Here is a 55,781-nt window from a genome sequence, read left to right on the forward strand (position 1 = left end):
GCTTATTTTAGGAAATATATTACAACAGTTTTATAATACAATTGATAGTTTTATTGCTGGTCAATGGATTAGTCAAAATGCTTTTAGTGCCATTGGTACAGCAGGAAGCATAATGAATCTGTTTATCTTTATGATTAATGGTTGTTGTAATGGCGTGATAATTATTTTTTGTCAGTATTATGGTGAAAGAAATGAATTAGGGATGAAAAAAGAAATCTTTATTTCTTTATTAGTAGGTTTCATCTTTGTTGGTAGTTTATCTTTAATTGGTATTTTTAACTTAGACTTGTTTTTAAGATTACTGGCTACTCCTTTAGATATTTTCTATCTAGTAAAGAAATATTTAATGATTATTATTTGTTTTTTATTTGTTACTTTTATTTATAATTGGAGTTCTTCGGTATTAAGGGCTTTTGGTGATTCTAAGATGGCTCTTTATATTTTAGGATTATCGATTGGTATGAATATTGTTTTAGATAGTATCTTTGTCATTGGCTTACATTTAGGTATTCAATCACTAGCCTTTACAACTATTATTTCTCAATTTATTTCATCTTTATTTTGTACTTATTATTTAGTGCATCGTTATCCTTTTATTTGTTTTCATTTTAATGAAATCACGAATATTAAACCTTTATTAAAAACAACCATTCATTATGGATTTATTTCTGCTTTACATCAATCTAGTTTGTATTTAGGTAAGTTACTTATTCAAGGTGCAATCAATAGTGCCGGTATGCATATTATTACTGCTTATGCGATTACTTCAAGAATTGAAGGTTTTATTAATTCATTTGGTGATAGTGGTTGTGTCGCTATTTCAATTATGGTAGGACAAAACTATGGAGGTCATCACCTTGAAAGAACGAAAGAATGTTTTTATAAAGGATTAAAACTGATGATGGGGTTTGTTGTAATCTTTTCCATTATTATGATATGTCTTACTCAACCGATGACCTTATTGTTTGTAGATGCAAGTCAACATCTGATTATTCAAGAAACTTATCATTATATGGTCACTATTTGTTTATTATATATCTTTTGTTTTATCGGTAATGCTTATGTTGGTTTTTATCGAGGGATTGGTCGTGTTGATGTCCCTTTTAAAAGAACATCAATGCATGTCACTATCCGCATCATTTTATCTTATCTTCTTATTGGTCGTTATGGATTAGCAGGTGTTGCCCTTGCATGTGGTGCCTGTTGGATCTTTGTGAATATATATCAAACAATAAAATATAAAAAACTTGATTTATCTTGTTGATTTTCTTTATCATATATTTAAGGAGAAAATTATGAAAGAAATTATCAATACATATCAGGACAATCTTATTTATATTTTTAGACAAGATCAACTTATTAACCCTACTTATCGTTATTTGGTTATCGTTAAAGATGGTACAGATATTATTCCAGTAGAAGGATGTCATATTATGCACTATCAAGAAGACTTTGAATCATTACTTAAGTTTTCTTTACCAACAAAAAATCGTAAAACTAAACAACTTATTTCATTAAAACAATGTGAACAATTAATTAATGAAATCACTTATGGGGTCCTTGCTTTTTCTGTTAACGACTTACCTTATAGCGTTGCTTTAAATCATATTGTTTTAGATGGTCATCTTTATTTCCATTGTGCAAAAAGTGGTTTTAAATTAAAGGGCATCAATTCAAGAGTCAGTTATCTTGTTATTCGTGATTTAGGTATTAACAAAGAAGTCGGAACTCATAATCATGAATCTGTCGCTATTTATGGTACTTTAAAAGAAATTACTGATTTTGAAACAAAAAAGAATGCTTTATTGAAGCTTGTTTCATCTTTAGCCCCAAAGCATCCTTATCAAGATCAAATGGTAAAAGGGACAACCATTTTAGAATTAGAAATAGATTATATGATTGGTAAATCACATATTCGCTAAACAACGAGTCATCGTTGTTTTTTTATACAAAATTATTCATTTTCAATCGCAAAACTTTTATTTTCCCTGAATATCTACAATCACCATTTCACTATATCCTGATGTTTTCATCGCAAACCCCCATGAACCCATTCCTGAAGTCACAATAGCCTGAAATGATTGCATATCTTTATAACCATAATTTAAATCATTAATACCCAATAAATCATAAACTTGTTTTAAAGGAAATAATTGTCCTGCATGTGTATGCCCAGATAATTCAAGATCAATGCCTAACTTCTTATTGAGTTTATAATCTCTTGGTTGATGATCTAATAAGATAAAAGCATGTTGATTATCAAGTGATGATATGATGTTTTTTAAAGGCTTTCTATTTTTAATTGAATAATCTTGTCTGCCAATAAGATATAATGAATTGAGTTGAGTTACTTCATCTGTTAATACATGAACCCCGACCTTTTTTAAATGAGAAATAACATGTAATTGTTTTAAAGGCTGGACACCTTGAAAACCAATTTCATGATTTCCTTCGACATAATAGACAGGACATAACTGAGATAGTTTTTTCCAAGTCTTTAATGATTGTTTAAAATCATCTTTTGTCGTTTTTTCATCATAGATATCCCCTAATAAAACAACACCATCAGGTTTAGACTTTTTTGTTTGTTCAATCAGTTTATTTAAATCTTGTGGTTTTAAAGCCGTTGATAAATGAATATCCGAAGCCACTAATAGCCTCGTCTTATCTACTTTTTTATCAATCGTGATATCATAATGTGTTGTGACAATATGATGAGCATTATAAATACCATACCCACTTATTAAAAGACCACAACAAATAATAATTACCATCTTTTTAAGATTCATCTTGAAATAATGATGATACTTCGTCTTTTTCATGATTAGTGTCACTAAATCATATAATGCAAGTATAAAGATAATATTCATCATGATAGCAAAAGTGATTCTTTGAACAATAAACAACCATGCAAGAATAACAAGTATAATTAATAAGTATTTTTTATTTTTTATCAAACGTATAAATAAATCATAACCCATCAATAAGAGTATAATGAGTTGAATGAAATCAAACCATCCCATAAAATTCACCTCATCGTTTATTATAGCATCAAAAAATAATATATTTGATATGATTTCTACCCTAGATATAACTTATCTAAAAAAACCTAAAATAAACGTAGTTATAATGATAATAACCGGAACATACCACATATTATCCTGAGTTTTGATATGACTTTTTGTTATCTTATGTATAATCCTATAACAAAAATAACCTATAACTGTTCCCATCACATTTGCAAGCAAATCATTTATGTCTGTTACTCTATATAAAGTAAATAACTGAACCATTTCTATTGAAAAAGAAAGTCCACAACCAATGAGTAGTATATTTTTTATATGTTGATATTTTTCAGCGATAAGTGGACATAAAAAACCTAAAGGAATAAATAAAATGATATTCATTAAAAATCCTAAGCTCAATCCATCAATAAATGGCATCAAATTTATATGAGGATTAAAAATACCCACTTTTAATCTTGCCATTCTTATATATTCACTAATACAAGGAATACCTACTATATTTGTTAGCATAACACATAAGTAGTAATAAAATAACAATAACAAAATCACTGTTTTCACTTTGGGCATTATTCCATTTTTCTTATAAATGATCATAACCATCATACATATAACAATGATTCCAAATAAAAAAACAGGATTAACAAAAAACATATCTTTAATGGCATCAAACATACCAAGTTGAACAGTAACACCTAATTGACTACTTAAAACAAGATTCAATATAATATCCCCCTTTTTTACCTTATCTATTTTCTAAAATCATTTTACATAAAAAATATTAAGAATATCTTAGTATAATTCTTAATATTTTTTTAATATACTTCATTGAATTCCTGCTCGTATTGAATGCAGTTTAACTTATTTAGGTGAATCAATAAAACAAAGTATTTAAAAAGTGCCATTCACTAAGAATGACACTTATTTTTGTTCTATTGATTTTATGACTTTAGCCGGTACTCCAGCAATTAAACTATTATCTGGCATATCTTTAGTGACGACACTTCCAGCCGCAATCACACAGCCTTCACCAATGGTTACACCTGGCATAACTGAGACATTGGCACCAAACCAACAATTATCTCCTACTTGAATAGGTAATGCTTTTTCCAATCCTTGATTACGACGATGATAATCTAAAGGATGATTGGCTGTATAAAAGCCACATGATGGACCAATGAAAACATGATCGCCAATATCAATTGTCGCTCCGTCCATAAAATAATTATTAATATTAATAAAAACATCATTACCTAGTTTTATATTTTTACCATAATCAGCTGTAAAAGGACTAAGTAATACTAAACCATTAGGTTCATACCCTAATATTTCTTTAATCACTTCATCTCTTTTTACGTCACTTGGTTTTAATTGATTTAATTTAAAACATAGATCCTGACATACTAATCTTTGTTGAACCAATTCTTGATCATTATTAGCGTCATACCATAATCCAGCCTTCATCTTTTCTTTTTCATCCATGTTATTCACCTCTTTATTTTTATTATAAATACTGTTTCTAAAATTGTCTAACATATCATTTTCTTCATATTTCCTTAATCAAATTGAAGTATAATACTTCTAACAAATATAAATTGTCCTAAGCAACAAAAAGTTGCGCCATAGTTGGTAGAGCAACCTACTCTAAAATAATATGATAAACATGTAAAAATGAAAGGAGAATTTCAAAAATGAATGTATATCCTGTATTTTATCTGGTATTTATGATCTGGCTTATTCTTATCGCTATTGGAGTTTATCTTCTTTATCTTATTATTAAGGCACTAAGAAAATACACTAAAGCTGCCCCAGTAAGAAAAGAAAAAGAGAAGAATGCCAAGAGTCTTGGTGAAGTTTTAAAACAACATCGTGTGACTTGTAAAATGACCCAAGAGTTTGTTGCTGAATCTTTAGGAGTAAGTCGACAAGCGGTTTCTAAGTGGGAAAGTGGTGCTTGTGCACCAAGTACAACCAACTTAATTGCATTAGGAAAACTATTTGGTGTGGCACCTGAAGAACTTCTTAAAGCAATACAGTAATGTCAAATAAAAAAAGACAAGTTATCTTTTCATGAGATTTCTTGTCTTTTTAACATTTCCACTGATATTTCTTTAAATCAACATGATATTCATCTTTTAATACGACACCCTCATTTTCTAATAACTGTGCTTGTTCATCCCATCCAGGAACAAGTCTTCCTGCATGATTAACCACTCGATGACAAGGATACTTACCATAATACGATGACATCGAAAGAATTTTACCAACTAAACGACTATTTTTTTCTCTACCTATTAATCTAGCAATCTGACCATAAGTCGCTACTTTACCTTTTGGTATTTCACTTACTGTTTCTAATACTTGATATATGATTTGTTCATCCATGAGGATTCCTCCTTGGATATTATTCTATCATATTTTTAATTAAATAGTTTTTGATTGTTACCATCAGGTATTTTAAAGAATAAGACCAATACTAAACCAACGATTAAAATAATCACCGATATCATAAATAAGATTTGATATGTAGAAACATCTAAAATCATACCGGCTATATTTTGAAAAACGATTGAACTTAAGTTTCTTAATGTTTGAACTATCGCTAATGCTGTAATTTGATGTTTTTCATCAACTAATGTACTGACTACTTTTAAGTTAATCATAATAAACAACATACCTGAAGGATGTTTTGTAAGAAGCGTGATAATAACTTGAAAGGGCATGGCTACGTTAAAGGCATAACATAAAAATTGAACAATAATCATCATATAAGCAATAATCAGTAATTTTTTATTAGCTAATTTATCCATGAATTTATGAGAAAATAAAACAATAGGTGCTTCACATAAAACAGCAAATGATAAGATTGTTGAAACTACACCTACAGCTAATCCTTCATGATGAAACATAGAAGGAATATAAGTATTAGCCATATTTGTTAGACCTTGAAATAAACAAGCGATAACAAGATAATATAAATATTGATGATTATGAATTAAATGATGATCTTTTTCATTTGTAACTTCTTTTTTAACTAAGTCATGAGGCGTTTGTGTTCCTAATAAACCTATAATACATAATATCATCGTGATGATAAAACATACAAAAATAGCTTGAGGGGCAATGAAATCATAAATTGTTCCTGCTAACCATGAACCAATAGCGTAACCTATCGTTCCCCATATTCTAATTTTTCCATATTGATAAGGTGAAGATGATGCAATCTTTTCCATAACTGGATTAGTTCCATTAATGAGTGTAAGCACAAAACTATAACCAATAATAATGGAAATAAGATGACTTGCATACATAAAATAAAGTCCACCTACCCCTGCAAGGATAAACAAGACCAGATTAACAATTTTAACATCATAACGATCACTTAACACCCCGATTACAGGTTGGGCTAACATCGAGGTTAAAAATGATGTTGAAACAACCAGCGAGACTTCACTTGCTTTAAAACCTTTATCTAATAAATAAACTGAAATTAACGCAGAAAAGACAGCCCATGATAAATAATAAAAGTTATACATTAAAAAATAACTTAAATAACTATTTTTATATTTCTTTAACATATGTTCCTCCTAGTGAAATAATTTGAGTTTTTGATTGGTTGGTACTTTAAAGAAACAAATAAGAATCATACCAATCATTGAAAAAACAAATAAAACAAGATAAAACTTCTGATAAGATAAATAATCTATCATATATCCCGCTAATAATTGAAAAACAATAGAAGCAAAACTCTTACAGGCAGATACTAAAGATAGTGCTGTATTTTGTAGTGTGGGTATTACAATGGTGGTTATGATTTTTAGATTGATCATCACAAAAGCCATTGTAGCAACGGTTTTAGTTAAAAAGACAACGATAATTTGAATCCATAAAGAAGTGATAAAACTAAAAGTAAAGAATTGAATAATTAATAAAACAAAGACACTCATGAGTAATTGTTTATTTGTAAAACGATTCATATAAAACTTCGATAATAAAATAACCGGTACTTCTGATAAAGTGGAAAAGAAAATGACAATCGAAACATCATCCATCTTTAAACCACTATATTTAAGCATCGCTGGTAAATATAAATGATGAACATTAGTCACACCATAAAATAAACATACAATGATGAGATAATAAGGAATATGTTTAATCTTAAAAACTTCTTTCATTGAAACCTTTTTAGTTTCCGTAACTTCAGGAAGCATACTTCTCGTTCCTAAAATTCCAATTACACATAATATTTCACCAATAGTAAATAAGACATATAAACTTCCTGCTCCTATATTTTGGTAAAGAAAACCAGAAATCATTGTCGCTACAGCATAACCTATCGTTGCCCATACTCTAATAGCGCCATAAGGGAATCTTGAAAGAATAGCCATTCTTTCAATAATGGGATTAGTTCCATTCGTCATCGATAAAACCAAACTATAAACTAAAGCAATAAGATAAAGATTATCTAAAAAGATAAAAATGATACTCAACATACCGGCTATTAATAAAAGTAAACTATTAACATATCTTGATTCATATAAATCATTCATCTTCCCTATTATCGGTTGTAAAACAACCGATAATATAAAAGAACAAGATACGACAAAACTTACTTGAGTTGCTTTAAAACCTTTATCCATTAAATAAACTGAAATAAAACCAGAAAAGAAAGCAACACAAAAGAAAAAGAAGAAATACATAAGGAAATAACTAAGATAACTATTTTGGTAACGTTTTAAAAAATTCATTTTATCTACTCCTTCATTTTTTATATAATAGAAAAAGAGGTGATGATATGCTTTTACAAGAAAAGATGAAAGAATATAAGTTTTCTCATAATGAACAACTCGTCATTGATTTCATTTTAAAACAACAAGAAAATATTAAAGATTATTCGGCTAAAATGATTGGTGATGAAACTTATACTGCCCCTTCTACTTTAATAAGAATTGCCCATAAATTAGGTTTTGATGGTTGGTTAGAGATGAAAGAAGCTTATTTAGATGAAGTGATTTATCTTAAAAATCACTTTCAAAATATTGATCCTAACTACCCTTTTACAAATCAAGATACAATGATGGATATAGCTCATAAGATTGTTCAATTACATATTGAAAGTACTAAAGATACTGCATCCCTGTTACATCATGATTCTTTGCAAAAAGCCATTCAAATTTTAAGAAAAGCTAAAGTTATTAAAGTCTTTGCTATCGCAAATCTTAACTATGCAGGTGAAGAATTTGTCTTCAAATTAAATCGTATTCATAAAACAGCATATATTCACTCCGTTCAGGATAACCAGTTTCAAGATGCTATTATGACGACCAAAGATGAATGTGCTATTTGTTTATCTTATTCTGGGGAAACCCCTACTTTATTAAAAACAGCCCACTTTTTAAAAGAAAATCAGGTTCCTATAATTGCGATTACCAGTTTAGGACAAAATAGTTTATCTGATTTGGCTGATGTTTCGCTTCATATCTCTACTCGTGAAAAATCATTTTCTAAGATTGCTGGATTTTCTTCATTACAATCTATTCATCTGATTTTAGATATTCTTTATTCATGTTTATTTTCATTAAACTATCAAGCTAACATTGACTATAAAATCAATGTCGCTAAACGAGTAGAATTGAACCGTGAGATTGATAATAAAATTATTGAAGAAAAATTGAAAGAAGACTAGTTCTTCTTTTTATTTTAGACATTCGTCTAAAATAGCGACCCCTTGTCTTAATACTTCACTACAATCTCTTTTTCTTTCTTGATTGATTTCTAATATACGATGGCAATGTATCGCCCCTATTTGTTCTTTAAAATCCATGGCTAAACATTTACCACAAGCATAACTTTTAAGTTTAGATTGAGGATGATCAAGACTTCCGTCACTGGTTTCTAAATAAGAGGTCAACATAGCCATTAATACTGGGATACAACATATTTCTTCTAATCCGGCAATTCCTCTGCCTAGTCCTTCTACCATTTTAAATAATTTCTTTTCATCAATATCTAAGGTATCTTGATAACAACTTAAAAAGGCTTGAGCACAGTTATAACCTTTTTTATGTAAAATCATCACTTGTTTTTCTCTATTCATTTTCTCACCTCACCTGTAGTTTAATGATTTTAAAAATTTCATAAATATAAAAAAATGAGAATGAATGACCATTCTCATTTCTTAAATGATTTTATTATCAATTTGTAAATAACATTTACATCAAACACAAATAAATAAAATAAAACATATAACAAAGAAGCATGATAATACCACAAGGCTTTCTTAATTCTTGATGTTTCATTGTACCAAACCATAAAACTAAGCCAGCTCCAACAGCAATCATTCCGTCAATAATAAATTTACTTTCAAAAGGAACACTACAAATAAGAGCCGTTGTTCCAATAACAAAAAGAATATTAAAAATATTACTTCCTACAATATTTCCAATTGCAATTCCAGCATTTCCTCTTTTTGCGGCAGTTACCGAAGTCACAAGTTCAGGGAGCGATGTCCCAAAAGCAACAATAGTAAGACCTATAAATCTTTCACTCATTCCAAAATATCTTGCAATTGCACTTGCTCCACTTACCGCAAAGTCACTACCCTTAATAACAAAAATTCCTCCAATAAGAATAAAACCAAGACATTTCCAGATAGGAACATTCTTTTCTTCATCTTGATTTTCACCATTTTTTGCCATGATAAATAAGTAAACAAGATAAGCTAAGAAAAGTATCCACAAGAATATACCTTCAATAAAGGTAATTTTCATATCAGTAATACCAAAGATAATAAGCATGATTGTAATAAAAATCATAAAAGGAATTTCATAATGAATGGTTGATTTATGTATTTTCACATTCGTTATAAGCGAGGTAATACCTAATATAATAAAAATATTTAAGATATTACTTCCTACAACATTTCCAATAGTAATACCGGCATTTTGTTGTAAGGCCGCTGTAATACTAACTGCTGCTTCAGGCATACTTGTTCCCATAGCAACAATAGTAAGTCCTATAATTAATTGGGGAATACCCAATTTTCTTGCTATGTTGGCTGCTCCCTCTACAAACCAATCAGCTCCTTTTACCAGAAAAATAAAACCTACTAATAAAATAATAATTTGTTTAATCATAACAATGACCCCCTTCTTTTTATTTTGCAGTAGGTATGAAAAAAGCGGACTCCTACTGCGTTGCAGTAAAAGTCTCGCTATTCAATCACTTTCCGAGCTATAAATTTTATAACTGTACTGACGAAGAAGTGAACCGGTTAATCGGCAAGCTACTCCCTTTTATAAATTTATTCTATCAAAATCTATTATTTCAAACAATCCTTTGATTAGATTAATTTTAAATATTTAAAAGCATGATATAAACCATCTTCATTGACATCATCAGTAATGTAATCAGCTGCTGCTTTAATTTCAGGTCCACCATTACCCATTGCTACATTATAGTTACAACATTCAAACATTGATAAGTCAATTTTAGCGTCACCAAAAGAAATCGTATCTTTTTTATCTGCGTGTAAGTAATCTAATAAGACTTCAATAGCGTGTCTTTTAGTAATACCTGTAGGTCCTAAGTCACCAAATAATGCCACTTCTCCTTTACCTCCCCAAGTATTCGCTACTAAATGAGGAAAGTCTTTTTTAGAATCTAAATGATCTTGATATGTTCTTAAAATAAAACTTATTTTATTGACATCATCACGGTATAAATCTTGACCTTGTAAGTGAATAAAACCATCAATAAAGTGTTGAGCCGAAGTTTTGGCATCTTCTAGATTAGCCCCTTTACCTCGAGCATATTTCACCATTGTTTCTGGTCCTTGTTCTAACATATAGTCATTACAATACATCCCACTATTGGCTTCTAAATAAAAACCAATATGTCTTTCATTACACCAATCAACAATATTCTTTACATCCTCTTTTGATAAACCTTGGTGCATGACCACATGTCCTTGATCTTCTACATACGCTCCATTACCACCAATCATCCCATCTAAATCACATAAATCTCTTTGTAGAATTTCAGCTTTAGAACAACCTGTACAAATATAGACTTTATGTCCATTCGCCCTAGCCATATCTACTGCTTTTCCAGCTGATGCTGGCATTTTTGCTTCATAATCAATTAATGTTCCATCTACATCTAAAAATACAATTTTACCCATATTTCTTTCTCCTATATTAATTTTAAATATTTAAAAGCATGATATAAACCATCATCATTAACATCACTGGTTACATAATCAGCTGCCGCTTTAATCTCTGGTCCACCATTACCCATAGCTACATTATAAGCGCAACATTCAAACATTGATAAATCCACTTTTGCATCACCAAAAGAAATCGTATCTTTTTTATCTGCATGTAAATAATCTAATAGGACTTCGATAGCATATTTTTTATTGATACCTGTTGGTCCTAAATCGCTAAATAAAGCCAATTCCCCTTTACCGCCCCAAGTATTATGTGCTAAATGAGGGAAATCTTTTATCGCATCTAAATGATCTTGATAATCTCTAATAATAAAATCTATTTTATTTACATCTTCTCGATAAAATTCATCACCATGAATTAAAGTAAATGAACCAATAAATTCATTTGCTTTTTCTTTAGCTTGCGATAAATCAGCCCCTTTACCTTGACCATATTTAACCATAACATCAGGTCCATCTTGTATCATTTGATCATTACAGTAAACTCCACTGTTTGTTTCTAGATAAAAGGCGAGGTTTCTATCTCGACACCACTGCACTACTTTTTTTACTTCTTCTAAAGGCATAGCACGATGCATAATGACTTGATCATGATCTTCTACATATGTTCCATTACCTAAAATCATGCCATCTAAATCACATAGATTTCTTTGTAGAATTTCATCTTTAGAACATCCTGTACAAATATAGACCTGATGACCATTGGCTCTAGCAATATCTACTGCTTGCCTAGCCGATGCTGGTAATTTTGTTTCATAATCAATTAATGTTCCATCTACATCTAAAAACACTATCTTACTCATTTTTGTTTTCTCCTTGTTGTCTATTATCTTTATTATATCGTAATTAACTTTAATTGAATATGTCATTTCAAGAAGTAAAAAAAGAAATTCCTTACAGAATTTCTTTTTTTATGCTTTCTATGTCTTTAGAATCTAATAACATATCAAATACTAAATCATATTCATCTAATGTAAGATCTTGTAAAAAATCATCATTATATCCAGGATAAGATTTATGAAAATATTTCAAAACCATTTCCTTTTTGGCATTTTTTCTTTCAAGACCTCTTTCTAAGGCTTTAGACCATTCTTCAAATTCAATCATTTCTTCATCTGATAATAAGATATCTTCTCGATTATAACGCTTAAATTTTCTTTCCATAATCTTAATCACCTCTTTTTATTATAGTCATTATAAAACCAAATTACATATTAAAACAAGCCTTGATAAGGATCATATCTAAAATGATGTATAGTTTTATCAAAAAAGTTGATACAAACTTTTATTCTTAATTATCAAGTATCATGCCTAATTACAATATTTGAACATAAAAACAGGAATGTCACCCCCGCCAATATGGGCGAAGGAACATTCCTGTCTACAATTATTATAAAGAAAATTAAATAAGTAATCAATTCTTAGTAGACAGTCGAAAATATCAACTTTATTTTCTACATTTAATCAATATCTTACTTACCTTCATATTATTTCACTTTCATAAATAAGTATGAATGTTATACTTATAGTAAGGAGGAAATATAAAATGAGAAAAGACTTAGGAGATAAAATGCAGTTTATGCCTTTACCAGTATTAATGATTGGTACTTATGATGAAAATGGAAAAGCAAATGTAATGAATGCTGCCTGGGGTGGTGTTTATGATTACAATCAAATTATGATTTCACTTTCTAAACATAAAACAACAGATAATCTAGAATTAAAGAAAGCTTTTACTGTTGCTTTCGCAACAAAGAAAACAGAAAAAATTTCTGACTACTTTGGTGTTGTTTCAGGTAATAAAGAAGATAAAATAGCTAAATCAGGTGTTCATGTTATTCATGGTAGTAAAGTAGATGCACCTATTATTGAAGAATATCCTTTAACATTAGAATGTACTGTTGAATCATTTGATGATGGTATTTTAATTGGTAATGTAGTTAATGTATCAGTAGATGAAGATTATTTAGATGATCAAGGAAAAATAGATGTAGATAAGATGGAAATTATTGCTTTTGATATGATTTCTAATACTTATCGTGTATTAGGAGATGTTGTTGGTAAAGCCTTTAAAGATGGTTTTGAATTATAATATAAAAAAGTAAGGGATGCAAATGGAAAAGACACCAGTTGTTACAAAAGAATTTATTAAAAAATATATACATAATGGTAATTATTATAGGGGTGGATGTATTAAAGATTTCGCTAAAAAGAATCATCTTACAATAATTGAAGCCACTGTTATCATTGATGATTTTACAAAACAAAATCAACAAATAATTGATGAAATGACTAAGAATTCTTTAACACCTCATCATCATTATTTATTAGTACTTGTCATTGAAATCATCATTGGTATCTATTTTGTAACACAAAACTATCATTATAAATCGCTATTTAGAATAATAGGATTAGGTATCACAATGGGTTTTTTATTCTTTATCATTACTATCTTTTTATGGGGCTTTTGGGATATGCTTACAGGAAAGATAACCTATCAACCTACAGTTAGTAAACAATCAAATATAAATCAAAAGAAAAAGTATGGTGCTAATCATTGTCCAAAGTGTGGCAGTACCAACATTTATTTATATGATGATGCTCCAGGAGGATATGATTATATTGAACCTGGATGTATGAATCCTAATCATTATAAAGATGTCAAATATTTTACAAGTGTACAGCATTTTAAAGATGATTTCATGGATCCAATGTATAATGCTCAATCTTTTAAAATAAAAAGAAAAAAGAAAGTGACTTCTAAAAGTAAAGTCACAGCTGCTCTTTTAACTGGTGGTATGTCTATTCCTTTTACTAAAGGGATTAAAAAGAAAGTATCTAGTGAATGGGCATGTAGAGATTGTCATTATCACTGGTATAAAAAATAAAAATTATAAAAGAAGTATGGGTTATCCCCACACTTCTTCTGCTATTTCTTTAACTAATTTTAATTTAGCCCATTGTTGTTCTTCTGTTAATTTATTACCAATTTCACAAGAAGCAAAACCACATTGTGGACTTAAATATAATCTATCTAAAGGAACATATTTAGAAGCTTCATGAATTCTTCTGATTACTAATTCTTTATCTTCTAAATCTGGTCTTTTTGTTGTAATTAAACCTAAGACCACTTTTTTATCTCCTGTTACTTGTCTAAGTGGAGCAAAGCCACCAGAACGTTCATCATCATATTCTAAGAAATAAGCATCTACATTTTCTTTACCAAATAATAGATCAGCAACACCATCATAAGCACCTGAACTAAAGTAAGTAGAATGATAATTACCTCTACATACATGTGTATTAATCATTAAATCTTTTGGTGCCTGAGCTACAACTTGATTATTTAAATCTAATAATAATTCTTTATATTTTTCTAATGCTTCTCCAGTTCTACCAGTTAAGCCAACTGCTAGTTTAGGGTTAACCATACCACCCCATACACAATCATCAAATTGTAATTGATGACATCCTGCTGCGTAGATTTCATTAACAAATTCTACATATCCTTTGACTACATCACTAGCAAAAGCTTCTTCACTACCATAGATTTCTAATGTTTTATCTAATAAATCAGCACCTGTAAAGAAAGCATAGAATTGTCCTGGTGAAGGAATAGTTTGTTTAGCAACAGTATTTTCATCTTCTAATGCTTTAACAAATTTAAAGTGTTCTACAAATGGATGGTTTTTAACAGAAATTTTACCTGTCATATATGTATCATCAATCATGGCTGCTTCACCATCAAATGTTTGATTACCATCAATTGTCTTTTTATGTTCTACCCCATTAAATCCCCACATAAAGTCTAAATGCCAAGTTGAACGTCTAAATTCACCATCAGTAATTGTATGATATCCTAATTCTTTTAATTTATTAACTAATTCAACAATACATTCATCTTCTACTTGAGTGAGTGCTTCTTTAGTTATATTTCCTGCTTCAAAATCTTTTCTTGCTTGTTTTAATCTATCTGGTCTTAAAAAACTACCTACAAATTCATATCTATTTAATTGACTCATTATATTCATTCCTTTCGTATTCATCATTATTTTATCAATGGAATAAATAGATGAGTAATATATTTTTTATATATGTTGGTATAGGTTGAGACTATGGCTAATTTTGTTATATTTTTCATAATAAATGCAATGAATGTACTAATTTCTAGTATAATAAAAAGATAAATAAAATATCTATCTTTTCATTGTATATACCTTAATTTTATCACTAAAAAGGGAACCCTTATTTGCCCTAGCTCATTAATTCTTTAAAAGAAATTGAACATATTTCATCTGTTATAATTCTTGATTTCATCTTACGTTTTAACTTAAAACATGCTTTAATATATTTTTTTGACCAAGTTGTTTTATTCTTAATTTTAGCAGATTTAGGATGTTCTTCGCAAAATTTTTTGAACTCTTTTAACCAATATTTATTCATATTTAATATTGAGGAATAAATATCAAACAGTTCTTCATTATTAAATACTTGTGTATCTTTATTTTTTAAATATTCATTAAGGGCTTTTAAAAATTCTCTCCATTCATCCTCTTTAATTTTCTCATTTTGAATACCAATCCAATCAAGAATTCTAGGATCATTATCTATAATGGTTCTGTCTAGCAAACTTTGCCACTGTCTCCACGATAGTTTTTCAACTACATCTACATCAATTGTTGAAAGCACAAAACATTGCTCATAAAAGCTTCTTCTTGAGGAATTTTTTCCTTCATCACGTTTTCTATCTATATTTGAAGCTAAAATTTTTATTTCATCCCAAAACCTTCTTCTTTCATAAACTGGTATATCATATTTTTCTAAAAATTCTCCTAAAATTAATCCTAAGTTATATTTAGACATAACTCCTTTTCCAAATCGTTCCTCGATATCTGTCTCAATTTCGGGAATTTCTTTTTTTAATGCGTTAAGTATATCATCAACAGATGCCTTTTCTTTTGAAGAAAGCATACCATCATAAAATATTCTTCCTTTACTATCAATTGTTACTAATTTACTCATAGCACTCCTAACTTATACTTTTATAGTATATATCTTCAATTTTGTTAATTATATTATTCGCTGCATCTTGTGGATCCATATCTGTAAATTTTTTATTATCCACATCAAACATATCAAATTTACCTTCATCTAAGTATAGCAAAACATATTGTTTTAACATTTGTTCTCGTAGATATTCATGCTGTAGCTCTGGATAATCTGATAATCTTGTATATGCTATATGTCCAACATTTAAAATTATTACTCTATTATCACCTGCTTCACACCACGATCTTTTTGGATTATCTGGTAAATCTTGACTTTTTATATCAAATGCATCATTTTTTCCATTCTTTTCATCAGAATTTAAGTAAAATTTCAAATAGTAAAAAGTAATTTTATCCCCTTTTTCATACATATCATCATCGTCATTAGCAATTAAAGTTGCACGTAATTCCAAAACACCCTTTTGTATATATTTTTCATATACCTCTTTAGAGAATTTAATTTCCTTTATAGGTTCTGTTATTACTTCTTCAAACGGCATCATTAAACCTTCAAATGATGCTACATGTTCAATCATTTGATTCATCGGATCAGTTGCATTATGGACTCTAATACTTAATTTATAGCTAAGGGGTTGATTTCTTTTATTTTCCAGCCTATATGTAATATTTTTTAAGGATTCACCATAATTAACTCTCCTGCTCTGTTCATTTGGAAACTCACATGAATGAACTGTCATTTTTACTATTTCTCTTGAATTATCTGGTTTATCAACATCATAAAAGAATGGTAATTCCTTATTTTTTTCCTTATTACTTCCAATTACTTTTACTTTAATTACTATTCTATTTTCTGAATATTGTCTCGAGTTTATTGATGTTACTTTGTGTCTTATTACCTCGTCATGAATATTGGAAGGATTTATAGATATTTCGTTATTGTAAATATTTGAAATACTTTCGTGTGTTTTTGCGTCAATTATATTAATACTAATATCAAATTTCTTTTTAGTTAAATAAGAATTTGATATTCTTATACAAAATGAAATCATGTCATTAGATGTTACTTTCTCTGTCCCAGCTTGAGGATAAGATATATTCTTTAATCTCACATCAAAATTTGATTTTTGAGGACCTTTTCCTAAATCCTCAAATCCTAAGCTATCAAATAATCCTTGTATATCCTCTGCAATTTCTTGTAATTCTTGTTTTAATTTTCTATCCTCAGACTCACGATCTTTAATATATCCCCATCCTATAAGCAAGTCTTTGAATTTTTTATTTGTGTAGTTTCTTAAATTCTGAAATTGTCTCCTTGTTTTTTTATATTTATTAACGCCAAAATGAACAGTATCTTCTATTTCTGCAAGCTCTTCTTCCCATGATTCATCAACCTCAATATAACCCCAAAATTTCTTATTAATTTTGGATGGAATATCTTTTAAATCAATCTCTCCAATTTTCATACCTTTCCTATAATAAGATATACCTTGCCAAATGTTTTTACCATCTTCAAAAACATATAGTCCAAAATGTTTTACACGATAACTAGTATCAGAATACTTCTCAGGTGATTCTAATTCAAACACTTTGTTACCATTCTTATAATTATCAGGCAAACCCACAGGTACACCATTAACTGAAATACATGAATCTTGAGGCAATCTTTCTATTATTAACCACCAAGACTCTTGAATGTATTTTATTATCTCACCCGAATTAATTGAATCCATTAATTCTTTTTTTGGATTAACAATAATCACTCTTGTCCCAACAGTGGTTTTATTTTCTAGTCCTAATTCTGACTTAATAAACCTTTTGGCTTCTTCATTTTCAAATGCCTTTTTATGAACTTGACCCGCTTTATTATGATTTGCTATATAAATACCATCTTCTCTTAAGGAATCAAAATAATACGTATAATCATTAGAGGCTACTGAATATACACTTTTCCCAGCACCAAAAAGACCTCCTCCAGTTGTATTACCACCTGAATTAAACATAGATGTAAACCTAGCAAGTCTCTCATTACTTCCTAATGAAATATCTTTTTCCATATATTTATTTATATCATCAGTAGACATATTTTTCCCAGTTAACCCCTGTGTTCCAAAATCTTCTACTATAACATATACACCTTTTTCATTTTTAACTACCGAAATATCACACTTCCAATTTTTCCATTTTTTGGTTTTACGCGCTCCAACCGCATTTTGTATAGCATCTTTTTGAAAACCATTTGGAAAAGAAACTCCTGCACCTTCATAGGCTCCTATTATCCAATTTACACTATTTTTGTAGTTTTGTGGAATTTGTGAAAGTTCGTTCATATTATTAGTCCTCCAAAGTGAATTTTGTATTCTTTCTACAATCAACCTTACTAAACTTCTTTTTTGCTTCCTTTAATTCTAATTCAATTGCATTAAATATTTTATCTACGTCTTTTGATGTATATTCATACGTACTAGTATTTGAACAATTTGATAGCAATTGAATCATATCTATTATTTTATTTGTTCTTGCTTCAGCCAATCTAACAAATCTATCTCTTTTTGTTTCAGTATTATGCATATTTCCACCTCATTTAGAATATATCTTACAATTTAAAGATATCATATTATAAAATTATTGTATATATATTTTTCATATATTTGTAATATTTTTCATATATTTTAATATTATCGGATTATAATGGTTTATTTTATTTATAATTAATGTATAATTAATCATGAGAGGTATTTAATATGTGGAAAAATTTAAATAAAGAAAAAAAAGATGAGTATAAAAGAATGATTTTGGCTTTTTCTAGCTTAACTGAAATGTTTTCTCAGAAAAACAATAACAATAACACTCTTTTAACTCCAATAATTAATTCAAAATTTCAAGAAACAATATTTCAAAAAGTATTTGGGGCATCGGCAGAAGATATATCCAATACTTCCTTCGATGTTGCCCTAAAAGAAAAAAACAAAAAAAATCAAGAGACTAAATACTTAATTGGTATCAAAACATTTGGATTTAGCTCAAACTATCAAAAAGTGGCCCAATTTAAAGCTCAAAATGACTTATGGTCACCATTAATTAATACTATTAATAAAAATTCTTTAAATAAAACAAAAGAACAAATAAATAAAATAAACAACAATATATATTTAACTCTTGCTAAAAATATAGCTAAATTACGTAATCAAAGAATTCAATCATCAATAGCAAATATTAAAGGATTTAATATCCATGAAAACGATAATGTAGAAGCTATTTATCATGTACTAATGCCGTCAAATAAAAATCTAAATTCCAATACAAATGGTACTGCACAAATTCATGTTGGTGAAACTCCCTATACTCTCATTGATATTAATAATTTAAAAATAATAGGCTGCACAGGGAAAAGTCATCCATCAAACTTTGAATTCACTGATGGGATACATAAGTATAAATATACATCTGCAGATTGCCAATTATATATGGATTTTGATAATACTAATATCGTCAAAGAATCATGGAACGTACAATATGCGCAAAATGCTTATGACATTTTTGCAAAAATCGCTGAATATGCTGATAACTTCAATTTGGAAATAGGTACAAATGAGATTATAGAATCCTATTCATGGAAAATTACTAACAAAAATAACGAAGTTGAATTATTCAGTGGATTTAATTCATTTTATGGTGTTGGTTCTAAATCGCCAATCTCACAAAGAAAACGTAACTTAGATAAATTTAAAAAACAATTTATAAGAGAACTCGATACGATAACATATAATAAAATTATTTCATATATTGAGCACTATCTCTTTTCTGAAGCCAAAACTAAAGATGCTAAGATTTGTAAAGCAACTGAAAGAAAAAAATTTATTGATTTCATTTTACAACAAAAAAATAAAACATTAACAAACGAAACTTTAAAATTATTATTTAGACCAAAAAATGAATTATACATTCCAATCCCTAATTCTTTTAAATTTCATAGTAATTATCCTAATTTTTTTGGAGACAATACACTTGAATTTGATAATAAGAAAAATATAATCACAAACCCAGCAAATAGAGAATTTAATTTAATATTTGAACCATCTGGAGACTCAATAAAAGCATATATTACGCAACAAGCAGGAAAAGCAATTGAATCAGTTAAAAAACAAACATATTTAGGAGAATGGATCCTAAGAAATGTATTCCAATTAGAAGAATATGAGCCACTGACAGTTACCAAATTAAATGAACTTGGTATTAATGGTATAAGACTATATAAAACTTCTCAATCAAGTGATATTCATATTTCATTTATATGGATCGATTCAGATAATCCACCTGAAGATTATTTTGTATAAACAAATCAATCTATAATAGTCAAATATATTAAAAAGTCTGACCACAAAAAGTGATCAGACTTTTATAATAATTCTATGTATTTTTGTTTCCTTAGCTCTTCATTATTTACTATTAAATCAATATCAGAAATTGTAGCACCATCTTTTATTAAAACCCTAACTAATTCTATAAATTTTGAATCATCTAATTTTGAATTAACTAATTTATCATTTAATGATAAAGAATCAAATATATTGATTGCTATACGTTCAATTACGGGAACAACAACTGAGTTTCCTGCTTGTTTGTAAAGGCGTGCGTTACTTTGATCTGGTAAATGAAAATTTTTCGGAAATCCCTGCACTCTAAAGCACTCCAATGGTGTCAATTTTCTAATACGGTTATCATCAGTTAATATTAATGGTACATTATGACCACCAGTTCCCATATTAGCTGTTAATGTTGGAACAACATTACTTTTATTTTCCCTTACGTACTTCCTTCTCCATTGGTAAATACTATTATGATTTGTAATATCTCTTTCCAAGATATCATAAAATTTACATTTATCAGCTGAATAGTAATATTTTTCGTCTACCTTTTCTGAAAAATCAATAACATTTCTAATCGAATTAGTTAATTCAATAGGCATTGGCATAGAAAAATGTTCTTTATCTTTTTCATCTCTAAACGCTACAATATATATTCTCTCCCTATTTTGTGGAACATTACCATATTCACATGCATTTAATACTCTATAGTCACATTGATAGCCTAGTAAATTTAGTTGTTCACAAATTACTCTAAAAGTTTTCCCCTTATCGTGTCCTACTAAATTTTTTACGTTTTCAAACAGTGCAACTCTTGGACGTCTAGCCTTCATTATTCTAATTAGTTCAAAGAATAAATCTCCGCGTCCCTGATCATCTTTAAAACCTTGTTGATATCCAGCTATACTAAATGCTTGACAGGGAAAACCTCCTATCAATATATCAAAATCTGGTATTTCATCAGGTTTCACATCATGAATATCTCGACAATCTACTTTTAAATCAAAATTCATTTCAAACGTATCTGCCACGTAACGATCAATTTCATTAGCATATACTGTTTCAAAACCTGCTCTTTCAAAGCCTAAATCAATTCCACCAACACCAGCAAAAAAACTAGCCACTTTATATCCCATCAAAATCACCATAAACATGTTAACACATATCGCGGCACGCCGCAATTGTTTTCGTATTCATTTTAAAATTTCACTTACTTCTGTTTTTTATAAATAAATTCTGATATCATTTTCTTAAGAGGTAATCTTATGAACAAATATACATATTCAAAACAACGGAACAAAGCATATTACTATAACGATATATCAGAATTTATTAAAGATGATGCAAGAGAAATTTTACATTCATTAATTCAACATTCATTTAAACAGTTTGATGATACAAACAAAGAGCAAAATGATGCTTGGAAATCTCAAATACAAGAATTACAATCAAGATTAAAAAAACATGGTATAGAAGGCGATATTATATTTGAATATGATATTATTCGATTGGGCAAAAGAATAGATGTCATTCTTTTAATTAGACATATGGTTTTCTCACTTGAATTTAAAAATGGAAAATCTGCTTTTACAGCTCTTGATGCCCAACAAGCAGAAGATTATGCTATTGATATAAAAAATTTTCATAAAGAATCTGAAAATTTATATGTTTGTCCAATATTAATTGCCACTGATGCTAAGCCATATACGAAGCAACAAACAATAGGACATTATCCAGACAAACAAATATATCTTCAAAGAGAAAATATAGAAACATTAGTTCCAAAGGTTAACAAGATTATAAACACATATGGAACAAATGAAAAAATTGATTTTGATAAATGGTTTAATTCGCCTTATTACCCCACTCCTACCATTATTTCGGCTGCAGTAGAAGCTTATAAAACTCATTCATTAACAGAAATTGCAAACTCGGAAGCAGGTCAAGAAAACATTGATGCTTGTGAAAAACAGATATCTAGACTAATAAGAGAAGCAAAAGAGAAAAGTCAGAAATATATCTGCTTTGTCACAGGTGTACCAGGTGCGGGAAAAACACTTGTTGGTCTAGACGTAGTTGCAAAAAGTTTAGATAAAGACAAATCCGAACTAAGTGTTTATCTTTCAGGAAATGGACCATTAGTGGATGTGCTAAGAGAAGCATTAAAAATAAGTTCAAAATCTGAGGGACTCAAATCAAAACAAACTGACGCTTCAATTAATGCGCTAATACAAAGTAGTTTTGGCTTTAAACGTGATAATGCTACTTCAGATAAGCCTACAGCTGAAAAAATCTTAATATTCGACGAAGCTCAAAGAGTTTGGAATAAAGAAAAAATGTCTAAAAAGCACAATGATGATATGTTACGTGTAAGTGAACCACACTTATTAGTTGACATCATGAATAGACATAAAAAATGGGCAGTAATCGTTTGTCTTGTTGGATTAGGACAAGATATATACGATGGTGAAGTAGGCATAAATGAATGGTTTAGAACATGTATAGAGGATTTCAAAGAATGGCATATGTTTTATTCACCAAAAATATTCACTCAAATAGAAGATAAAAATATAGACAAAAAATCAATATTAAATTGTACTCGATGTCATCCACTAGAGCATTTGCACTTATCTACATCAATAAGATCTTTTAGATCAAATAACCAAAGTAAATTTGTCGATAGTTTGCTAAATAACGATATAGAAAATGCATCAAATTATTATAACGAAATAATCAATAAATACCCTATTTATATTACACGAAATATCAACCAAGCAAAAAAATGGGCGCACTCGCAGGTTAGAGGTTCACAAAGGTGTGGAATTCTTGCTTCAAGTGGTGCACAAAGGCTCAAATCGGAAGGAGTCTATGTTCCTAAAGATATTAATCACGTAAAGTGGTTTTTAGCTGAACCAAATGATGTAAGATCTTCAAATATGATGGAAGTTGTTGCTAGCGAATTTAAAGTACAAGGATTAGAAATTGATTGGGCAGTTGTTTGTTGGGATGCTGATCTTAGAAGAAAATCTGATAAATTTGATTGGGATTATTACTCATTTAGGGGAACAAAATGGAATAAACGCAATAAACCAGAATTACAGCGTTATCTAATCAACTCATATAGAGTACTATTAACAAGAGCTAGGCAAGGTATGGTACTGTTTGTTCCTAAAGGCGTTGACCCCGAAGAAGATCCCACAAGAAATAGTTTGTTTTATGAAGGAATATATAAATATCTTAAATCATGCGGTATTAAAGATTTACCAAAACAATAAAATTGAAAATAGCATATATAATAATAAAGGGATATACTATTGATATATTAATATACGTAAAGATAAGGGGTGAATATATATGCTAATGGAAATCTATTTAAGTGAAGAAAAAGCAAATAAAAATAATATTGATTTAGATGAATGTTATCAAAAGATAGATAAGTATTTTAAATCACGTGGCGTAAAGATTGTATCAAGAGGTATTTATAAAGGTGTTAGAAAAGATTTTGAAACTTTTGCTATTGCACAAGGATCATTACCTGATACACCATGGTTTTTAAAAGTAGTAGATCAATGGTATATAAGTTATTTTGGAGATGGACCTGAAAGCCCAGAATATAGGTCAGATGCATTAGACTCTTATTATCGAATTACTAAACAAACAAATGAATACATTAGAAAGCAAAAAGTCTATTATTGACAACTGGTACTCAGTTGATTAAAATGTAGATGCATAAAAAAATATACTGAGTATATTTTGTAAGGACTGTGTAGCAATACATCGTCCTATTTTTTTATATAAAATGTAATTATGTAGTCTAACTTTATATTATCCATTTTCTCATAATCTATATTATAATAAGAAAAAGGAGAATGATTTTATGGAAGAATTTATTTTATCAATAGATCAGGGAACAACGAGTACTAGAGCTATCTTGTTTGATAAACAAGGAAAACTAAGATACTCATCACAAAGAGAAATAACACAATATTTCCCTCATCCTGGTTGGGTAGAACATGATGCTTTAGAAATCTATCAATCAGTCATAGAAGTTGTACAAAGTTTATTCATTGAAAATAATATTAAAGCAAACCAAATAAAAGGAATTGGTGTTACAAACCAAAGAGAAACAACTGTAGTATGGAATAAAAAAACAGGTCAACCTATTTATCATGCTATTGTCTGGCAATCACGTCAATCTCAAGATATATGTGATCAACTTATTCAAGAAGGATATAGTGAATTTATACAAAATAAAACGGGTTTACTTATTAATCCTTATTTTAGTGCCAGTAAGATTAAATGGATCTTAGAACATACTCATGAAAACAAAGATGATTTATTATGTGGTACGATTGATAGTTGGTTAGTATGGAAATTAACAGGTGGAAAGGTTCATGTAACTGATTATAGTAATGCTTCTAGAACATTACTTTATAATATTTATGATTTTAAATGGGATGAAGAATTATTAGATTTATTTTCTATTCCTCAATCTATGTTACCAGAAGTAAAGGATTCTTCTTGTATATATGGTTATAGTGATGAATCTTTACTTACTGGTTTACATTTTAAAGCCCCTATATGTGGTATTGCTGGTGATCAACAAGCATCCTTATTTGGTCAAACATGTTTTCATCATGGCGATGTTAAAAATACATATGGCACAGGATGTTTTATGTTAATGAATACCGGACATCAACCTGTTCATTCTAAAAAAGGCTTACTTACAACAATCGCATGGGGCCTTCATCATCAAATTACTTATGCTTTAGAAGGATCCGTCTTTGTCGGTGGTAGTGTTATGCAATGGCTAAGAGATGGTCTTCATCTCTTTGATAATGTAGCTTGTAGTGAAGAAATGATTAAAGATTTAAAAGATAATGAAGGGGTTTATTTAGTTCCTGCTTTTGTGGGTTTAGGTACCCCTTATTGGGATAATGATGTAAGAGGGACATTACTAGGTCTTACAAGAGGAACAACTCAAGGCCATATTATCCGTGCCGCTTTAGAATCCATTGCATATCAAAGTAAAGATGTCATTGAAACTATGAAAGAAGAATCTAAACTAACATTAGATCACTTATTTGTTGATGGTGGTGCTACTGCCAACCACTTTTTGATGCAATTTCAAAGTGATATGCTCAATACTCAAATACTGATTCCTCAAGTAAAGGAAACAACGGCGTTAGGTGCTGCTTATCTAGCAGGACTCGCTATTGGTTTTTGGAAAGACCAAGAAGAAATAAAACAACTTCATACTATTTCTACAACCTATAAACCTAGCATGTCTTTAAAACAACAAACTCAAAACTATGAAGGTTGGAAAAAGGCTATTGCTGCAACAAAAGTATTTAAATAACCAAAAAGCTTGTATCCAAATACGATACAAGCTTTTCTTATTTAACCATGTCTCTTACAAATTCAACAACTTCGCTATTTTTCTCTTGAATATCTGAATCATTCATCATCTCATCTAAAGTCATCCAATAATAATGTTTATTATTAATAACAAAATTATCCTTTTCCATCATGGGCAATAATGGCTGAATAGTCATAATATATAATTTATGATTATAGACTCTATTTTCATTGTGACTTACAGAATACTTTTCCTGTATTCTAGAAGCAATATATTGACAAGATAAAGATGATACGTCTATATCTAAATCTTTACTAACAGCATTAAGAATAAACTGTTCATTATTTACTTTTTGTGTTTTATAATTTAAAAACAGTTTACATTGCCATCTTTCATCATCATATAGTAAATAATGTTCACTATGTTTAATGATAACAAGAGAATGATTATGCTGTATGAGATTTAAATTGTTTATATCAACTATTAAATTTTCATGGTCATATTTTTTCATCATACTTCTTTTTCCTATCTTCATTAAATATATTATTCCAATAAGAATAAATATAGTCTTGATTTGATTTCCAGATAGTAACCCAATTTGATCATATTGCGCTGTTAAAACAGACAATATAAATGATACTGCTGCTATCCATGTATCAAAAGTTACTTGATTTCCTATATAATCCCTTTTTTTCTCTACTAGTAATTCTAAATCCTTTGTATCTATTAATAATCTCATTGCTTTATTAATCTTTCCAAAATTATAACTTAATCCCCAACAATATACAAGAAATATAGTTTTTAGGGTATCGGATTAATTAATAATTTCACCTCCCATATTTATATATAAAATATAAGTTATTTTTTCTTCTATTTATTAAAAAAAAGGTTTTTGGTTTGATTTTCTTCAACTTTTTTTAGTTCTTTCGTAACAGCCTCTTGAGAATATTTTCTCTAAGCATCGTCAATTTAATATTTTGCTCTTTGACCATCTTCTTTAGTTTGATCAAAACTTCTCATTATAATATGCTCCTTATCTTATATGTATATTATTTTAAGCATATTAACTATTATAATAAATATATTCTTTTATGACTCATTATTCATCTTTTCTAAAAATGCACGTATTGTTGTTACATATTCATCTACATTAAGAACAGTAGAAAGATGCCCTCCAGATATATATTTGATTTCTGGTTGATGCATAAGCTGAATAAGATCTTCTTGCATCTTGCCTGAAAAGAAATCTTGGTTTGGAAGAATAAGCAATATTTTACCTTCTAATGCTTTAAAATCATCTTTAGTAACTGGAATTTGATTCATAACATCAGCTAACAATCCTGTAATATGAACATCTTTTTCTTTAGTGTAATCTTTAAAAATGGTTTCAAACATATCTCTAGCATAGTTGATTTGTTCTTGACTTTCTCCTCGAATATGCCCCATTCCTAATTTAATAAGTCTTGGTTTTAATTTCTCATAGTTACAATGTTTCATATAAAATAACATGATCGGTGCAAAAAAATATTTCTTTTTAAGACTCTTAATTGTATTAGCGTCTAATCCGCCGGTAGAGATTAAAACAAGTCCTCCCACTTCTTGAGGATATTTTTGCACGTAGATTTGAGCAACCATCCCACCATCACTAGCACCAATAAATATAGGATCAATAATGTTAAGCTTGTTAAAAAAGGCATGTATTCCTGTTACTAACTCTTGATTTGTTTTCAATGTTTGGGGATAGTCAAAGAGTAAAACTTGATAATCTTGAGCTAAATTATCTACATACTCCATCCACATTTCTAAAGTATTCATTCCCCCATTTAACATCACTAATGTTTGACTATTCTTATTTTCGCTTAATACATACTTAAATGTATTACCATCAATATTTATATTTTTATATGTATGGCTTGCTTGAAATGACTTTAAATCTTGAGAATATGACATATCGTTTTCCCCTTTCATAATTAAATAGCATTAGTTAGTCATATCTAACCAATGCTATTTTAACATATCTTGAACATAATTTCTTTAGTCTTATAGACAAAAAAGCTATTCTTGAATTTATATTTATCGGCAAAAATATGAATATTTAACACGATGTATTTGATGTTTTTTTGCTGATAAAGGAAAAAACCTTTAGTTAAACTAAAGGCTTTTTATCATAACAAACTGATATGGCTTTAAGGTTTTATCTTGATAATTGTTATAGTTATCTAGTAAGATATGTCCTTTTATATCAGGAATATCTTGAATCTTATTTGTAAAGTTACATAAACATATGATTTCTTCACCTTGATATAGACGTTTATAACCAATGACTTCATCATTCGTTTCTAATTCTTTAAAATCACCATAAATAAGTGTATCTTCTTGTTTTCTAATAGAAATCATTTGTTTATAGAAATGATAGATTGAATGAGGATCATGGATTTGACTAGCTACATTGATTGTATCTTGACTCCCTGTCATTTTAATCCATGGTTGCTGATCACTAAAACCACCATATTCACTATTATCCCATTGCATTGGTGTTCTGGTATTATCTCTACTTCTTAAATTAAGAAAATGCATCGCTTCATCTTTACTGAAGCCTTCAGCTAAAGCTCTTTGATATTGTCCATGACTACCTATGTCATCAAATTCATCAATGCTAGTTCTTTCAAAGTTTTCCATTCCTATTTCTTCACCTTGATAGATAAATGGTGTCCCTCTTAAGTTAAAGAACATTCCCGCTAACATAGTTTGACTATAATAAGAATGATCTTTTTTATCTAAGATAAATTTATTAATTGCTCTTGGTTGATCATGATTCTCTAAAAAGCTTGCAATCCAACCTAATTTTTGTACTTCCCTTTGACTCGTAAATAACAATTCTTTAAATTGTTTTATCGTCCAATTTTGTCTTCTAAACCATTCTTCATCTTCACTAATATCAAAATTACAATAATTAAAATCAAACATCATTGAAAAACAACCTTGTTTGCCAATAAAGATACCTAAATCAGAATACTTAACACCTACAGCTTCAGCTACTGTCATACAATCATATTCAGCGAAAGTTTCTCTTTTTAATTCATCAAAAAATACTTCTATTCCTGGTTGATTTCTAGCATAGGCAAAACAAGCACTTAAACCATCTTGTCCATCAACTGGTCCATCTAAATATCTTTGATCTTTTTTAATAAAGTTGATCGCGTCTACTCTAAATCCGGCAATTCCTTTTTCTAGCCACCAGTTAATCATCTTGTATAATTCTTGTCTTAATTTCGGATTCTCCCAGTTTAAATCAGGTTGTTTTTTTGAAAAAGAATGAAAATAATATTCATCTCTTCCTTCCACCTTTTGCCATACTGAACCTCCAAATACCGATCTCCAGTTATTGGGTTCTTTCCCATTTACTGAAGGTTTAAAGATATAATAATTATGATAAGGACTATTGGAATCTTTTAATGCTTCTTTAAACCAAGCATGTTCATCAGAACTATGATTGATGACTAAATCCATAATAATCTTAATTCCCTTTGCTTTAGCCTTTTCTATCAATTCATCCAAGTCTTTCATTGTTCCAAATTCAGGATTAATATCATAATAATCCGATATATCATAACCATTATCATCCATAGGTGACTTATAAATAGGACATAACCATAATAAAGTCACTCCTAAATCTTCTAAATAATCTAATTTTTCAATAATCCCTCTTATATCACCTATTCCATCATGATTTGAATCCTTAAAACTCTTAGGATAAATCTGATAAGCGATTTCTCTTTTCCACCATTGCTTTTCCATCATCAAGCCTCCTTATCTTTATTATATCTAAATTGTTTTATTTTTTTGAAGAAAACGATGAATTATTTTTATATATAATAACGAAGGGTATAGATTGACTTCAATAAGATAAATAGATATTGTAAAAATAGGAGTGTGATAAAATGTTAATGGAAATCTATTTAAATGAAAATAAAGCTAAATCAAACCATATTGATATTGAAGCATGTTATCAAAAAATTGATTATTATTTTCTATCCCGTGGTGTAGAAATTATATCTAAAGGTATTTATAGAGGAACAAAAAAGGATTTCAATACCTTTGCTTTAGCCCAAGGCTCTCTTCCTAGATCATCATGGTTTTTAAAAATAGTAGATCAATGGTATATTAGCTATTTTGGCGATACACCCGATAGTCCAGAATATAGATCAGATGCTTTAGCTTCATATTATCGTATCAACAAGCAAACAAATGAATACTTTAAAAACCAAAAAAGCCATTAATTTTGATTTAAGTGTTTCTGCATTAAAACAACACTACCCTTCAAATAATTACAATAAAAGTTGGTATGACATTAAAAATTATCTCCAACAAAACAACTTTTGCCATAGGCAATACTCTGGTTATGTTTCGAGTAGTACTATTGAAATGACAGATGTCATTGAAATAATTATAAGTATGTCTTTATATTTTAAATGGCTTCAATATTGTGTAAAACAATTTGATATCACTATAGTAAGTGATCAATATAGCATGTTAGAGTACATCCACCATCAGATTTTGTTTTAATTAACCAATACATATAGAAATGAGTATTATTTTTATTGTTTTTTAAACACTATTAACCAGTGTATAATATAGGAAGAAAATACGTATGATAGTACGTAAGAAAAGAGTTCACTTCAAAAGTGAACTCTTTTAGTTTAATTTATGGTGTTTTTTCATGTATTGATAAACAATGATACAAATAATAGCTGATAATAGAGAACCAGCTGGTGATGCTAATCCCATTGGAAATAGATTATCTGGAAATAGATAAGAAGCCAAATATGCACCCGGTATCCTTACAGTTAAAATAGATATAAAATTATGAATAAATGAAATGATCGAATAACCATAAGCTGTAAAGTAACCACTAAATCCAAATGAGATTGCAGCAAAGATACAATCAAATATATAAGATCTTAAATATTGTCCCCCATACATAATCACAATCTGTTCTTGGCTAAATAATGAAACAAGTGGTTTAGAAATAAATTGGCAAAGGATAGTAAATAAAATCCCAAAGCTTAACGCTATAATAATGCCATATTTAAGGGTATCTTTCGCTCTTTGATGTTGTTTTGTTCCAATACATTGAGCACATATTGCTGAAATAGCTGATAACATACTTGAAGGTACCAAGAAGCAAAAGCCAATAATTTTTTCAACTACCCCAACTGCGGCAGCTACATCGACCCCTCGACTATTAGCGATAATGGTGATAATTATAAATGAGATTTGAATAAACCCATCTTGAATACAAATGGGAAATCCTATTTTAATTACATCTAAAATGATAGATTTTTTTACTTTAAAATCTTCTTTATGTATTTGAATTAACTTTCTTTTATAAATAACAATGAAAGCAATGATAACGCTCATGACTTGGGCTCCCACTGTTCCAAGTGCTGCTCCCATAGCATGTAAATCAAAGTAACCAATAAATAAATAATCTAAAATAATATTAAAGAAACATGCAATTGCAACAAAGTACATCGGACCTTTAGAATCACCTAATCATCTAAATATTGAACTTATAATATTATAAGCAACAATAAAAGGAATACCTAAAAAACAAATTGTAAGATAATACTTTGTTTCTTGAATTGCTTCTACTGGTGTCAACATGACATGAATAATAGGTTGAATACACAATAATAGAACTCCCGTTAAAACAATAGCCATGATTAAAAACAGGATAATCGTATTTCCTATTGTTTGTCTTTTTTCCTGTTCCCTTCTTTCACCAACGTAACGTCCAATCATGACAGTAGAACCCATTGCCAGTCCAACAATCATCACCGTTAACATATGCATGACTTGGCTACCAATAGAAACCCCTGATAAAGAAGCTGCCCCATTATATTGACCAACAATAAATAAGTCAGCCATCCCATAAAATGTTTGTAAAAGGTTAGCTAATAAAAAAGGAAGTGAAAAAGTAATAATATTTTTTAAGGCACTGCCTTTCGTTAAATCTTTTTGCATAAGTTGTCCTCCATGCATCATTATAACGAATACTATTAAAAGATAAAGAAAAAAGGTTAAGAATAATTCTTAACCTCAACTCAATATTATTTACGTTTGAACAATGATTTAATTCCTCTTTTAAGAACTTGAAAGAAACTTAATGAACGTACCATGTTTTCAGATGGTATATAGTGATTAATTGCTTGTAAGGTTTTTCTATTATCACGGGTTGAAAAAATAAAGTTTCCATTATTCTTAGTTACTAAAGCAAAGCGAGGAATCCATTTTCCTTTAAACATCACTGATGCAATGACACCAGTTACTTCACTCCAAGGAATCTGAATATAATCACTTATATTTTTATCATTATAATATTCAAAGGCTTCATCGCCAATCATGGCTTGACCATAACTGGCCATACCAAGATAAGATGTAGCTTTAATTGTAAGGTCGACTTTTTTATTTAATGATTGTACCATAATGTTCCTCCGTAAATATTGAGTTTATTTTTACATAATTCCTGCTAATCTAGCTAAGATACCTACTACGAATAATGCAATGATAATAACGATAGGAGATACTTTTTTCTTTAATAACCAGCAGCATAATAATGTTAATAATAAAGCTGCAAGTCCAGGAATTAATTGATCTAAGTTTTGTTGTAAAGTTGTCACTTTAACTTTGTCTAATCCATTTGCTCCAAGAGCTGCATATTGAGTTAATGCTGATTTAATACCAGCAGCACCACCTTTGATTGAACTCCAATCAATGTAAGCACCTTGAGATTGAGTAACTCTTGATACAACTGGTGTAAATGAAATACTTACCCAACGTTGTACTAAAGCACCAATGATGAACATACCTAAAATTGATGCACCTTGAGTGATTTTACCAAGTAAACCACCAGATAAGTCTTGAGCAATAGATGTTCCTACTTTATATCCAAATTCTTGAGTATACCACAAGAATGCCATACGAATAATATTCCAAGCAAAGAAGAATAATAATGGACCAACAATATTACCACTTAATGCAAGAGATGCACCTAAAGCTCCTAAAATAGGTCTTAAAGTAAACCAGAATACTGGATCTCCAACCCCTGCAAGAGGTCCCATCATACCAACTTTAACCCCTTGAATAGCTTGATCATTGATTGCTGCTCCATTAGCTCTTTCTTCTTCTAAGGCTAATGTAACCCCCATAACTGGAGCTGATACATATGGATGTGTATTATAGAATTCCAAATGTCTTTTTAAAGCTTCAGATTGTTCTTCTTTAGTTTTATATAATTTTTTGATAGCTGGAATAATTGAATAACACCAACCACCATTTTGCATACGTTCATAGTTCCATGATCCTTGAAGGAACTGATGACGCCAACAAACTGATAAACGATCTTTTTTAGATAATTGAATTTTTTCTGCCATTTTTCTTTCCTCCTTCAAGATTAATAATCATTTAAGATATCACCTAATGGGTCTCCAGATCCTGTAGATCCTCCACCATTAGAACCACCATTTTCTTTAAGTCCTAAATAGATTAAAGCAAATGCTACACCTAATACACCTAAAGCAATTAATGTTAATTGACTTAATGCTGCTAATACAAAACCAATAGCAAAGAATGGCCATGTTTCTTTAGTAGACATCATATTAATAACCATTGCATAACCTACAGCGGCAACCATTCCACCACCAACAGTCATACCACCTGATAACCAAGCTGGCATTTGATTTAATGCTCCAGTAACTACAGAAGCAGGAACTACACATAAAGCAGCAGCAGGAATAGCAATTCTGATACCTTGTAATAAGATAGCTAATACTTGCCACATTTCTACTTTACGAATATCACCTTTTTCAGCAGCACTGTCCATGAAATGTACCATTGGAATTGCAATAGTACGACAAATCATAGTTAAGAATAAACCAGCTACTGAAAGTGGAATTGCAACTGCGATTGATGTAGAAATAGCAGTTTGTGTATTAACAGTTCCACCATTTAAACCTAAAACCATAATGATTGCTGATGCAACAGAAGCTAAAGCAGCATCTGGAGCAACGGCTGCACCTACGTTAGCCCAACCAAGTGCGATCATTTGTAAAGAACCACCTAAGATAATACCTTCAGTTAAGTGTCCTGATACTAACCCAATTAAAGTACACGCTACTAGAGGTTGATGGAATTGGAATTCATCTAAAATACCTTCCATACCTGCTAAAAGCGCAACGATAACAATTAAAATAATTGTAATTGCAGACATTTATATTTCCTCCCTTTTACATTCCTAATTCACTTTTTGCTTTATTAAGTAAACTATCCATACTTTCTTTAGAATCTGCTGGAACTTTACGTACATCAAAAGTAATTCCTTTTGCTTTTAATGCTTCTAAAGTTTCTACATCTTCTTTACCCATAGCGATAGCTTTATTTACAACCACTTTACCAATTGAATGAGCCATTGATCCAATATTTAATTCTTTAATATCAACTCCACCTTCAATCGCTTTTAAAGCATCTTGAGGAGTTTCAAATAATAACATTGCTTTTGTATTACCAAAGCGTGGATCTTTAGCCACTTGAATCATTTTTTGAATTGGTACAACATTAGCTTTAACACCTGGAGGTGCTGCTTGTTCAATCATTTGTTTACGTAAATTATCATGTGCTACTGAATCGGATACAACAATAATACGATTTGGTTGTGTTGTTTTTGTCCATGTAGTAGCAACTTGTCCATGTAATAAACGTGTATCAACACGTGCTAATACATATTTAATATGACCATCACCAATGACTGTTCCTTCAGGAATAGCTCCTGTAGGTTGTGCTTTTTCAACTTTAACTGCTTCTTCTTTTTTAGGTTCTAAAGTTTCTGGTTTAACTTTAACCCCTTCTCTAGCAACTTCACAAATATGAGTTGCAATTTCATGTGCAGTTTCCATAGACATACGTGATGCATAAGCCTCAATTAACATCGGTAAATTTAAACCTGTTACGATTGCCCAATGATCTTCATGTCCATTAATCAATCCATTAGATTGATTAAATGGAGTTCCACCCCATAAATCAACTAAGAAAAGTACTTCTTCCTGATTTTCAAAGCTTGCGATAGCTTCTTCGATTTTAGCTTTTAAATCATCAGGACCTTCACTTGGTTGTAAAGTCACAGCTTTAACATCTTTTTGTTCACCAAAAATCATAGAACCTGATTGTAAGATTCCATTAGCGAATTCACCATGACTTGCAAGAATAATTCCTACCATCTTTTTTCCTCCCTTTCTTTTTACCTAATAACGTAAAAAAAGCAGGCAAACTATTAAAATAAGATACAATGATATTAGTATATCTTATAAAAATAGTTCATGCCTGCTTAGAGTAACACACTATTAAGTATTCACTTTTGACTACGTTATTTATGATAGCACTTACTTTTTTTATTGTCAATCATAATTATTATTCTTTTCTCTTAAAAATTAAACATATTCTTTGGTTTCTACTGATTTCATTTGTTCTATTAAATTATAAATAATAGAGATGTTTGTAGAAAATGCTATATGTTTTGCATACTGGTATTTTTTACAATAGTTTCTCCATAAATTTTGTAATGATGAATCTAAATTTAATTCATCCAATATCTCATTTGCTTTATCTAGTAAAGAATAAGTTCCCCTTTTGTTACATGTTTTTTCAAATGCTGAAGCTAAATTCACATAGTTAATTGATTCTTTATAATAATCAAAAAGAATAGTTACATCATAAAAATCTCTCATTCGTGTATTTAAAATTCCTCGAGATAGTATTGTTTGTATCTTTTCTGCAAGAATTGTTTCTAAATTATATGACCATAATTGAATGGTACGATTTTCTAATAATAGTGGATATTCATATTTAATTTCACTTGGTGTAATCATATCACCCGTTGATATATCAATTTTAATTGGAACAACTAAATTTTCCAAATTAGCATTTAGATGAATACGAATACCTGGGTATTCCATATTATCCATAATGTTTGATACATCGTTTAAAATAAATTCAATATTATCATCTAGTTTAATATCTTTAATCTCGTATATAATTTCTGTAATTTTCTCTTTTGTTAAGTCGAAATTCCGTATTGAAGTATCAATATCCATTGTTGCTTGCATCGATATACCTATCATTGAAGTTACAAGTATTCCGCCTTTTACAATGAAATCATCCTTATATTTTGAATATGTTATTCTTTCAAGAAATCGTTCCATCATATAAATACGCATCAAAGTAATAGGATCTGCTTTGTTTTTCTTTGCTATATTTTTAATTCTTCCTTTCACTTGTGCAGGAGTTAAGTACATTATAATAGTACCTCCAAATATTGTCGTACTAATTTTTCTATTCTAAATACTTTTGCATAAGTCATTAATTGATTTAAATCTTTTTCTTTACTTTGTACATAAGTTTTTAGTGCCATTGTGAAATCTTGAATCTCAAAATTGTTACGACTTCTTATTAAATCACATATCGTTCTTTCCAAATCATATATAGGTATCTCATGTCCAAATTGATTCTTAACCATTGTTTTACCAAGATTTAATAAATCTTTTTTTACTGTGTACACTTTATAACCAGAATCGGTTAAAGATGTAGGATTATAACCACTATAAATCGTGATAGAATGCACAAAAGGTTCTCGATCAACTAATCCATAATAATATAAAGCATCATCGTGAGAAATAACGCCTTTAGGACATCGTAAAGATAAAGTGTACGCCTCATCTTCTAATACATCTGGTGCGATATAAATCCCCGGTCCGACATTTTCCATATGATGTTTTTTTATAAAATTATAAATAGTTTGTCTTGAAATATTCATATCTTTTAAACTTTTAATATTCAAAACACCGTGATTTACATAATAATTTACATTACTCATCATCTCACCTCGCATTTACATTCTTGCTAATATTATAAACCATATTAGCAAGAATGTAAACTTATGACTATTTTTATATAATAAAAAAATATCCTAATTATAAAAGGATATTCTTCTCAATTTTAAAATGCACTTGATAAAATACGCTCTAGATGTAAAGCAAGATAGCCTACTTCTGATTCAGGTAATTCCATTTTTAAGACCTTAGATAAGGCATCGCACATTGTAATAGCCTGTTCATAAGCAAAAGGGAATTTTTCTTTCGTAAATTCACCAATATCCATTTGTAATTGTTCATGATTATTTAAACGAATAATTAAGAATTTAATATGATTCATTAATCTGGCATAAGAAATGGATTCGACATCTATTTTAATATGTAAATCATTTTGTAGTTTAACAATACTTTCATGAACAACTCTGGCTGCTTCCATTGACTCTCCTACTTTATTTGTTGAAATAGCAGAGTGAATATGCAAAGTAATAAAACCAACTTCATCTAGATTAATTTCTTTAGAAACATACTGTTTAATAATCTCTCTAGACTTTAATGCTACTTCATATTCATCGGGGAATAAAAGTCTAATATCATAAGTAAATGGATTAGTTGGCATGATGTTTTCATCCATACGTTTAATCGCAAAATAAATATGATCCGCTAAAGGAAGTAAAATATCATGTTTAACATCATTAAATTTAATTGTCGCTTCTTTAATAATTTCAGCCGCAATTTCTAAGTAAACAGGATCAATATAATCAATAATATTACCTGGTTCTTTAGGCTGGTAATTCTTTTGCATCATATACTTTTTAGCGTTCGTTGGTATTTCAATCATTTGTTTCACTTTTTTACCAAAACCAATACCTTTAGCCATGACAATCATTTCTTCACGGTCATGTTCTACCAAAATCGTATTATTATTCAATATTTTAATAATTTCATACATGTTATTTCACCTCCTAACTACGTATTTTCATAATTGTTGCTTCACATTTTTTATACCCATATTCTTTTTCGATAGTACTATGATCTGGTATTTTTGAGACAACTACTAATAATTTATCATCAATAGCGTGTTCTTGTATATAGCCTAAATCAACATTCCATAAAACATCACCTTTTTTTACTTTTTGATTAACATTAACAAGTAACTCAAATCCTTGTCCATTAAGACTTACTGTATTAATTCCAAAATGTAATAATAATTCAATACCATTATCTAAAGCTAAACCAAGGGCATGTTTCGTTGGATAAATCATGGTAATTGTTGCATCACATGGAGCAACGACTACACCATGACGAGGACTAATCATAACGCCATCTCCTAAGAGTTTATGTGCAAAAATGTCATCACTACAATCTTCGATTGGCAATACTTCACCCTCAACAAGATTACCAATATCAACACTATCATTTGAATAAGTCATCATTTCTTCTTCATCATAAGCTTCAGGTACATGTGCTAGATAATCATCTATTTTCGTTTTAATAGAGGAAGCTTTAGGTCCAAAGATAACTTGAATCGCATTTCCTTGAATCAATACAGCTGCTGCTCCTGCCTGTTTTAAGACACTTTCACTAACTAGACTTGGATCATCTAAATTAGCCCTTAAACGCGTAATACAACAGTCTAAATCACTAAAATTATGTCTACCACCCATTCCCCTAATAACAAGTTGTACTTGAGAATCTAAATAAGATTTATCAAAAGAATAATCCATTTTCTTTTGTTTAAAGATAGTAAGTTTATTATCATCTTCCCTACCAGGTGTTTTTAAATCAAATTTTTGAATTAAAAATCTAAAAATTAAATAATAAGCACTAAAATACAAAATACCAAAGAAAACAACAAAGACCCATCTTGTCTTATCATTACCTTGTAAAACGCCAAAAACAATAAAATCAATCAAACTAGAAGAAAAAGTAAAACCTATCGTTACTTTTAAAACATGACCTAATAAAAAAGCAGTACCAGCCAATAAGACATGACTCACAAACAAAATAGGAGCTACAAACAAGAAAGTAAATTCAATCGGTTCTGTAATCCCTGTTAAAATACTTGTTAACGCTGCTGAAAGGAGTAAACTCTTGACTACTTTTTTAGATTCTGGTTTAGCCACATGATACATCGCTAAAGCTGCTCCAGGTAATCCAAACAACATAATCATGAATTCACCAGAAAAATATCGTGTTGCTTCAACACTAAAATGAGTTAAATGAGGATCTGCTAATTGAGCAAAAAAGATATTTTGAGCCCCATTTACAACGACCCCATTAATTGTCATGGTTCCCCCAATAGCCGTTTGATAAAAAGGCATATAGAAAACATGATGTAACCCAAAAGGAACCAATGCCCTTTTGACAATCCCATAGATAAATGTTCCCAAATAGCCTGTGTTCGCAATAAACTTACCAAAAACAAAAATACCACTTTGAATTGTTGGCCAGACATAAAACATCACACATCCCACCACAATATAAACAAGGGTAGAAATAATAGGCACAAAACGTTCACCTTCAAAAAAAGATAGAATATCCGGTAATTGAATACGATAGAAATGATTATGAAGATAGCTTACTCCTAAACCAACAATGATTCCTCCAAAGACACCCATTTCTAAAGACATCATCCCACACACATTACTGAGCGTTCCTGATAAAACATGACCAACTATTTGATTATTTTTAATAACACCGGTCCATGTAAGTAATCCATTGATGGTAGAATGCATGACAAAAAAGGCGATGACTGATGATAATACAGCCACCTCTTTTGCCTTTTTAGCCATTCCTAAAGCTACTGATGCTGCAAAGATAAGCGGTAAATTATTGAAAATTACCTCACCTACCGACATCAATAAAGTTAATATATGATTTAAAAAAGTTCCTTTACCTAAAAGATATTCTAAATGTAAAGAAGAAATTGTCGCCATATTCGTAAGAGAACTACCAAGACCTAAAAATAATCCAGCAATTGGTAATACCGCTATCGGTAACATAAAACTTCTACCAATTCTTTGTAAAACCCCAAAGATTCTCTTTTGCATACATTCTCCCCCTACTCTATACATAGTAAAACTATTTTATTATTCATACTTATAAATTTCAATTATATTTATATAATTTTATTCATTTATTTGCATTTTAAATATAAAAGAGGAGATTTAAAACCTCCTCATCTTCATTTATATACTTTGGTCAATTAAACCGCAATCAATAGCTTGTTTTGTCGTCATAATATAGTCTTTTTGAAGATTCTCTCTTAACTCCTTTTCACTCATTAAAGTGTAATTTTCATACATTTGCAAGACTGTATCATTGATATATGTCATTCTTTGATATCGATCTTGGATATCATGATAACTCCCACTTAATGTTGATTGTGCTTGGTGTAATAAGATAAAACAATGCTCATTAGCTTGACGATGTCCTTTCTTCCCTGCCGCTAATATTAATGATGCCATTGAAGCACAAGTTCCTATCCCAATAGTGTAAACATCACTTTCAATTGAATTCATGATATCAATGATAGCTAACCCCGCATGAACTTCTCCTCCCGGTGAACAAATCTCCATCTTAATGGGTGCATGATTTTCTTGATTATAATATAATAACTGATTAATGACATTGATCATCATTTCATTATTAATTTCTCCACACACTCTAACAATACGATTATCTTGGTCATATCTATCCATTGATACATACCTCCATATCTTCAAATAATTCAATTTTCTTATATAATATATCTCTTAACTCTTCTTCACTGCCATATTCATGTAAAGCTTGTCTTGTTTCTATGGCTTTTTGATAATCAGCATCATCAAGTTCCATTTCATCTTGATATAAATCTTCTATCATAATCAAGCTTCTCAATATTCCTTGTTGGACAAATATCTTGAACAAATTATAACTGATTTCAAACTCAGCCATATATAAAGAAACTAACATGTCCACATGATAATCCAGTAATATTTTAATTCCTTTCTGTTCATTTTCATTTAGACTCTTAACTTCTTCTTTAAAGAAATCAAGAAACTCTTGAACTCTTTCAATATCATCTTTATCTTCTATGTATAATTTTGATTTTTCTTTTTTTTCAATTACTATAGGTTCTTTGATAACTTGATACTCATATTCTTGTGTTTCATGATGATAATTTAAAATATGAAATTCTTGGATTTGATAATTCATTTCACTTTGATATAAGTATTCATTGATGAATGTTTTAATCTCTTTATTTACACCTCTTACCCCAAACTGACTGGTACTAGCTAAATCAATAAGATGTTCTTTAACATCATCACTGACATATAATTGTCCTTTTCTTCTTTGAATCAACATATCTAATCTTTGATACAAAGATCCTTTAGAATGAAAGATAATATCTTCATATTGTTGGTAAGACAATTGATTAACAGAAATAACTTTATCTATTCTCCCCATGAATTCAACAGGAACATTTTCATAACGCACGAAATCATCATCTATTAACTGAATATCATTCTTTTGATTAGTAAATAGATCAGACTTATTTTTCTTGTCAGTGAGCCTTAAAAAGGCTCCTGCAAAGATGAAAGATACTTTAGATAAATCTATTGTACTTTCTTCATACGCATATTGATCATCTTCCATCAGTTTTAAGAATTCTTCATAGACTTTAGTTGCTGCACGATTACTTTCTTGATATGGGTCATATACTTTATCAAGTTCATCGAAAAAGACAATAAGTCCATTTTCATCATCTACATCAAGACTAAGCATCATCTTGCCAATACTGTTTCCTTTATAACCAATAGAAGTAATATTTGAACAATCTACCTTTTTAAAGTTACAATTCAACAATTTGGCTAAGACTTCTACACCATAAGTTTTACCACATCCAGATGGTCCCACCACTAACAAGTTAGATGCCATCTTTCTATCAATTAATCCTTTACATTTTAATTCATGTAAATGACCAAAAACGGATAACTGTTTACAGTATTCATCTTGTCCTTTTACATATTTTTTTAATTCCTCACAAATAGCTTGTGGATAAGATTTATTTAATTCCATAGTATCGTCCTCCTTGTATAAATCTTAAAAAAAGTTCATTCATCATATTTTCATTTCATTCATTACTACTTAAAAAAAATTAATTAACGATACTATTTTTATTACACCCAAATTATATCTCATTATATTCTGAATATGTTATCTAAAATATAAAATGAACACCAATAATAAGGTGTTCATTTTACTAAATATATCTCACTTTTTATAATAAAGTGCTATGAAGTTTGTTTTATATAATTAATCTTCTTTTCTTTTTTTTCTTTAAGAAAGTTAAACCACTTAATGATAATAATCCCATTAATCCAAATAATCCTACTTCTTGGTTATCTCCTGTACTTACATGAGATTTCTTAGAATTAGATTTATTATTTTGAGATGGTTTATCGCTATGAGGTTGATCTGCTACAGGGGTTGAATCTTTTTGATATGTATTTGTAATAACAAATCCTTGATCTTGATCACCTGTAACAGTTGCCTTATAGCTATTCACTTTTTCTTCTTCTACAGTATATTGAATAACTTGTCCATCTTTAAATTTGTCTAAGTTATCAAATACTGCCATCCAATTATTATCATTCGATAATTCTACTGTTTGATCTGTTTTTTCACCATTTGCATATAAGTGAACAACGACACTATCAGGACGTTTTCCATCTTGGTCATCATGATCATCCCATGCTTTTGTGACTTTAACAGATGTTGTTGCTACTTCATGAGTATTAGTGATGTTACAGCCATCATAACTTGGTGTATAGCCTTCTACTGCATCTTCACTGATTGTATAAATAATAACTTGACCGTCTTTATACTTATCTAATCCATCAAATGTATATTTCCAATTATTTTTACTTGTTACTTCTTGAGTTGTTACAACTTCATCACCATTCATGACTTTTACAGTAATTTTTTCTGGTCGTATACCATCTTGGTTGTCTTTATCTTGCCATGTCTTTTGACCTTCAATACTTACTTTTTCTGGATTGTGTGTATTTGTTATTACAAAACCAGCAGTTGCAGATCCAGTAATAACAGATTGATAACCATCAGGAACTTGAACTTCTTTTAAAGTATATTCAATTGCTTTTCCTGCATGTTTTACAGGTAATTTTGTAAATGTTGATGACCAGTTATTAGCGTCATTTAACTTAACTTGTTTTCCTGTTTCTTTACCATCAGCAAGTAATTCAACAATAACTTCATTTGAACGTAATCCATCACGGTTATTGTCATCATTCCATACTTTTGTTACAGGAATATCTACAGTTTGTGTTTGATGTGTATTAGTAATATTGTATCCATTTTTTGCATCACCACTAATTGATGCAGTATATCCTTCTGGAACCTTTTCTTCTTCAACTGTATATTTTATTTCATTACCTTCATCGTCTTTATATTGAGGTAAATCTGTAAATTTTGCTTTCCATTCATTTGCTGATGACAACACTTCTGTTTTATCAGTTTGTACACCATCTGCATATAAACGAACAGTAATGCTATCTGATCTCATACCATCTTGGTTATCAGCATCATCCCATGTTTTTGATACAGGGACATCTACTTTTTGTTCAATTAAACCTAAGTTTTGATCTGGTAAATTATAAGTTGTTTTACCTTGTGATTCCATCTCTTTTATAGATGGCATTGTAATTTCTGTAATTGTTCCTGATTGTAATTTACGTCCGTTTTTATCAACATGACCTGTATCTACTTTAGAACTTTGTTCTTTGTTACCTTGATCAAAATCAGTTACATTATAGTCTTCAATACTATTATCACCTGATTCAAAGATAACTTTGAATTCACCTTCAGGTAATCCTTCAAATTTATAATGACCATTTTCATCAGTATTTACTGTTGTAGGATGTTTTACTGTTGTAACTTTACCACCTTTATCAACTGTTATTTCTTCATAGGCATCAAATGGTACATAATTGCCATCTGCATCTTTCTTTAATAATGTAACTTTTGCACCTTTAAATAGTGTTTCATCATCAGATGTACCCAACTTACCATCTTTGTCTTTATCAACCCAAACAGTTCCTTCTAATGTACGTTTATAAATCTTAACTTGTGTTTCATCATTTAACGTACTACCTTCATTTCCTGGTGCTGATAAACTATTAGATAGCTTATCACCTTCAGCAACCTTTGCATTATATTCAAGTTTTATCTTTGCAATCGTGTCTTTTTTCAAATTATCATCAACATAAACAATTGCTGCTGGCCATGAACCAATAAGTCCAGTTCCTGTAAATTTTACATCTTCACCTTCATCTGTTTGTGTAGCTTCTTTCCAAACTTTATTGCCTTCAGTATCTGTTTTATTTAAATCATCTTTGGTAATTTCACCAGCTTTTTTCCCTTTATATTCACTGTCGCTTGTATAATAAAGTTTAAAATCATTATCATTTTTTAATAGTTTTTTGTTAATTGTGACTTTAGAAATTTTATATTGTCCTTTCATCACAGTTCCATTAATACCATCTTGTGGCATTGTATCGACAACAAATAAATTTTCTTGATTACTTGAACTATTATTTGTAATTGTTAAATCGAAATAAGCTGTATCATTTAATTCTAGTGTTTGTTTTCCACTTTTTGTTAAATAATATTCTTTATCTTTTACAACTGTAATTGAAGTAGAAGCAATATTATCATTAGCTGATGTAAGTTCTCTTTGATCTTCAGTTGTTTGAATTCCAATATTATTCTTTAATGCAACTTGATCATTAACATCATTTTCTGGATTTTCATCATCACCAATTTTACATGAATAATGAATTTGAGGTAATTGAGTTTCGCTTAATGAAACATTAGGAACTTCCCATTTTAATGTTGTTGTCCCGTTTTCATTTTTTGTAACTTCCGTTGGCTCAATTTTTTGTTCCTCCAGTTACTGTACCTTTATCTTTATCTTTTGACTTATAAGTTCCGCCTAAATACAATGTACTATCAACGTAAGTAAGACCTTTAGGTAAAGTATCTGTATAATAAACTGTTGTTTTTGCATCCTTATCTGGTGTTACCATTATTCGCAAAAGTAATTTGGCTTGCAACAACATAATCAACGTATCTTTCTTTTTTACTTACATTATAACTTGTTTTAATTTTATCGTTTTCTTTTTGTGCTACTTTCTTTTGAATAGATACTGTATAAGGAACTAAATATAAAGCATCAGCACTATTCCTACTAAACTTATGTGTTGTTGAATCTGGATTATACTTTTTATTAACATATTCAGGAACAGTATAGTAATCTCTATGATCTATTGCCGCTTGTGTGTGTGCATGATCAAATAAGTTAACTTCTGGATGATCTTTTATCCATTTACTATATTCTGCTCTTGTAATGTTATTAATACTTGTTTTATGTGTATCAGCTAATATTTGTGCTTTTTCTTCATCTGTTAAATCTCTTGCATCCCATGTATTCGTTACAGCAGTAATCATATAAACATGATCTGACAAGTCATAATTAGGTTTAACATTACAGAAGAATCTTGTCATTTGATTTAAATTTGTACTTTCTTTATTTGTATAGCATCCACGATAACGAACAACAACACCATCGCAATCGGTTGAATCATCTGTTATATTAAAATCACTTAACTGTGCACTACGCATTGATTCTGCAGTTAAACCTTGTCCATCTTTATGATGTAGATATAAATATTCAGCTTCATAGCCTTCCTTATTCGATAAGTTAACATTCATATCTTTTTTTAATTCTATGGCATTTCGATCAAAGAGTACCATTTGTTCAATTCCTAATGGCACTTGACTTGATTCGTCTGCTTCACCTACATTAGTTTGACTATAAGTAGCCGTAAATGCAAGATCTTTAGCTCCTACAGTTGCAATATCATCATCTTTATTTCCTGAACCATCAGTATAACCATTATTCCAATTTGCTGAATCTCTATTTGAATAAATAATAGCATGGTCACGTGTCCCTTTATTATTTTTTGTGAATGTTTCACTTGCTTTATTATCTGTATTTTCATATAAAGTACCATCACTGTTATATAATGGGATTGTTTCTTGATCAGATGTAGTATTTGTTTCTGATACTGCGTGCATATTATTTACTGTTACAGATGCATTAGCACTAATTTGGTCTACACCAAATTGACTCATTAAAGTATCCCCATTTGCATTTTTATAAGGATAAACTACTTGGAATTGGTATGATGAAAAAAATCCATCTTTCATCATTTCTACTTGTTTTCCATCCCAATAAGAAATATTTCCATATGCATCTTTTTGAGGAAATTTTTTATAATCTACACTATAATTTTTTACTTTAACATGTAAAGTTGATCCTTCTTGAGTTATTGTATATTCCCCACTATTATCACAATATTTTTCTGGTTGAGGTGTTTTACCTGACGCACTACTATCTGTAAATGGGATGCCATTAACTTGCGCTCCACCTGCGTTATTAGCTCCACAATAATATAAAAGAGGTACAAATCCCGTATCATTAGCTGATTCTCCATTTACCTTATAATCTGATAAATTGATATCAAAAGTAAAATATTGACTAGGATCTGGTAATTCAACACCTTTGATTCCATTTCCCGGCTTTTTAATTTCTAAAGCAAAACCAAAAACTTGTCTAAAACCAGTAACTTTGTAATCACTATCTTTATAAGCTGCTGCATTTTCTTTATAGGCTGTTTTGTCTTTTGCTCCAAAATCATAAATATTAAACGTATTTTGGAAATTTCCTTTTTTTAATACAATATTATACATTGGGGCTGAGGTAACAGTAACTGGTTGCATTGCTACAGTTTTACTGTTAGCTTCATCATCAACGTAAACTGTAACCTTTGGTTCAATAACATCTCCTTGATGCTTGTTACCAACATTTATTATAAAACCATGTTCAATAGATCCTGCAGATTGGTTAGCTTCTACATCCCATTGAAAATTATATATTTTTTATCATTTTCTTCTTTTTCTGAAATAAGTTCTCCATTAATTGAAGTTACATCTAGAGCTTGATCATTAGGTATCTCAACAATAAATCCTATTTTATGTGCTTTTCCACCTAAGTTATTTACTCCTGTATTAATATTATAAGTAATGACATCAAATGAACGAACAATATCATTTGCATTCGAGTTATCATACCCTCGATTAGTATCATCAGCTCTATTCTAACATTTATCATCCATTTCTTCAGTACCATTATCTGTTGTACCAGTAAGGATACCATTTCCATATACTGATCCGTTATTTTCTAGTAATTGCGCAGATGAAATCACAACTGCTGAATTATCTGCATAAGCTGTTGTAGGTAACATACCCATTAACATGCTTAAACAAACCATGAAGCATAATATAAATTTACATCTTTTCTTCATAGATATCCTCTTCCATCATTTATGTAAAATAAAAGCCAAATGCAATCAAATGAACTGAGTGCAGCTGGCTGGCAGTTTAAAGCCCCTATAGCTTTGCGTCACTATTTTTCAATAGTTTTGCCTATCTATTACAACTTTAAATATAATGATATGTTTTAAAAAATAAACAATTTTTAAGAGATATGTTACATCTTTTGTAACAAGGCGTAACAGCCATAAGGTTTGATATGTAAAATATCGTGTATTTTATCACATTGATCATTAGAAATTAATAACTGACTATACCTAAATTCTTTTAATTCATAGTCATATTCATGACTAGAAAAATTATTAATAACTAATAATTTTTCATCTTGATATGTTCTGGTATAAATATATAAATCAGGATGATTTTCTTCTAATAATTCATATGTACCATAAACAATGATTGGCATTTGATGTCTTAACTGAATTAATTTTTGATAATAATGAAAGATAGAATTAGGATCTAATAATTGTTGGTGAACATTAATGGTTTTATAGTTTGGATTAACATTGATCCAGGGATTACCGGTTGTAAAACCAGCATTGTTTTCATTATTCCATTGCATTGGTGTTCTTGCGTTATCACGACTACTTGCACAGATTCCTTTCATCATTTGTTCATGCGTTAATGCTTTTTTATCTTTAACTAAATCTTGGTAAGCATTGAATACTTCAACATCTCTGACTTCATCTAAAGAGGTAAAAGGATAATTTGTCATGCCTATTTCTTCACCTTGATAAATATAAGGTGTCCCTTTTAAAAAGTGTAAAGTCGTAGCTAACATTTTAGCTGAGTCTTGCATATAATCTAAATTACCAAATCTTGATAAGACTCTAGGTTGATCATGATTATCCCAAAATAAACTATTCCATCCTTCTTCTTGTAAACCATATTGCCATTTTGTAAGAATCTTCTTTAGTTTTACTAAATCTAAAGGAACCGGTGTCCATTTACCATAAGGACCCGCATCAACATCAGTATGTTCAAATTGAAATAACATGCTTAATTCATGCTCATTTTCTCCTGTATATTGTTTAGCTTGTTCAATAGTACACGAAGTAATTTCCCCAACTGTCATGACATCATAATGAGATAATGCTTTTTGATTCATCTCTTTTAAGAATTCATGAATTCTTGGTCCATTACTGACATATTTTGATGGTCTCATATATTTTTTAGTTTGTGGAAAAACATCTTGGAATGTTTGTACTTTACTTAATTTATTAATGACATCCATTCTAAAACCATCAATACCTTTATCTAACCACCATCTCATCATCTTATAAATATCATTTCTTACATCTTCATTTTCCCAATTTAAATCCGGTTGTTTATCAGAATAAAGATGCAAGTAATACATATCCGTTTGCTTATCGTATTGCCACGAAGAACCGGAAAAGACTGATTCCCAGTTATTAGGTGCTTGATGATTCTTGCCTTCTTTCCAAATATAGTAATCACGATAAGGATTATCTTTGCTTTTTCTGCTTTCAATAAACCAAGGATGTTGATTGGAGGTATGATTAACAACTAAATCCATCACAACCTTGATTCCTCTTTGATGTGCTTCTTTTAATAAACAATCAAAATCTTCCATTGTTCCATATTCTTTAGAGATTGCCTGATAATCACTAATATCATAACCATTATCAACTTGTGGTGAAGCATAGACAGGTGATAACCAAATAATATCTATTCCTAATTCTTTTAAATAATCTAACTTTAATATAATTCCTTTTAAATCACCAATTCCATCCCCATTACTATCATAGAAGCTTTTAGGATAAATTTGATAAATAACGCTCTCTTTCCACCATGTTTTCATATTCCACCTCTTTCATCTAACATTTTATCTTTTTATTTTATCTTTTATACCCAAAAAGGACCTATCTTATAGGCATTTATTATCCTTTCGATAAGTTCCCGGTGTTTTTCCATATTTTTGTTTAAAAGCTTTGATAAATGATTTACTGTCAACAAAACCATGACGATGACTAATAGTCGCAATAGATAAATCTGTGCTACACACATCAATATAAGCATGATTAAGTTGAACCGTTTTAATATATTGTAAAACAGTCATGCCACACATCTTTTTAAAATAACGACATAAATAGTTAGGTGAATGATGAAATTCTTGGGCTAATAATGAAATACTTAATGATTGCCCGTAATGTAATTCGATGTATTCTAAGATATTTTGAATACGATGCGTATTAGTTAATAAAGGGGTTGTTCTTTTTATTTTATAATCAGTTAATAATAGATAATAAATACGATGTAAGTATTCAATAACTTTAAGATATTTATAGTGATCTTGACTTTTACGATATTGATCCATAGTCTGAATTATTTCTTTTAATTCTTGTTGTCTATCTAAAGATAAGTGAATATCAAAATAATAGTTATCTATTTGAGGTTCATATTGTTTTAAAGCATCATAAGAGATAAGGATTGTGATCATTTGACAATCTTCCAGCATCTCAAAGTAATGAATTTCATTTGTATTGACTAAAAAGAGTTCATTTTCACACACATGATAAGCCTTACCATTTATATAACCCATAAAGCTTCCTTGTATTAAATAGACTAATTCTACATTATGATGAAAGTGTTGTTTCATATAATGATAATGCGGTAAATAAAGATGATATATTTTAGCACTTTCATATTCTTTTGTATCAACAACTTCTAATTCGTAATTCATATTGTTACCTCTATCTCATTATATAAAATAAGAGGTTATTTGAAACCTCTTATGATTTTTTAGTGAGTTTAATTTTATCTTTTTGATATGCTTTAATAATACTTTCTTTAATACAATTTAAGAATTGTTCAGTTCCCCCAAGTTTATTAGGATGAGTTTGATCTTTTTCAAACCAATCATTATGTCCTTTACAATATTGAGCCCAATCAATCAAATAAACATTATCTGTATTTTTACAGAATTCTTCTATTTTTTGATTATTATCATCTTGCCACTGAGTATAAGGTGCATGTAAAGAAATAACAAACATCGTTTTATCTTGTGGTAAGAGTTCTCTTACTTTAGGTAAATAGTCATATAATGGACCATTTGTTCCTAAAGCAAAGATTAAACTATCCCCATTCCATCCTTCTTCATTTAATGCTGAAGTTAAAATAGAAATACTTAAATTAGCTTGTCTTGATTCTTTACTACTTAGTTTTAAATGAGGGAATGTCTCTTGGAACTTAGCAAAAGATCCACTTACAATCGAATCACCAATAACAAAAACATCTAAGTTATTGATAATTTCTTGACCATTAGATAAATCTACATATTGACTATCTTGACTATTGGTTGTAGATGGTGTTGTTTCAGGTTTCTTGATGTCTTTCTTTACGACTTTGTTTGATGATTCTTGAACGATATCATCTGACATATTTTCTTTAGGAACAAAGGCTACACATAACGTACTCGTAACAACTAACGCTAAACAAACAGAGGCAATCGTGATTCCTTTTTTGATGACCCTTTGATCTTTTTGAATCTTGTCTTTTAACATCTTTATTGTCTTAGATAAGATACCTCTTCTTATTGGTGTTTCTACTAAATAATATGATAATACTGAAGCCACTAATGTCAAAGTAACTTCTAATAACATAATTGAAAGAGAAGCACTTTGTCCGCCACTAATTAAAATAATAATCGGATAATGCCATAAGTAGATACTATATGATAGTTTTCCTAACCAATCAATAACCGGTATTGATAAAAACTTAGATAGCATACTTTGTTTTCTTAAGATCGATAAGATCACAAATGCTGTAAGAATAGAAGTTAGAAGATATCCTCCCTTATATAGAAAAGCATCATATCCGGCTACTTTTGTTACAATTATACATACACATACTAATGAAATGATTCCAATAATATCATTTGCTGGTTTAGTTAAACCTATCTTGATATCACTTTCTACAATGATAGCGAGTAACGCTCCTACTAATAATGAAAAACATCTTGTATCTAATCCATAATAAACACGACTTGGATCTCCATTTGGATTAAACAAGACAGCCATTAAGATTGCAGAAATAATAATAAGTAATGTTGTGATAACAGAAAGAACTTGATGACGTTCTTTCTTTGTTGATTTAAACTTTGCGATAATAATGATAATCAATGGGAAAATAAGATAGAATTGGGTTTCTATCGCTAATGACCAACAATGTAATAATGGTGATGGAGCACCCCCATTATCAAAATATGAAATATTATTAAATATCTGATACCAGTTATTATATCCTAGTAAAGCAGATATAAAATCTCGACAAGCTTTCGTAAAAACTAAACGATTAAAAATAGCACTTAAAATAACTGTCACTGACACCATTAAAATAAGGGCTGGCCAAATACGTTTAATTCTTTTTATCCAAAAATTCTTTAAATCTATTTTATTTGTTTTTTGTAATTCTTGTAGTAATAATCTGGTAATTAAAAATCCTGATATGACAAAAAAGATTGTCACTCCTAAGACCCCACCCTTAAAAATAGGCAGTTTTAAATGATAACCAATAACCATCAAGACAGCTACAGCACGTAAACCATCTAGTCCGGCTATATATTTTTCCTGTAAGTTCTTCATATTTCCCTCCCATAATAAGCATGGACATTATAACAAAAATATGAATTATAAAAATACAAATTTTATCAAATTATACAAAAAAAGGTGATTAATTCACCTTTTTATCTTTAAATACTGAAAATACTTTTTCTTTTATACAATTATTAAAAGCATCTATCCCTGTATCCGTTAAATGCGTTTCATCTTTTACAAACCAATCTGGATGTCCTTCACTATAACTTGCCCAATCAATTAAATAAACATTATCATTTTCATCAACAAATTGTTTGATTTTTGCGTTGTTATCATCACTCCATGATTGATAAGGTGCATGAACAGATAAGACAAACATTGGTTTGTTGGCATCTAACATACTGCGTACTTTAGGCATAAAGTCGTATACAGGACCATTGGTACCAAGAGAGAAAATAAGTCCATCACCGTTCCATCCTGAATTCAGTGCTGCTTGTAAAATATCTACACTATCTGAACAATGTCTAGATACTTTGGCGTCTATTTTTCCTTGAGGGAATGTTTCTTGTAATTTTGATGAAGCACCCAAAGCCACTGAATCACCAATGACAAAGATATTAAGCTTACTACATACTTCTTCTTGTGATAATGTTGGTTGACTTTGTTGAGGTGCTGGTGTTTGTTTCTTTTTAGGTTGAGTTTTTGTTGTTTGGGTAATCTGTTTTGACATAGTTTCTTTAGGAACAAAAGCTACACATAGACTACTTGTTATAAGTAATGCTAGACAAACTGAGGCAATCGTGATTCCTTTTTTGATGACTCTTTGATCTTTTTGAATCTTGTCTTTCAACATCTTTACTGTCTTAGATAAGATACCTCTTCTTATTGGTGTTTCTACTAAATAATATGATGCACTCGCTAGTACAAGGGTTAAAATAACTTCAATTAACATGATGTACCATGATGAAGTTTTTCCCCCACTTATTAAAATAATAATTGGATAATGCCATAAGTAGATACTATATGATAGTTTTCCTAACCAATCAATAACCGGTATTGATAAAAACTTAGATAACATACTTTGTTTTCTTAAAATGGACAAGATCACAAATGCTGTAAGAATAGAAGTTAGAAGATATCCTCCCTTATATAGAAATGCATCATATCCGGCCACTTTTGTTACAATTATACAAACACATATTAATGAAATGATTCCAATAATATCATTTGCTGGTTTTGTTAGACCTATCTTGATATCACTTTCTACAATGATAGCGAGTAACGCTCCTACTAATAATGAAAAGCATCTTGTATCTAATCCATAATAGACACGACTTGGATCTCCATTTGGATTAAATAAAATCATCATTAATAATGAAGAAACAATAATCAATACTGTTGTAATAATAGAAAGGACTTGATAACGTTCTTTCTTTGTTGATTTAAGCTTTGCGATGATAATGATAATCAATGGGAAAATAAGATAGAATTGGGTCTCTATCGCTAATGACCAACAATGTAATAATGGTGATGGAGCACCCCCATTATCAAAATATGAAATATTATTAAATATCTGATACCAGTTATTATATCCTAGTAATACTGAAATATAATCTTGGCTGGCCTTAGATAGTAATAAACGATTAAATAAAGCACAGACAATGACTGTTACAGAAACCATTAAAATAAGGGCTGGCCAAATACGTTTAATTCTTTTTATCCAAAAATTCTTTAAATCTATTTTATTTGTTTTTTGTAATTCTTGTAGTAATAATCTGGTAATTAAAAATCCTGATATGACAAAAAAGATTGTCACTCCTAAAACTCCACCTTTAAAAATAGGCAGTTTTAAATGATAACCAATAACCATCAAGACAGCTACAGCACGTAAACCATCTAGTCCGGCTATATATTTTTCCTGTAAGTTCTTCATATTTCCCTCCCATAAATAAGCATGGACATTATATCAATTATATCGATAAATAGATACCTATTTCGTCATGATTTGCAATAGATAGCCGATAATAATCCGGCAATGATACAAATACAAGCCAAAAATAAATATGCATAAAGCATGGATGATACACTGACAATATGACCACATATAATTGGAAATAATGTCATTCCCAAAGCATAAACAGCTTGAAAGAATCCCATAGCTGTTGATTTACATTCTTGAGGAACATATTTCATGGCCTCACTTGTTAGATAAGAAAATAAAATCCCAGTAGCCATACCCGGTAAAATTTGTAATATGTAAAGAAGATACAATGATGAACATTGGGGAACAAGAATACAATAGATTGCTGTTGTAAAGAAAGTGATCGTAATCCATTTCCCTGTTGATAATGACATACATAACTTACTTGAGGCCATTTTTGCAAAGCATACCGCTGATAACATATAAATAATAGAAGAAAGACCTATTTGTAAAGATGTTGCCCCTAAATTTTTAATAATTTGATTTGTAAAGGACATTGTTGTTGTCATTTGCACGCCTTGTTGAACTAGGGCAAGAAGTGAGTATACAATAAGATTTTTTTGTAAACATATTTTGAGTAGTGAAGGTATCGTTTTTGTAGTAGGCTGCGCCTCTTCTTTTGGTAGAAGAAAGATAAAGAAAGCACTGATTAAACCTGATAGTACACTTAACATACAAATAAATGTCATTCCTACAACGTCATATAAAAGTGTACTTGTTATAAAACCAATAAGCATACCTAAATTATTAGCGACAACAATTGAACTTGTCGCCTTAGCTTGATGATCTTGATCATAAAAACTCATATACATAACCATAAAGGATATCCACATTGCACTAGCTAGTCCTGAAAATAAATTACCAATTAAAAAACCAATCCCATTATTAAAGATAATTCTAAATAGTGACGCCATTCCTGATGATAAAGACCCGATCATCATAATAACTTTATGTTTATTTTTATAATCTGCTAATAATCCTACTGGCAATCTTAATACCATTTGTGAGATTCCATAAGTTCCTACAATCAAACCAATAAAAGATGCACTTGTATGAATGAGTGTTAAATATGGTGTTTGATAAGGTATATAAACATATTGACCAAACCAAAAAAAGATGACAGCAATAAATAATATATTTTTCTTTTCTAATTTCATGATCTTTCCTCTTTCCATCATATAAACCTCATTTAATATAGTTGAATTCAATTAAAATAGCAAATAATAATTATTCACCGGCTTAGCCGGTGGTTTTCTGTTTCGGGCATAGCCCTGCTCCTAGAGCTATGTCTTAAGACATTTTCTCAGCCTACGGCTACCCCGTGCATTTCTCTACTTTCCTTTAAATGGATTTTCTAAATCCAATGTTAATTGTTCTGATTCTTTATCTTCTTTTAATTGATTTGCTATATATTCTTTTATTTTCTTTGTATTTTTTCCTACTGTATCTACATAGTATCCTCTACACCAGAATGATCTATGTCGATATTTATATCTCGCATTTGCCCATCTTTCATATATCATTTGTGAGCTTTTTCCTTTTAAAAATCCCATTATGCCTGATACACTATATTTGGGTGGTATCTCTATTAACATATGTACATGACCTATACATACTTCTGCTTCTATTATGTTTATTCCTTTCCATTCACATAGTTGTCTCAATATTGATCCTATTTCTACTCTTCTTGCATCATAAAACGCTTTTCTTCTATACTTTAGTGCAAATACCACATGATATTTGCAGTTCCATTTTGTGTGTGATAAACTGTGTAAGTCATCTAAATATTGTTTGTTCATATGATTCCCTCCGTGTTCATTATCACTCCACTAAAGTTTTCACTGACCCCCAGCCTAGCTGGGGGTTTTATTGTAAG

52 protein-coding genes, 1 pseudogene and 1 riboswitch (1 of these 54 only partly in view) are annotated in these 55,781 nt (G+C 29.7%); of the genes and pseudogenes, 11 read left to right on the top strand and 42 right to left on the bottom strand.

All coding sequences use genetic code 11. The features are described 5' to 3' along the window. Both DWZ53_RS01515 and DWZ53_RS01520 read left to right on the top strand, forming a co-directional pair. Window positions 1-1,264 carry the 3' portion of an MATE family efflux transporter gene (locus DWZ53_RS01515; protein ID WP_158568147.1) on the top strand. The gene continues 56 nt to the left of window position 1, outside the view, so 1,264 of the gene's 1,320 nt are visible here — the last part of the coding sequence; the start codon falls outside the window, past its left edge; the stop codon is at window positions 1,262-1,264. Between the two features lie 31 nt (window positions 1,265-1,295). Continuing rightward, entirely contained in the window at window positions 1,296-1,922 is a 627-nt protein-coding gene (locus DWZ53_RS01520; protein ID WP_118431314.1) for a pyridoxamine 5'-phosphate oxidase family protein, read from the top strand. 57 nt (window positions 1,923-1,979) lie between these two features. Here the strand turns inward: DWZ53_RS01520 and DWZ53_RS01525 are convergent, their stop codons facing one another. The 3 genes from DWZ53_RS01525 to DWZ53_RS01535 form a co-directional block, all read right to left on the bottom strand. Then, complete coding sequence (locus DWZ53_RS01525; protein ID WP_118431316.1) at window positions 1,980-3,023, bottom strand: metallophosphoesterase; 1,044 nt, start codon at window positions 3,021-3,023, stop codon at window positions 1,980-1,982. Between the two features lie 72 nt (window positions 3,024-3,095). After that, window positions 3,096-3,746, bottom strand: a complete 651-nt coding sequence (locus DWZ53_RS01530) for a VanZ family protein (protein ID WP_118431318.1) — start codon at window positions 3,744-3,746, stop codon at window positions 3,096-3,098. 198 nt (window positions 3,747-3,944) lie between these two features. Next, window positions 3,945-4,505 carry a sugar O-acetyltransferase gene (locus DWZ53_RS01535; RefSeq protein ID WP_118431320.1) on the bottom strand — a complete coding sequence of 187 codons (561 nt, stop codon included), beginning with the start codon at window positions 4,503-4,505 and terminating at the stop codon, window positions 3,945-3,947. 209 nt (window positions 4,506-4,714) lie between these two features. On the opposite strand from DWZ53_RS01535, the gene DWZ53_RS01540 reads away from it, so the two are divergent. Continuing rightward, window positions 4,715-5,062, top strand: coding sequence for a helix-turn-helix domain-containing protein (locus DWZ53_RS01540; protein ID WP_118431322.1), 348 nt, complete (start codon window positions 4,715-4,717; stop codon window positions 5,060-5,062). Between the two features lie 49 nt (window positions 5,063-5,111). Here DWZ53_RS01540 and DWZ53_RS01545 read toward each other — a convergent pair whose 3' ends face one another. From DWZ53_RS01545 to DWZ53_RS01555, 3 genes are read right to left on the bottom strand one after another with little or no spacing between them, the layout of a single operon-like run. Beyond that, the gene (locus DWZ53_RS01545; RefSeq protein ID WP_118431324.1) at window positions 5,112-5,408 is read right to left on the bottom strand and encodes an MGMT family protein; all 297 of its coding nucleotides are present in this window, start codon (window positions 5,406-5,408) and stop codon (window positions 5,112-5,114) included. A 35-nt stretch (window positions 5,409-5,443) separates the two neighbouring features. Then, window positions 5,444-6,601, bottom strand: a complete 1,158-nt coding sequence (locus DWZ53_RS01550; RefSeq protein WP_118431326.1) for an MFS transporter — start codon at window positions 6,599-6,601, stop codon at window positions 5,444-5,446. 9 nt (window positions 6,602-6,610) lie between these two features. Then, window positions 6,611-7,771, bottom strand: a complete 1,161-nt coding sequence (locus tag DWZ53_RS01555) for an MFS transporter (RefSeq protein WP_118431328.1) — start codon at window positions 7,769-7,771, stop codon at window positions 6,611-6,613. Window positions 7,772-7,818: 47 nt separating this feature from the next. Here DWZ53_RS01555 and DWZ53_RS01560 point away from each other — a divergent pair, with 47 nt between their 5' ends. Next, the gene (locus DWZ53_RS01560) at window positions 7,819-8,709 is read left to right on the top strand and encodes a MurR/RpiR family transcriptional regulator (RefSeq protein WP_118431330.1); all 891 of its coding nucleotides are present in this window, start codon (window positions 7,819-7,821) and stop codon (window positions 8,707-8,709) included. Between the two features lie 9 nt (window positions 8,710-8,718). Here the strand turns inward: DWZ53_RS01560 and DWZ53_RS01565 are convergent, their stop codons facing one another. From DWZ53_RS01565 to DWZ53_RS01585, 5 genes are all read right to left on the bottom strand, one after another. After that, window positions 8,719-9,120, bottom strand: a complete 402-nt coding sequence (locus tag DWZ53_RS01565) for a C-GCAxxG-C-C family protein (protein ID WP_118431332.1) — start codon at window positions 9,118-9,120, stop codon at window positions 8,719-8,721. Between the two features lie 115 nt (window positions 9,121-9,235). Further along, window positions 9,236-10,159 (bottom strand): calcium/sodium antiporter, encoded by a 924-nt coding sequence (locus DWZ53_RS01570; RefSeq protein WP_118431334.1) that lies wholly within the window; start codon window positions 10,157-10,159, stop codon window positions 9,236-9,238. Between the two features lie 206 nt (window positions 10,160-10,365). After that, complete coding sequence (locus DWZ53_RS01575; protein ID WP_118431336.1) at window positions 10,366-11,205, bottom strand: HAD family hydrolase; 840 nt, start codon at window positions 11,203-11,205, stop codon at window positions 10,366-10,368. A gap of 11 nt (window positions 11,206-11,216) precedes the next feature. Then, window positions 11,217-12,056 (bottom strand): HAD family hydrolase, encoded by an 840-nt coding sequence (locus DWZ53_RS01580; RefSeq protein WP_118431338.1) that lies wholly within the window; start codon window positions 12,054-12,056, stop codon window positions 11,217-11,219. A gap of 91 nt (window positions 12,057-12,147) precedes the next feature. Further along, the gene (locus DWZ53_RS01585; RefSeq protein ID WP_118431340.1) at window positions 12,148-12,417 is read right to left on the bottom strand and encodes a hypothetical protein; all 270 of its coding nucleotides are present in this window, start codon (window positions 12,415-12,417) and stop codon (window positions 12,148-12,150) included. Between the two features lie 382 nt (window positions 12,418-12,799). Between DWZ53_RS01585 and DWZ53_RS01590 the strand changes: the two genes are divergently transcribed. Continuing rightward, window positions 12,800-13,345 (top strand): flavin reductase family protein, encoded by a 546-nt coding sequence (locus DWZ53_RS01590; protein WP_118431342.1) that lies wholly within the window; start codon window positions 12,800-12,802, stop codon window positions 13,343-13,345. Between the two features lie 22 nt (window positions 13,346-13,367). Beyond that, on the top strand, window positions 13,368-14,141 hold the full coding sequence (locus tag DWZ53_RS01595) for a hypothetical protein (RefSeq protein ID WP_118431344.1): 774 nt from the start codon (window positions 13,368-13,370) through the stop codon (window positions 14,139-14,141). A 21-nt stretch (window positions 14,142-14,162) separates the two neighbouring features. Here DWZ53_RS01595 and DWZ53_RS01600 read toward each other — a convergent pair whose 3' ends face one another. From DWZ53_RS01600 to DWZ53_RS01615, 4 genes are all read right to left on the bottom strand, one after another. Continuing rightward, on the bottom strand, window positions 14,163-15,275 hold the full coding sequence (locus DWZ53_RS01600; protein WP_118431346.1) for a 5-methyltetrahydropteroyltriglutamate--homocysteine S-methyltransferase: 1,113 nt from the start codon (window positions 15,273-15,275) through the stop codon (window positions 14,163-14,165). A 232-nt stretch (window positions 15,276-15,507) separates the two neighbouring features. After that, window positions 15,508-16,275 (bottom strand): ATP-dependent helicase, encoded by a 768-nt coding sequence (locus tag DWZ53_RS01605; RefSeq protein WP_118431348.1) that lies wholly within the window; start codon window positions 16,273-16,275, stop codon window positions 15,508-15,510. Between the two features lie 7 nt (window positions 16,276-16,282). Continuing rightward, window positions 16,283-18,589, bottom strand: coding sequence for a hypothetical protein (locus DWZ53_RS01610; RefSeq protein ID WP_118431350.1), 2,307 nt, complete (start codon window positions 18,587-18,589; stop codon window positions 16,283-16,285). A gap of 4 nt (window positions 18,590-18,593) precedes the next feature. Next, window positions 18,594-18,830 (bottom strand): hypothetical protein, encoded by a 237-nt coding sequence (locus tag DWZ53_RS01615; RefSeq protein WP_118431352.1) that lies wholly within the window; start codon window positions 18,828-18,830, stop codon window positions 18,594-18,596. Window positions 18,831-19,003: 173 nt separating this feature from the next. Here DWZ53_RS01615 and DWZ53_RS01620 point away from each other — a divergent pair, with 173 nt between their 5' ends. Next, window positions 19,004-20,596 (top strand): hypothetical protein, encoded by a 1,593-nt coding sequence (locus tag DWZ53_RS01620; RefSeq protein WP_118431354.1) that lies wholly within the window; start codon window positions 19,004-19,006, stop codon window positions 20,594-20,596. A 62-nt stretch (window positions 20,597-20,658) separates the two neighbouring features. Here the strand turns inward: DWZ53_RS01620 and DWZ53_RS01625 are convergent, their stop codons facing one another. Then, window positions 20,659-21,780, bottom strand: a complete 1,122-nt coding sequence (locus tag DWZ53_RS01625; RefSeq protein WP_233541804.1) for a DNA cytosine methyltransferase — start codon at window positions 21,778-21,780, stop codon at window positions 20,659-20,661. Window positions 21,781-21,891: 111 nt separating this feature from the next. Between DWZ53_RS01625 and DWZ53_RS01630 the strand changes: the two genes are divergently transcribed. The 3 genes from DWZ53_RS01630 (at window position 21,892) to glpK (ending at window position 25,985) form a co-directional block, all read left to right on the top strand. Next, window positions 21,892-23,901, top strand: a complete 2,010-nt coding sequence (locus DWZ53_RS01630) for a DNA/RNA helicase domain-containing protein (RefSeq protein ID WP_118431357.1) — start codon at window positions 21,892-21,894, stop codon at window positions 23,899-23,901. Between the two features lie 79 nt (window positions 23,902-23,980). Further along, window positions 23,981-24,322: a hypothetical protein gene (locus tag DWZ53_RS01635; RefSeq protein WP_118431359.1), complete on the top strand. Its 342-nt coding sequence runs from the start codon at window positions 23,981-23,983 to the stop codon at window positions 24,320-24,322. Between the two features lie 181 nt (window positions 24,323-24,503). Beyond that, window positions 24,504-25,985 (top strand): glycerol kinase GlpK, encoded by a 1,482-nt coding sequence (gene glpK, locus DWZ53_RS01640; protein ID WP_118431361.1) that lies wholly within the window; start codon window positions 24,504-24,506, stop codon window positions 25,983-25,985. A gap of 37 nt (window positions 25,986-26,022) precedes the next feature. Here the strand turns inward: glpK and DWZ53_RS01645 are convergent, their stop codons facing one another. From DWZ53_RS01645 to DWZ53_RS01655, 3 genes are all read right to left on the bottom strand, one after another. After that, the gene (locus DWZ53_RS01645; protein ID WP_118431363.1) at window positions 26,023-26,724 is read right to left on the bottom strand and encodes a hypothetical protein; all 702 of its coding nucleotides are present in this window, start codon (window positions 26,722-26,724) and stop codon (window positions 26,023-26,025) included. 350 nt (window positions 26,725-27,074) lie between these two features. Continuing rightward, window positions 27,075-27,935 carry an alpha/beta fold hydrolase gene (locus DWZ53_RS01650; protein WP_158568148.1) on the bottom strand — a complete coding sequence of 287 codons (861 nt, stop codon included), beginning with the start codon at window positions 27,933-27,935 and terminating at the stop codon, window positions 27,075-27,077. 201 nt (window positions 27,936-28,136) lie between these two features. After that, window positions 28,137-29,786: an alpha-glucosidase gene (locus tag DWZ53_RS01655; RefSeq protein ID WP_233541805.1), complete on the bottom strand. Its 1,650-nt coding sequence runs from the start codon at window positions 29,784-29,786 to the stop codon at window positions 28,137-28,139. Window positions 29,787-29,926: 140 nt separating this feature from the next. On the opposite strand from DWZ53_RS01655, the gene DWZ53_RS01660 reads away from it, so the two are divergent. Next, on the top strand, window positions 29,927-30,265 hold the full coding sequence (locus DWZ53_RS01660) for a hypothetical protein (protein ID WP_118431369.1): 339 nt from the start codon (window positions 29,927-29,929) through the stop codon (window positions 30,263-30,265). 415 nt (window positions 30,266-30,680) lie between these two features. Here the strand turns inward: DWZ53_RS01660 and DWZ53_RS11150 are convergent, their stop codons facing one another. From DWZ53_RS11150 to tnpA, 23 genes and pseudogenes are all read right to left on the bottom strand, one after another. Continuing rightward, window positions 30,681-31,379, bottom strand: coding sequence for an MATE family efflux transporter (locus DWZ53_RS11150; protein WP_304485861.1), 699 nt, complete (start codon window positions 31,377-31,379; stop codon window positions 30,681-30,683). Next, window positions 31,353-31,529 (bottom strand): annotated as a pseudogene (locus DWZ53_RS11465) (polysaccharide biosynthesis C-terminal domain-containing protein); the annotation flags it as partial. The gene DWZ53_RS11150 and the pseudogene DWZ53_RS11465, both read right to left, overlap by 27 nt. Before the next feature lie 12 nt (window positions 31,530-31,541). After that, complete coding sequence (locus tag DWZ53_RS11155; RefSeq protein WP_199589021.1) at window positions 31,542-32,012, bottom strand: MATE family efflux transporter; 471 nt, start codon at window positions 32,010-32,012, stop codon at window positions 31,542-31,544. Window positions 32,013-32,098: 86 nt separating this feature from the next. Beyond that, window positions 32,099-32,473: a DUF956 family protein gene (locus DWZ53_RS01675; RefSeq protein WP_118431373.1), complete on the bottom strand. Its 375-nt coding sequence runs from the start codon at window positions 32,471-32,473 to the stop codon at window positions 32,099-32,101. A 30-nt stretch (window positions 32,474-32,503) separates the two neighbouring features. Continuing rightward, window positions 32,504-33,421, bottom strand: a complete 918-nt coding sequence (locus DWZ53_RS01680; protein WP_118431375.1) for a PTS system mannose/fructose/sorbose family transporter subunit IID — start codon at window positions 33,419-33,421, stop codon at window positions 32,504-32,506. Window positions 33,422-33,441: 20 nt separating this feature from the next. Then, window positions 33,442-34,257 (bottom strand): PTS mannose/fructose/sorbose transporter subunit IIC, encoded by an 816-nt coding sequence (locus tag DWZ53_RS01685; protein WP_118431377.1) that lies wholly within the window; start codon window positions 34,255-34,257, stop codon window positions 33,442-33,444. Window positions 34,258-34,273: 16 nt separating this feature from the next. Further along, complete coding sequence (locus DWZ53_RS01690; protein WP_118431379.1) at window positions 34,274-35,260, bottom strand: mannose/fructose/sorbose PTS transporter subunit IIA; 987 nt, start codon at window positions 35,258-35,260, stop codon at window positions 34,274-34,276. A gap of 210 nt (window positions 35,261-35,470) precedes the next feature. Next, window positions 35,471-36,334, bottom strand: a complete 864-nt coding sequence (locus DWZ53_RS01695; RefSeq protein WP_118431381.1) for a nucleotidyl transferase AbiEii/AbiGii toxin family protein — start codon at window positions 36,332-36,334, stop codon at window positions 35,471-35,473. Beyond that, the gene (locus DWZ53_RS01700) at window positions 36,334-36,912 is read right to left on the bottom strand and encodes an abortive phage infection protein (protein ID WP_233541806.1); all 579 of its coding nucleotides are present in this window, start codon (window positions 36,910-36,912) and stop codon (window positions 36,334-36,336) included. The genes DWZ53_RS01695 and DWZ53_RS01700 overlap by 1 nt, the downstream gene beginning before the upstream one ends. Before the next feature lie 122 nt (window positions 36,913-37,034). Further along, window positions 37,035-37,859, bottom strand: a complete 825-nt coding sequence (locus DWZ53_RS01705) for a PRD domain-containing protein (RefSeq protein WP_118431383.1) — start codon at window positions 37,857-37,859, stop codon at window positions 37,035-37,037. 13 nt (window positions 37,860-37,872) lie between these two features. Next, the gene (locus tag DWZ53_RS01710) at window positions 37,873-39,960 is read right to left on the bottom strand and encodes a PTS transporter subunit IIABC (RefSeq protein WP_118431384.1); all 2,088 of its coding nucleotides are present in this window, start codon (window positions 39,958-39,960) and stop codon (window positions 37,873-37,875) included. Between the two features lie 138 nt (window positions 39,961-40,098). Further along, window positions 40,099-40,611, bottom strand: coding sequence for an ATP-dependent Clp protease proteolytic subunit (locus DWZ53_RS01715; protein WP_118431386.1), 513 nt, complete (start codon window positions 40,609-40,611; stop codon window positions 40,099-40,101). Then, complete coding sequence (locus DWZ53_RS01720; protein ID WP_118431388.1) at window positions 40,604-41,971, bottom strand: AAA family ATPase; 1,368 nt, start codon at window positions 41,969-41,971, stop codon at window positions 40,604-40,606. The genes DWZ53_RS01715 and DWZ53_RS01720 overlap by 8 nt, the downstream gene beginning before the upstream one ends. 229 nt (window positions 41,972-42,200) lie before the next feature. Further along, window positions 42,201-44,465 carry a Cna B-type domain-containing protein gene (locus DWZ53_RS01725; protein ID WP_118431389.1) on the bottom strand — a complete coding sequence of 755 codons (2,265 nt, stop codon included), beginning with the start codon at window positions 44,463-44,465 and terminating at the stop codon, window positions 42,201-42,203. 379 nt (window positions 44,466-44,844) lie between these two features. Then, the gene (locus DWZ53_RS01730; protein ID WP_158568149.1) at window positions 44,845-45,000 is read right to left on the bottom strand and encodes a hypothetical protein; all 156 of its coding nucleotides are present in this window, start codon (window positions 44,998-45,000) and stop codon (window positions 44,845-44,847) included. Next, on the bottom strand, window positions 44,984-46,756 hold the full coding sequence (locus DWZ53_RS01735; RefSeq protein WP_118431393.1) for a hypothetical protein: 1,773 nt from the start codon (window positions 46,754-46,756) through the stop codon (window positions 44,984-44,986). The genes DWZ53_RS01730 and DWZ53_RS01735 overlap by 17 nt, the downstream gene beginning before the upstream one ends. Window positions 46,757-47,133: 377 nt before the next feature. Beyond that, a complete protein-coding gene (locus DWZ53_RS01740; RefSeq protein WP_118431394.1) occupies window positions 47,134-47,340 on the bottom strand; it encodes a hypothetical protein in 207 nt (68 codons plus the stop codon). Window positions 47,341-47,396: 56 nt separating this feature from the next. Further along, window positions 47,397-47,472: riboswitch (cyclic di-GMP riboswitch) on the bottom strand. Between the two features lie 53 nt (window positions 47,473-47,525). Further along, the gene (locus tag DWZ53_RS01745) at window positions 47,526-49,190 is read right to left on the bottom strand and encodes an alpha-glucosidase (protein ID WP_118431396.1); all 1,665 of its coding nucleotides are present in this window, start codon (window positions 49,188-49,190) and stop codon (window positions 47,526-47,528) included. Window positions 49,191-49,256: 66 nt separating this feature from the next. After that, entirely contained in the window at window positions 49,257-50,072 is an 816-nt protein-coding gene (locus DWZ53_RS01750) for an AraC family transcriptional regulator (RefSeq protein WP_118431398.1), read from the bottom strand. 49 nt (window positions 50,073-50,121) lie between these two features. Continuing rightward, complete coding sequence (locus DWZ53_RS01755) at window positions 50,122-51,972, bottom strand: acyltransferase family protein (protein WP_118431400.1); 1,851 nt, start codon at window positions 51,970-51,972, stop codon at window positions 50,122-50,124. An 88-nt stretch (window positions 51,973-52,060) separates the two neighbouring features. Further along, a complete protein-coding gene (locus DWZ53_RS01760; RefSeq protein ID WP_118431402.1) occupies window positions 52,061-53,857 on the bottom strand; it encodes an acyltransferase family protein in 1,797 nt (598 codons plus the stop codon). A gap of 65 nt (window positions 53,858-53,922) precedes the next feature. Continuing rightward, window positions 53,923-55,080: an MFS transporter gene (locus DWZ53_RS01765; RefSeq protein ID WP_118431445.1), complete on the bottom strand. Its 1,158-nt coding sequence runs from the start codon at window positions 55,078-55,080 to the stop codon at window positions 53,923-53,925. A gap of 156 nt (window positions 55,081-55,236) precedes the next feature. Then, the gene (gene tnpA / locus DWZ53_RS01770; RefSeq protein WP_118431404.1) at window positions 55,237-55,704 is read right to left on the bottom strand and encodes an IS200/IS605 family transposase; all 468 of its coding nucleotides are present in this window, start codon (window positions 55,702-55,704) and stop codon (window positions 55,237-55,239) included. Window positions 55,705-55,781: the final 77 nt, after the last annotated feature.

The organism is Coprobacillus sp. AF33-1AC (assembly GCF_003475785.1).
Lineage (GTDB): Bacteria > Bacillota_I > Bacilli_A > Erysipelotrichales > Coprobacillaceae > Faecalibacillus.

Excerpts from the sequence above, each read along its gene's own strand:
- DWZ53_RS01520 (WP_118431314.1), top strand. The coding sequence starts at position 1,296 with ATGAAAGAAATTATCAATACATATCAGGACAATCTTATTTATATTTTT.
- DWZ53_RS01525 (WP_118431316.1), bottom strand. The coding sequence starts at position 3,023 with ATGGGATGGTTTGATTTCATTCAACTCATTATACTCTTATTGATGGGT.
- DWZ53_RS01535 (WP_118431320.1), bottom strand. The coding sequence starts at position 4,505 with ATGGATGAAAAAGAAAAGATGAAGGCTGGATTATGGTATGACGCTAAT.
- DWZ53_RS01540 (WP_118431322.1), top strand. The coding sequence starts at position 4,715 with ATGAATGTATATCCTGTATTTTATCTGGTATTTATGATCTGGCTTATT.
- DWZ53_RS01545 (WP_118431324.1), bottom strand. The coding sequence starts at position 5,408 with ATGGATGAACAAATCATATATCAAGTATTAGAAACAGTAAGTGAAATA.
- DWZ53_RS01550 (WP_118431326.1), bottom strand. The coding sequence starts at position 6,601 with ATGTTAAAGAAATATAAAAATAGTTATTTAAGTTATTTTTTAATGTAT.
- DWZ53_RS01555 (WP_118431328.1), bottom strand. The coding sequence starts at position 7,771 with ATGAATTTTTTAAAACGTTACCAAAATAGTTATCTTAGTTATTTCCTT.
- DWZ53_RS01560 (WP_118431330.1), top strand. The coding sequence starts at position 7,819 with ATGCTTTTACAAGAAAAGATGAAAGAATATAAGTTTTCTCATAATGAA.
- DWZ53_RS01565 (WP_118431332.1), bottom strand. The coding sequence starts at position 9,120 with ATGAATAGAGAAAAACAAGTGATGATTTTACATAAAAAAGGTTATAAC.
- DWZ53_RS01570 (WP_118431334.1), bottom strand. The coding sequence starts at position 10,159 with ATGATTAAACAAATTATTATTTTATTAGTAGGTTTTATTTTTCTGGTA.
- DWZ53_RS01575 (WP_118431336.1), bottom strand. The coding sequence starts at position 11,205 with ATGGGTAAAATTGTATTTTTAGATGTAGATGGAACATTAATTGATTAT.
- DWZ53_RS01580 (WP_118431338.1), bottom strand. The coding sequence starts at position 12,056 with ATGAGTAAGATAGTGTTTTTAGATGTAGATGGAACATTAATTGATTAT.
- DWZ53_RS01585 (WP_118431340.1), bottom strand. The coding sequence starts at position 12,417 with ATGGAAAGAAAATTTAAGCGTTATAATCGAGAAGATATCTTATTATCA.
- DWZ53_RS01590 (WP_118431342.1), top strand. The coding sequence starts at position 12,800 with ATGAGAAAAGACTTAGGAGATAAAATGCAGTTTATGCCTTTACCAGTA.
- DWZ53_RS01595 (WP_118431344.1), top strand. The coding sequence starts at position 13,368 with ATGGAAAAGACACCAGTTGTTACAAAAGAATTTATTAAAAAATATATA.
- DWZ53_RS01600 (WP_118431346.1), bottom strand. The coding sequence starts at position 15,275 with ATGAGTCAATTAAATAGATATGAATTTGTAGGTAGTTTTTTAAGACCA.
- DWZ53_RS01605 (WP_118431348.1), bottom strand. The coding sequence starts at position 16,275 with ATGAGTAAATTAGTAACAATTGATAGTAAAGGAAGAATATTTTATGAT.
- DWZ53_RS01610 (WP_118431350.1), bottom strand. The coding sequence starts at position 18,589 with ATGAACGAACTTTCACAAATTCCACAAAACTACAAAAATAGTGTAAAT.
- DWZ53_RS01615 (WP_118431352.1), bottom strand. The coding sequence starts at position 18,830 with ATGCATAATACTGAAACAAAAAGAGATAGATTTGTTAGATTGGCTGAA.
- DWZ53_RS01620 (WP_118431354.1), top strand. The coding sequence starts at position 19,004 with ATGTGGAAAAATTTAAATAAAGAAAAAAAAGATGAGTATAAAAGAATG.
- DWZ53_RS01625 (WP_233541804.1), bottom strand. The coding sequence starts at position 21,780 with ATGTTTATGGTGATTTTGATGGGATATAAAGTGGCTAGTTTTTTTGCT.
- DWZ53_RS01630 (WP_118431357.1), top strand. The coding sequence starts at position 21,892 with ATGAACAAATATACATATTCAAAACAACGGAACAAAGCATATTACTAT.
- DWZ53_RS01635 (WP_118431359.1), top strand. The coding sequence starts at position 23,981 with ATGCTAATGGAAATCTATTTAAGTGAAGAAAAAGCAAATAAAAATAAT.
- glpK (WP_118431361.1), top strand. The coding sequence starts at position 24,504 with ATGGAAGAATTTATTTTATCAATAGATCAGGGAACAACGAGTACTAGA.
- DWZ53_RS01645 (WP_118431363.1), bottom strand. The coding sequence starts at position 26,724 with ATGAGATTATTAATAGATACAAAGGATTTAGAATTACTAGTAGAGAAA.
- DWZ53_RS01650 (WP_158568148.1), bottom strand. The coding sequence starts at position 27,935 with ATGTCATATTCTCAAGATTTAAAGTCATTTCAAGCAAGCCATACATAT.
- DWZ53_RS01655 (WP_233541805.1), bottom strand. The coding sequence starts at position 29,786 with ATGATGGAAAAGCAATGGTGGAAAAGAGAAATCGCTTATCAGATTTAT.
- DWZ53_RS01660 (WP_118431369.1), top strand. The coding sequence starts at position 29,927 with ATGTTAATGGAAATCTATTTAAATGAAAATAAAGCTAAATCAAACCAT.
- DWZ53_RS11155 (WP_199589021.1), bottom strand. The coding sequence starts at position 32,012 with ATGCAAAAAGATTTAACGAAAGGCAGTGCCTTAAAAAATATTATTACT.
- DWZ53_RS01675 (WP_118431373.1), bottom strand. The coding sequence starts at position 32,473 with ATGGTACAATCATTAAATAAAAAAGTCGACCTTACAATTAAAGCTACA.
- DWZ53_RS01680 (WP_118431375.1), bottom strand. The coding sequence starts at position 33,421 with ATGGCAGAAAAAATTCAATTATCTAAAAAAGATCGTTTATCAGTTTGT.
- DWZ53_RS01685 (WP_118431377.1), bottom strand. The coding sequence starts at position 34,257 with ATGTCTGCAATTACAATTATTTTAATTGTTATCGTTGCGCTTTTAGCA.
- DWZ53_RS01690 (WP_118431379.1), bottom strand. The coding sequence starts at position 35,260 with ATGGTAGGAATTATTCTTGCAAGTCATGGTGAATTCGCTAATGGAATC.
- DWZ53_RS01695 (WP_118431381.1), bottom strand. The coding sequence starts at position 36,334 with ATGTACTTAACTCCTGCACAAGTGAAAGGAAGAATTAAAAATATAGCA.
- DWZ53_RS01700 (WP_233541806.1), bottom strand. The coding sequence starts at position 36,912 with ATGAGTAATGTAAATTATTATGTAAATCACGGTGTTTTGAATATTAAA.
- DWZ53_RS01705 (WP_118431383.1), bottom strand. The coding sequence starts at position 37,859 with ATGTATGAAATTATTAAAATATTGAATAATAATACGATTTTGGTAGAA.
- DWZ53_RS01710 (WP_118431384.1), bottom strand. The coding sequence starts at position 39,960 with ATGCAAAAGAGAATCTTTGGGGTTTTACAAAGAATTGGTAGAAGTTTT.
- DWZ53_RS01715 (WP_118431386.1), bottom strand. The coding sequence starts at position 40,611 with ATGGATAGATATGACCAAGATAATCGTATTGTTAGAGTGTGTGGAGAA.
- DWZ53_RS01720 (WP_118431388.1), bottom strand. The coding sequence starts at position 41,971 with ATGGAATTAAATAAATCTTATCCACAAGCTATTTGTGAGGAATTAAAA.
- DWZ53_RS01725 (WP_118431389.1), bottom strand. The coding sequence starts at position 44,465 with ATGCCACAAGATGGTATTAATGGAACTGTGATGAAAGGACAATATAAA.
- DWZ53_RS01730 (WP_158568149.1), bottom strand. The coding sequence starts at position 45,000 with ATGGTAACACCAGATAAGGATGCAAAAACAACAGTTTATTATACAGAT.
- DWZ53_RS01735 (WP_118431393.1), bottom strand. The coding sequence starts at position 46,756 with ATGCAACCAGTTACTGTTACCTCAGCCCCAATGTATAATATTGTATTA.
- DWZ53_RS01740 (WP_118431394.1), bottom strand. The coding sequence starts at position 47,340 with ATGAAGAAAAGATGTAAATTTATATTATGCTTCATGGTTTGTTTAAGC.
- DWZ53_RS01745 (WP_118431396.1), bottom strand. The coding sequence starts at position 49,190 with ATGAAAACATGGTGGAAAGAGAGCGTTATTTATCAAATTTATCCTAAA.
- DWZ53_RS01750 (WP_118431398.1), bottom strand. The coding sequence starts at position 50,072 with ATGAATTACGAATTAGAAGTTGTTGATACAAAAGAATATGAAAGTGCT.
- DWZ53_RS01755 (WP_118431400.1), bottom strand. The coding sequence starts at position 51,972 with ATGAAGAACTTACAGGAAAAATATATAGCCGGACTAGATGGTTTACGT.
- DWZ53_RS01760 (WP_118431402.1), bottom strand. The coding sequence starts at position 53,857 with ATGAAGAACTTACAGGAAAAATATATAGCCGGACTAGATGGTTTACGT.
- DWZ53_RS01765 (WP_118431445.1), bottom strand. The coding sequence starts at position 55,080 with ATGGAAAGAGGAAAGATCATGAAATTAGAAAAGAAAAATATATTATTT.
- tnpA (WP_118431404.1), bottom strand. The coding sequence starts at position 55,704 with ATGAACAAACAATATTTAGATGACTTACACAGTTTATCACACACAAAA.